This is a genomic window from Bacteroides sp. OM05-10AA (assembly GCF_003439055.1).
GTDB classification, from domain to species: Bacteria; Bacteroidota; Bacteroidia; order Bacteroidales; family Bacteroidaceae; genus Bacteroides; species Bacteroides intestinigallinarum.
The window spans coordinates 1-56397 of the sequence record NZ_QSUR01000007.1; the positions used below are offsets into that span (position 1 = coordinate 1).

Here is a 56397-nt window from a genome sequence, read left to right on the forward strand (position 1 = left end):
GCTCCTGCCGCTATTCCGTCCAGTTTTTCCCGTTCCTCGTCCGTCATAAACCTGTGTGTGGTATCTTCATTTATTTCTGACGCTGCATGCTTATGCGAAGCAGGTGCATAATTACCAACCGGTTGATATACTCCTGAATGGTTATGGTTTCCTGCCGCTTTACTATTCCAAGTTGACTTTTCCGAATCTGTGACAAAACGATGTGTAGAATCGTCCGTAATGTCAGTTGCTGCATGTTTATGAGAAGACGGTGCATAGCTACCTTTAGGTTGATATACTGAATCGTGATTATGGTTTCCCGCAGCTTTACTGTTCCAGGTCTCTTTTTCCGTGTCAGTAACAAAGCGGTGAGTACCATCAGGAGTTATATCCGTTGCTCCGTGTTTATGCGAACTCGCTGCATAACTTCCTGCTGGCTGATAGACCCCAGTATGAGTATGATTCGACGGAGACGCACCAACTTCGGAAGCTGTATAGGATGGTTTACTTGCAGCCTTCGCCCATGCAGGTACATCGCTTGCTGGCATCGAAGTTGGAAAATCACTTATTTCAGACTTCTTGTGAGTATGCGCTTTCGGTACACGTGTGTCACTTAACCGGGCATCATTTCCCTCGCATACGGTTCCTTCTGCACTACCAAAATTCTTATTAAAGGCAGAGTTTTTAGTGAATGTAGGTTCGTATGTACCTGCATGATTGTGATTAGATGGAGATGCACCTACTTCGCTTGCTGTATAGGCTGGCTTAGAAGCTGCTTTCGCCCATGCAGGTACATCGCTTGCCGGCATCGAGGTTGGGAAGTCGCTAATATCCGCTTTCTTATGCGTGTGAGCTAACGGAGTTCTTGCATTGCTTAACCGGGCGTCGTTACCCTCGCACACGGTCCCAGCACTAGTCCCAAAATTCTTATTAAAGGCTGTAAGTTTAGTGATTATCAGTTCATATCTGCTATCATGGTTGTGTGTATCCAGAGCTGCTTTCAATGCCTTTCCCTGTTCGGCAGAAAGGACTTTATTAGTCCCTCCACTTGTCAGATTATTAACAATATCAGAAATATTAAGTTTCTTTCCCAGCTCTGTTGCCATCGTCGTAGCAAAGTTAGGATCATTGTTAAGTGCGTTCGCTAACTCAATAAGTGTATCGAGAGCATCCGGAGCACCGGCAACAAGCGCATCGACTGCAGCTTTCACTTTTGCGTCAACTCCTGAAACCGCATTGTTAGCCGCCAATGCAGCAGCGTTCGCATCGTCAGTCGCTTTTTTTGCTAATCCTGTCTGTGTTACAGATGCATTTTTAGCCGCATTTGCTTCATCTGTCGCTTTCTTCGCTAAGGCGGTTTGAGCTTCTGATTCAGCTTTGGCAGCATTGGCCCCTGCAGCCGCAGTAGTTGCAGCATCTTTAGCTGCATTAACACTACCAGCCGCAGTATTAGCCGCATCTGTAGCTTTCTTTGCAAGAGCCGTCTGCTCAACAGATGCATTTTTAGCTGCATTCGCATCATCTGTTAATTGCTTGACAAGAGCAATCTGTCCGGTGGCTTCTTCTGTTGCTTGCGTCATTTCCTGCACAATACCGGCATACTCTGACTTGCGTTGAGACTCTGCTTCGACACGCTCCGTTTCAGCGTTTATACGCTTAGACTCATTTGATCCGCGAGTACCTTCCGCAGTTTTACGCTCATCTTCATTCTGCTTTCTCTTGTCTTCTTCTGACGAACGGGAAGTTTCAGCCGTAGCGCGGGAAGTTTCAGCAGCCTTTCTCTTGTTTTCTTCTGATACCCGGCCTGTCTCCGCTGACTTGCGGGCTGCTTCGGCAGATACACGTTCGGATTCGACGGTAACACGGTTAGATTCGGCAGCCACACGCGAGGTTTCATTTGTTTCTCTTGTCGCTTCATCTGTTTTCCGCTTATCCTCGGCAGAAACACGGGTAGATTCAGCGGTAGAACGACCTGTTTCAGCGGTTTTCCGTTTATCTTCTTCCTTCACACGTTCCGATTCAGCAGAAGAACGACCTGTTTCAGCGGTCTTACGTGCATCTTCATTGCTTTTACGTGTTTGTTCATCCGAGACACGTTTATTTTCTGTATCAACACGTCCGGATTCAGCAATTACCCGTTTACCTTCAGCAGTTACGCGGGCCGCTTCTTCCGACTTACGCGCATCTTCATTTTGCTTTCTTATATTCTCGGCAGAGGAACGTCCGGTTTCAGCCGTAACGCGTTCTGTTTCGGAAGTCTTTCTTTTATCTTCTTCGGACACACGGGAAGTTTCGGCAGATTTACGTGCTGATTCGGAAGCTACTCTCTCGGCTTCTGCTGTTCCTCTTCCTGTTTCGGAATCTTTTCTAACCTGCTCGTTAGCTTCTCGTGTACCTTCAGCGGTAGCACGTTTCTTTTCTGCATTATCCCGTGCAGTTTCCGCAGTAGATCGTCCTGTTTCAGCGGTCTTACGTGCATTCTCATTAGTGATACGCACTGATTCAGCAGCTTCCCGGGCTTGCTCTTCACGGGAACGATTCGTTTCGGCTGTCTGCCTGGATTGTTCGGAAGCATTACGACGGGATTCGGCTGTTTCACGGGCTGATTCATTGCTTTCAACAGTTGCTTCTAATTGCCGCATATCGGTAGTAGCTGTTTTTGCATCACTCGTAGCCTTGAGCATATTATCCAAGGCAGTCTGAATCTTCTCTAAACCAAATTTAAGGCTTGTCTTAACACCGTTAATTACTCGGTAGCCGATAGTGAAGAAGCCCTTCATGTTCTGGGATTCATCTAATTCTGATATTCTTTTCTTCTTTAATGGCATGGCAAATCAATTTAAATCTATATAAAACTCTCCGTCCTCTGTTATGATAAACTCGCCCGCTTCGGATGAAAGCAGGAACTCTGTATCTTCAATCCGGAAGCAAGTAAACACGAGCTTCAAAGTAAATTCCCACCAGACACCACCTCTTAACGTAAAATTGTTTGTCTGGCAATCTTTATAGTAGCAAGGGTAACTTTCACTCCATCCATCACAGTATAATACCCTCTCCGCATCGGAATATTCATAACCTTCATTATCGGTCTTCGTTGTCAGTTTAGTTAGATCATAGAGTAAGGCATCATGGTTACGCCAAAACGCTTCGATTGTTTCTGTCCTCATTAGGCATTTGAGAGAGACTTCCTTAGTTTGGAACTTCACTACTTCACCATCATAGATTGCTCCGTCCAGACGTTTGAAGTTCTGCAATAGGTTTTTCTTTACCGTCGGAGCTTTCAGTATTTCAGCATCACTACCTTTCAAAATGGCTACACTATATTCCGACAAATCCCGATTATCAATTTCATACCCCTTTGGCATAGGAATAGAATTCACGGGTTCCTGGTATTCATAATCAGAATTTCGTGGAAAGTCGTTAGCAAAAGTTATCTTTACGACTTGAAATCCCGGATAGATTGTATAGCTGTTCTGTGAGGAAAGACGTAAACGATAAGTTCTATCAAGAATAGGAAAATAAAATTCATGATATCCCATATCTGATAAAATAGCAATTAATCCACTAAATCCCAGATCGTCTTTACAGGCAAAATCAATACTCAATTCATAGGTGTTTAACGTCAAGCTAGAAAGGTCTATTTCAATACCATCTTCTTCCGGCCAATCATTTTTATCATCCGATTCTTTAGCAGGAGGAAATGCCACAAGATTATCATAGCTTCCTTTTATAATACATATACCGAGAGTGGTATATGTATTATCTCCATCTATAAAACAAATTCCTTTCATCTTACGAGCTTTATTCCTTTATCATTTATCTTTTCAATACCTGTTTTCATCGACTTCATATCCTTCTCTATACCTTCCAATCTAGCTGTATTAGTATCAATATTCGAAAGGTGTCCAACAATGGCATTCATATTGTCTTTGATAATTTTCACGTTTTCATTTATGGATGTAGATATGGTTTTAATATCTCCAATACCAGAGGTGATACCTTGAAAAATGAGAGTATGCAACTGTAACTCTGTTTTTATGTCCGCAATCAAGACATTAGCCATGGTGAATCTACCATTCAATTCATCTGCAGAATCTTGCGACATAGAAGCAAATCCTTTTTTTGATGCTTCGCGTTCCGAATCCTCATCAGTAGTCCACCCATACATCTCTGCCATGGCATCGCGCTTTGCTTTCATCTCATCAGCAATCTGTTGTCCTTCCGTCTTCAAATTATCATATTCATCCTCAATCGTACCATTTTTCATGGCATTGTTAAGTTTTTCTCTCCAGTCCATTAACCGATCCATGTACTCTTCTTTAAGCATGGAATTTAGAATAGCATTCTTCATGTATTCCTCGAAACTGTCGGCAAAGTCTGCACTATCGGCATCCATGTCTATAAGTAAATCCTGAAAGTCTGAACGAAGAGAAGCATAATCAATGAGTGTTGTGTCTACTATTTGTTGTTCCAACACCTCTGCAACCTTTCCTACCCCATTCGCGATTTGATCAGCGAATTTCTGTGTATCAGAATCAAGTTGAGACCAAAATATGCCAGCATCCGATTGCAACTTTAAAAGTTGTTCATCAGTCAAATCAAACAGACCGGTCATACGACCGCCCATTTTATTTTTAAATTCATTTACCGACATGCCTAATGCTTTTGCAGCCTGCTTCCATCCTTCCCCGGACATATCATCTACTTCATCATACCCCTTTGAATGTGACTTTCCAGAAGCACCAGAATTGAGATACTGCCGGCCTAATACTTTTGCATTCTCACTTTGCAATTTTATGTTAGCAATAGCAGCTTCATAAACAGCGTTTGCAGTATCTCCTGTTAAAGTTTCCGCTAGTTCTAACTGCTTTTCAATTACCCGATCGAGGATATTAATATAGGATTCATACGCTTCTTTCGCTTTCTCGTATTTCTCGGTCGTATCGTCTTTGCCGAACATATCGAAGATTTTCATAGCTATCTGAACGGCTGCACCAATGATAGCTAGAATAACAGATGCCTTTTCAACTGTACTTATTGCATTAGCAGAGGTATCGGCAGCTGCTTCAACCCCTGCCATTGCAGTCATTGTAAATGAGCCGATACTGCCAATAAGGGAAATAATCTCACCAGCCGGACCACCGATCGATTTACCCAGTTCGTCTATGGTATCCGCTAACTCCGAAATCTGTGTTCTAACTTCTTTTTCTGCCTTCTTAACCTGATTATCTTTTTTTACAACCTTATCTTTTGCTGCATTATACTTTTCGGTTTTCTTCTTTACTAGGTCAAGTGCCTGCGCTTCGGACAAATAAGCTTTTGTAGATTCAATTTTACCGGTTGCAGGATTATACTTGGATGAAGAAATCCCATTTTCAATCTTAGAACCACCTTTGACTGCTTCGGCCTTTGTCCTGGCATTTTCTAACTCAATCTGTGCATTAGCCAACTCTTCCTCCGCTTCTGCTAGTTCCTTCTTCTTGTCAGATAATGACTGAAACGGATTACGGGAATCCAATTCGTCCATGATGGATTGAATCGTACTCGTATATTCGCGAAGTTGATCGGGAGACAAAACTTGCGCTGCCGCACTTTTCGCATTTTCAAATTGAGTAAGAAGAGAATTCAATGTTTCAGTAGACGTTTCCTTTAAATTTTCAAAGGCACGTATATAGTCCGGAGATTTTTTCAACTGTTCATAATCAAACCCCATGAGGGATTCACCCTTCATTTTTGTAGCCTGTGCTATTGAACGGTCTGTCTGCTGAACTTTCTCTGTTTTGCCTTCCTTCTGAAACTTCTCCCTTTGAATACGAAGAGCTTCAATATCATCATTGAACCTCTTCTCGATTGCAAGCCTTTCATCGGTGTAATTCTGGTACTGCTCCAAAAGAGCTTTGGATAAAGTTGCTTCCGCCTTTTCCCTTGTCTCAACAGCAACCTTATCATATTCATTTAGCGTATCCTGTTTCTTCTGTGAAAGGTCCTCTTTAGTTTTTGTTTTGGGAACGAAAACAAGGCCTTCCTCTTTATACTTCGGATGTTCTTTCTCCCACTCTTTACGCTCCGTGTCCTGTTGGTCCTTTACATATTCAGCAGTACGACGATCGTTGTCTGCTTTGGCTTTCCGATAATTAAGTTGAATTTGTTCCTGCTGTTTCTTGAAACCTTCGTCCATGGCATCAATCTTAGCTTGAGAGAGTTCAAGTTCAGCCTGTACAGCTTTCTCTATATCCTGTTGATTCTGCTCGTCAATTAGGCGCTGACGCTCGGCTTTTTCAACTTTAAGTTTATTCTCTTCTTCCTTCTTCTTTTTCTTGGCCCCTATTGTTTGCTTATCATCTCCTGTTAATGTTGCCAAGGCGGATTCAGCTTCTTTCAACTCTTTAGCTTTATCTTCAATAGTTGATTTTATAGTTTTCCCTACATCAGCTTTCCCTTTACCACTCCGCAAATCTTCTATTTCCTGCTTGAGGTCCGCAACTTTCTTTATAGCTTCACCAATCTCTTTCGTGACATCTGGCTCTTTGATTTCATCTTTAGGATTCTTTTGCGCTTCTTTCAACAAACGAATATTATTCAGCATCTCTCCTTCCCCCATAAGATTACTGACGGAACCATCATGTCTGATAGCAACTTGTTTCTTTCCTGATTTGTTGAAGCGTTCAAGAGCAGCCTCATACATAGCTATATCTTTTGCAATCTGTTCGGCTGTCAGATTGATATATTCATTAGTATCATAACCTAATTTATCATGAATATCTTTATAAGTATTCTCAAGCAGTTTGTTATTCGCAATCATGCGATCAATATAAATCTGAACATCATTTCCTACTCTTGTTTCCTCTGTTGATATGCCCGGAGCAATAGTAGTAGAGGTTGTAAACTCTTTAGTTAATGTATCTACTATTTTTTGAGTTTCAGAAGATAACCCACCACCTGATTTCAAATCATTCTTTATCATCTGCATAATTGCAGCAATCTCCCTTTCAGAGCCTTTCTTGTTTCTGAACTTATCCGAATCTCGAATAGCTTTTTCCAAATCTCCAGTAAGTTCACCCTGTTTATCCGCCCAATCTTTTTGAGCTGTAGAATGAGAATCCGCAATAGCTCTATCAAGTGCCGCCTGTTTAGCGGCCGCACTAACAGCCCCATATGCTCTCGCAACATCATCTAAAGCGTTTTTTTCATCACCTAAACCCTTCAAGTATTCACCATACTTATCTAAAATAGATTTCTTTGCATCATCGTAATCTTCTGTACCTTTCTTAGCCTTATCTAGTTTGCCGAATAACCGATCTATTTCTGCTTGTTCAGCATTCGTTTCTGAATTGAATTCCTGTATACGCTTATTCAATTTCACCTGTGCCTTCTCCGCATCCGTCTGATAAGTAATAAGTTTATAGATTCCATAAGATAACCCAACTATAGCAGCCGCAGCCAATACATAAGGATTTGTAAGCATTGACAAACCTAACGCTTTTGATGCCGCAGCTAATCTCGTCTTAGCGACAGCCAAAAAATTTGTTGATCTCGTATTAACATTTTGAGACACTGTATTAAGTTGAGTAGCTGCAGTTTCTGCCACTTTGCTTGCAGTCGAAGAGTTTGTGTAGGCTGTCGTTACATTTGTTCTTGCCGCTTCAAGTTGTTTTGACGCAGAATATCTATTGCTCTCCGCTATTGCAAGTTGTGTCTCTGCATTTTCTATACTTCTAGCATTACCAGTTCTTAATGCAGAATTATATTTCATGTTAGCCGCTGCTACTTCTAGTTCAGCTGCTTCAAGATTGGCAGCAGCAAGCCCCGCTGTATTGACAGCCTCTTCGTATTGTGCTTTAGCTTGTAATGCTTTTAAACGCAAAGATTCCACATTTGCGGCAGCTTCCACACGCATAGATGCAATCAATTCTGCTTTTGCCTGTGTTAATCTTCCACTTGCTACGGCCTGTTCCAAATCTGCATTTGCGGACTTCTCTTTCGCAGGAATTAATTTTGAAAGTTCCGCTATCTCGGCAGTATACTTAATACCAGTAACCGTGTTCTGAACCGCTGCAACTCCAATAATAGCAGCTTTCTGGACCCCATACAAAGCAACAAGGGCAGCAAGAGCGGCACCAACTTCCTGGTAGTGCTCAATCAGATAAGCAGTTCCATCCAAAGCCGCATTAATAACCCCATCACTTTCCTGTCCAATCTCATTGAACATCATATCGAGATTATCACCAATATTAGAAATTTTACCGGATACGGATTTAGATTGTTCCTGCATGAGGTTGAAGAACATTCCCCCTTTATTAGTCAGGTTATCAACAACCTGCTCTAACTTGTCGAAACCAATCTTACCTTCTGCCGCCAAATCTTTGATTTCATCCTTATTCACTCCCATAACCTTTGCTAGTTCGGAGAAAATAGGCACACCACGTCCGGCAAACTGATTCAAATCCTGCGTCATTAGTTTGCCTTGGGTCATGCTTGTACCATAAAGATACACAAGGTCACCAATAGGCTGACTTAATCCGGCCGCAATATTCCCTAAACGAGTAAGTTTGTTTATAACATCTTCGGAAGCCGTCCCGTATGCAACAAGCTGTGTAGCAGATTGAGAAACACCTTTCAAATCAAAAGGAGTAGTAGCAGCAAAGTTAACGAGCTCACTCATCAACTTTTGAGCCTTTTCCCCCGACTGGAGCATCGAGGTAAATTTGATTTCAAGTTGTTGGAATGTCCCATATACTGAAACCATTTCAGAAGCGAGACGCTTCGCCATATCAATAGATAAGAAAGCCATACCGGCAGCCTTCATCTGCGAGAAAGACCTGGCAACAGACTGGCTAGCTGTATCTGTATGGTCCTGCATCATATCAATATTCTGAACGTATTTCTGAACGTTTCTCTGCATTTCAGAAATATCCAGAGTAGCCTTAATACCTATTGTTCCCTGTGTCTCCATCTTTACATAAATTGAGCAAAATATTCGTTAGCATGAAGTTCCTTTGCCTTTTCTTCTCTTTCTTCCTTTGGCTTAGTACCTGGAATAGCCGCATTGAGTAACATGATATTGGAATATGACCTTTCGTTGACAACCTCTTCATAACTCATACGGTAGTATTTCATCACTCCGCTAATTGTTGACCAAGGGCTGTCGCTTCTGGTGTATTCGTCGGTTTCGTTGTCTCGTTTAGACCTTTTAGGAAAATGATAGTGCTTAAAAAAAAAGTGGCATCCATAGTCTGTGCCATATAGTCCTGCAATTTCTTGTATTTGCGAACCGTTAATCTTTTCTTGATGAATTTACCAAATAGTTTTCTCTTCCAAGTAGTACGAAAGATCGTCATTACTGCAATATCAGACATTCTATCTGCTTCTTCATAATATACAAGAGTGGCTGACACGCTTGTCCGACCATTTAGTTTCGATTGGTCTACTTCCTTCATATCCTTCGAAATAGAACCAATATCAAACAACTGTGTAAACGTCAATGGTCTAACCATGAAAGGAATCATACCAAACCAAAGAAAAATGGGGCGTTCTGCAATAGTGTCGGCCACCCGCTTTTGTACATTGTCTTTTTCCATCTTTACCTCTAATTAAAAAGTCCCGGCCCGTAATGACCGGGACATTTACAACAACCTTTTCGATGATGCACAATGCTTGTTATCCCTACTCACATCTCAACAATCATCTTTTCACCTAAAAACTATGCAGCGGAAGCCGGATTCGAACCGGCGACATTTAGGCAGTAACCCGCAATCTAACGTTCTACCAACTGAACTATTCCGCTCCCTTTTATCCTTCCGGAACGACTGGTGCCGTATAGATTTTATTTCTTGCACCGCTTACCTCCTTGCCTTCTTTATTAAGGTTAGCAAGTTTCTTGAATTCAAGATTGAAGTTAGGGAACCCCGATTTACCGATGCTTCCTGTTTTGGTAACTTTCACCTTCATACGAGCCCATTGGAAGATACGAGAAGGGAAGTCTTGAAAATCTTTCGTTTTCAACTCCACGCCCTGATTAGCGAGAGAGAAACCAGGCGTTTCTTCATTCCACTCTTCTTTCTTTGTATATCCCATTAGATATTTGTAGGCCTCCTCACCCATGTCGTAAGTTTGGACTGTGAAGCCCTCGCTACCGGCATCCGAAGGAAGAGAGGCATAGAGAGTATTCATATCCTCGACCTCAATATCCGTATCACCGGGGGCTTGGTCGTTGAAAGACATAGAATCTTTCACAATTGCCGTAACAAGAAACTTAACAGCTACCTTCTCAAAATCCGGATAAGTTCCGGCTGTTTCTCCGGATTCAAGAGCCGGAGCTAATTTCAGGTATTCAATACCATATACCGCAGTTTTTGACATAACTAACCATTTTAATTATAATACAATACTTTAATTTTTAAATTCTGGTAACTCGTTCCGTCCTCATCCGGAAAGAACGAATCATCATAGAGAGAGAATTCAGCACCCAAACGGATAGTGAAAGCATTCTCCTCGGCATCCTTCGTTTCTTTGAACAGGGGTAAAACAAGTGCTGAAATCTGATCTATTCTTCCACTATCCGGCTCGCCTGTATCGATATTTTTCACATGGATGTTGATATTAGCATAGCCTTCCTGCAGTCCGCTTTCTTGCGGAAACGGAAGATGATTGACTACAATATATTCAGAGCCGGAAAAATTATTCTTCCTCCTATTCTTGAATATCTGAACGCCAACATTTCCAGTAGCGAGCATCTTACAAATTTCAGTTATAGCCTGTTGTCCTGTCATTGATTAAATCCTGCTTTAGAAAGAATCCTCCTAATTTTAGTCTGCACCTCCCGTTTCAGATACTTTTCAGTAGATGATAGTACATCATATCCTTGGTTCTCTACAGGTCTGGCATAATTCATACCTGCTACAATTATCAAATCAAACCCCGAATCACCGATCATCTCTTGAATCTTATAATCAGCAAGAAAAGCCTTTTTATCTGTTATCCCTGCACTCTTTTTAAAGCCGTATTCTATGATTTCACCATCATAAGCAATCACATAACCTATTGAGTTGCGCAAATTGCTTGTACGGTCTTTATAAGTACCATGTTCACGAGCATGATTTACTGAACCTTCACCAATTACATAGAGATTGAAAAGCACCGCCCGCTCAACACGCTTAACCGCTTCCTCTAATATAGACGGAACCTTATCCCAATCTCCTGTTCGTTTCCAGCTCATAAAAATATGCTCAACTTTCTTTTCGTAGTGCCACAACCGGCAACCGTCATTACCTTTTGGGAAATAGAACCGTCAGCTTTAGTTATGCGCACTTTGTCATTCAGCACCGGGATAATCGCAGGAACATACATTGTAATCTGATAGCTATAGACGAAGTCTTTTCCATCGGCAGCCGGAACAGTCTTTGCAGACGAATTCCCGTGAATCTTACAGTCTCCAAGGGGAAACCATGATTCCGGAATCCGCACCGGATTAAAGTTCTCATCATGGGAGCCTTCACCTGGAACATACAACTCTATTTTATCTTCATACCACATATCACTCACCACATACAAGAACCGTCCTCAATCTCTGTCACATCACCAGAAAGAAACTCGGAGGTATCATAACCAAATTGCTTGCATAGCATAACGATGTGCTTTGTCAGTCCTTCAACTTCATACGAATTAGAACAATCAGCCTCACTCTCAGAATACAAAGCACGCATACCAGATAAGTAGGAAAGTACGGCAGACACAACTTTCCTCTTATCTGTGCAATCGTCTTCCGGTTTCAACCCCACATCATCCAACAAATCTTTCACCGTTAACGGAGAAGGATTGTAGTGCAAACACTTAGCTATGAATACCTCCGAATTTGTCATTTCTTCAATTCTTCAAGTCTTGCCTGAATAGCATCAACGACAGTTGAGCGAGGTTTTTCAGCCGCATTCTCTGATGCAAGATACTCGTTCAGTTTCTCAACATCGGTGAATGAAACTACCAAAGAAATAACCTCTTTAGCTCCTTTAGATAGATCAATGTCAGTTACAACTTTAGAAGTCTTCACCTCTACCGCTAATTTACGCTTAATCACATCTTTTGCACGCTCTTCGTTGAAATGACTAATTACTGTGCCAGGTTGATAAAGTCCACCAGTTTCTTTATCACGAAATGTTTTAATTGCTATAAGTTTCATACAACACTTTTTTAACCAACAGGAATTTCTTCTCCGTCAGGATATGGAACACTCGTGTTTCTAACTTTAAGATTAACGATAGCGTTAATACATGAGATGATAGGAACTGCACGCCAAGAGCCTTGTGTATATTCCGCAGCCTGTTGTCCTGTAGATTCGCCCGTAGTCCATTTTGCAATACGAATACCATCTCCTGCATCTGTGTATTGAACAGATGGGTCTGGCATAATAGCATTGTCCTCGAAAGCAGGTTGTACTTCACCAAGCTTACCATCATCCGTTTTAGGAATAAATACAATTACATTATCATCCCACGGATTGATATTGGTAGAAATCCCGTCTTTCTGGTAAGCAGTCCGTTTATTGATTTCGATGATATTAGGAATCTTCATGGATTTCAGATAAGCCGAGAATTCATCCTCTGTCAGAGAACGGGTATTCTTATCTTTACCAAGATAGCCGGTACGTAAACCGATACTACGCATCATCCAATACTTGATAACAGGAGCCATCAACAATGTTTCGAAAGTAACGCCTTTATTGGCATACTCATAAACAATCTTCTGCAGAATACGTACTGCATCAATAGCCACATTATCAATATTCTCCTCGGTCCATTCCTTATCAGAATCAACCATCTGTTTGTTTTCTTCTGGCATACCATAATCAACCAGATACTTACGTCCTTCCGGATTATCGATAGCCGGGTCGAAAATAGCCATACCACCACCAGAGAGTGCTTTCAGGATAATTTCATCCGCCACATCCTTGCAACCGAGATAAGCATCTTTGTAATCACCGAACAAACACTTCTGAATTTCCTTTAACTTCTGAACGGGATTAATACGATTATTTTCGTAAACCATCAGCATGGTACGCAATGTCTTCGCATCCGTTTTGAACTTGTGTCCGACACGAGGAATCTCGCCGTTCCAAAGTTCAAATCCTCTACCGGCACGCAACGGAGTATCTGCATCGTTACCGATGATAGAGGCGCGAATACGGACACTGTATTTACCCATGATACCTTCTGCCGTCAAACCGAGTTGCGGAGGACGGAAATCAAACCAACGGTCTACGTAGGTTTGCTCCCAGAGCGTTTTATTTTCCAGAGTCGCCTTATCAAACATGATCTGCATTGTGCCGATCAAGTCAATAGGCTTCCCTGTTTTTACGTCATTGATTTTAAAAGTCGAAAAAATAGATTTCATTTATAGCCTCCTTTCTTAGTAAGAATCAGTGAATTGAATGTTGGGGTTGTCTTTCAAGCACATTCCTTGAATGAACTTCTCCGGAATAGGGGGAATACGTCTTTTGTAGTACATTTCTCCCTTAGAATTAATAGCAATATCCACAGATACCTCGTCAAGGCCGATATAAGTTCCCATCGGTTCAGCCCCCACAGTAATTCCTTGCGGATGCTCAATAGGGAAAACAGCCGGAGCTTTACCTTCACCCTCTGCAGTTCCTTCAATCACTTCAAACAAAGCATCACCAACCTTCAAGCCAGCAATAGCTTTATCAAACACGACGACAAAGCCGTTACGATCATTAATAATCTTCGTGATACTTACAGTATCCTCAAAGTTTCCGGAATCGCTCATTGCAACATGATCCCCTACCATGAAAATGGGAGAAAGGAATTCATCATTTTGCAAAGAGACTTTCTTCGCATCAGTTGCATCAATAGCTACAACACGGGATGCTTTCAACACGACAACTTGCCGGGACGATGTTTCATCATACTCGGCAAGAGAAGCAGAAGGAATAATAACGCCAACCGGATAGTTGACCTTTTCCTTGTTCAGATTAAATCCACCTACTACTCCGATAGCCGGAGAACCAGTACAGATAGGACGAAATCCACCAACTTGCTTTTTTCTAAATTTCATGTCATTTGTAAATTAAACATTAAACGTTCTATTCTGGAACACCTAAAGATTTCAACCAGTCAGCAGCCACAGCATCCTGCACCTGTGAATCAGACGCTTGCGCCCCATTGTCTTCTGCTGGTTTCAAGCCTTTTGTGATAAGATGTTGCTTATAGCCAGTCAGATATTCTTCTGGCTCCTTATCATCCGGTACTGTAACGAACTGCATTTCATCCTCAGTTAATCCCAGTTTCTTCATCGCATTAGATATGGTAGCTTGTCGATCAGTCTGGCTCTTATCTTTTTTAAGAGTTTCAATCTCATCCTTATAAGGCTTAATTGCAGCTTCCAACTTTGAAGTAAAATAGCTATCCAACTCTTCCGTTGTATAACTCGTCTTACCCCCCTTGTTACCATCTGCACCTTCACCACCTGCTGTTATAGGTTTCCCGTCCTTTAAACCGTGTTTTTCCTCATAGTTTTTAATAGAGGAAACATTTGCTTCATTAGCCCGGTAGTCCCCGTAGGATTTAACTACGTCTTGAAAGTTGATGCCGTCTACAATTCCCGTAATCTGACTTTCATCCGTCACACCTTCCGTCTTTTTAGTTGCAATTCTCTCCAGAATGGCCTCGTCAACACCCACAAATTTGGTTTTTAACGCTTCTAAAAGTTTCTTTTTCATATCCAAATTGATTAATTTGCGGTAAAGATATAAATTATTTCAAATGTGCGTTTATTAAACTCGTTTATTTTTCATAACCACAACTGTCGATATTTTAGATAATTACAAATCAATCAATGAAATAATTCAAAAAAAACGAATACAAACATTTCATATATTAAATATATGACACATATTGGCAGCCAATAAAAGAGTTTATCAAACATACATATTTATAATTTATACAGAAAAGTATTATTAACCATTACCCACGTGAGCACTCTTTCTCTTTGCCATACGCAAAAAAAGCAGTAAACGAGGCTAAAAAGAATTATGATCTTGCAGTTAAATTGTGGGGGGATGTTTAATCGGTAGTCTTCGGGCTACCTTAATAAAATTTGGAAAATTTCTATCAGAGATTTTATATTTGAACTAAATTTGCAGAAATGAAAAACATTGTAACATGAAGAAACTTACAAGCATATTAAAAAATCAAACTATCCGAATTGACAACCATGATAGTGGAACAGGTAGAGCATTTAAATGGGGGACAGGTGTACACATTCATAAAATTCTGAATGAAAAAAAATACAAAGGTGCAGAGTTTACTCTCCCACTTGATAGAGCCGGAGAAATAAACTATAGAAAAGGAAACGATAAATCTGGAGCCATAGAAAGAGAAATAAGAAAAACCTTCAACGATGAAGATATTCGAAGAAAATTCATTTTAGATTTGGAAGAAGCACTTAAAACAATTGCTGATAGCAACCATATGAATGCAAAAGCACGCGAGAATATGCTCATTCTTAGCAGCAAACAATTGATAGAACTATTTGGTGTGAATCATATATCAAATTTGAATTGGTTCAGAGATGATGATAAATTTATATCAAAATTTCTCTATCCAACAGAACCCAGCATATATATTGAGCAAAATATCAAAGAGAATTGTATTACATTTTCCAACAACATTAAGTATATCGAGTTATTTAACGAGATATTCGAGGAGTACAAAAAGAAAAGTAAAGATGAAACAGACAAGTAAAATATATCACGTAGAACTCTCTGAACCGATAGAGGTGGACGGAAAATCGGAGAAGCATTTCTATTTTGGCTCACAAGCTGCCATTTACGACACTTTCTCTGCTGAACAGCTAGGAATAGGCTACGGCTATCTAAAGTCCAGATTTCACCTAGAGGAAAAGCCGTACAGCAATGATAAGTGTACCATCCGATTAGGAACGTTAAGAAGAAAGGAAAAGTCTGAATAACCTTTTGTTTTTCAGAGATATTTCATACATTTGCATTGTGGAAAGAGTGAGGGAAGTAATGTTCCCGCTTTCTGCACCAGCCCGGGCGGAGCAATAATCCGCCCTTTTTTAATTAAAATCTAAACATGAAGAAACTACATATTATCTTAACTGCATTAAATATCGTCTCGATAATTCTATTGTTCCAAATCATTTTTGGTTTGATTCCATCTTTTGAATGCGACTACCCTGTAGACAAGATAGATAAAATAAACAGTTTAGTCATTGATTTAAGTCTTGGGGTAATTACAAGTACTTTCTTCTATTACATCTTAGTATATATACCGGAGAAAAGAAAGGAAAAAGTCATAAGAAGTATTATATCGAATGATTTGCTTTATATAGCTAATAATATGCAAATGGTACTAGCATATGTCGCTAAAACATACTCACTAGAAGTCAAGGACAAATATTACCAAAAAATACCACTAACAGAATTCTCAAAAATAAAAAAAGGAGTTCACATTAAATTCGAAACAATCTGCTCCTTTAACGTTGAAATAACTCCAAGTATATTGGCTGAAAATTCACATTACATAAGTACCGACGTTAAAAGTTTGAATTATACAGCAAAAAACATATTGGCAAGAATCAAAAACATAAATGACATCCCCAATATTATATTCGAAGATGAGGTTTTAATTTCAGTCTTAGACAAAATATCAAGATGTTCATTTTATACTAATACTTATTTTATGGATAAAGAATCAAAAAACTTGTTCGACAACAACGACGAACGTTTATTTTTAACTTTTAATTCAATGTCAATCAAAGAGCTACATTGCCTTTATGTTACTCTTACTAAATATATCACTCCGTACGTCTTTAGTATAAGCTATAATTAATAATATTACTACAAAAAGTAAAATTGCATTTTCAATGTTCTTTTTTCTTAGAGATAACTATATAGTCTCATTAATTGATGTCTTAGCTTTTGCCACCAGCTTATTTTATCCCCTCCGAGAAGTTGTCTAAATTCGACTTCCAAATCATTCAATAATCCCTGCATTTCTACTTCTACTTTATCTCTTATACTACGGCATTGTTCGTATTTCTCTTTTATTAATTGATTATCCCTCATCGCTATATCCTCTTTAATATCCTTATTAAGAAAATTATAGTCAATTGCAGAATGTCTGATTTTAGATATTAAATTATCAATCTTAGCACACAACTCATTCGACAAATAAATCTTATTTAGAGTAGTATAATTTCGCGCTTCTACATATGATTCTTCGTATAATTGAAATAACTTACTCTGATGTTCCTCATAGGTTTCATTTTCATGTATAATTTGCATAGCTCGCGTAAAATCAATTAAAGTTTGCTGCAAGATTGTCAATTTCTGAAATATCTGTTTAACAACCTCTGCACGATCTTGGTGCAGTTTACTAAAAACAACCTCGGAACGATATTTTCGATAATCTAACCTAGTTTTAAAAATCTGCTGGGCTATGAAAATGAAGAATGCAATGATAGCACTCCATGATAAAGACTCATTCATACTCTATTTTTTCACAAAGATAAATATAAAAACAATCAATTACCTTAATAATACCTATAACTTCCACAACAGTTTTAGCAGTCCCTCTTTATCCATGTAGTAAATATCCGGAAGTTCGCCTAACCTATTCATCCCTTTAAAGCGTCCGACTTCCCGGTTGATAGCAGAACGAAGTTCCTGGTACTTATCATTCGTAAAATAAAATATTGCCCGATCAGCTTTCCGAGCATCTTTGATATATGCGCGAATAGTATTCTCATTGGCGTTATCAATGTATTTCACATCCCACGTATGATCGTCGAACATTAAATCTGGTACGCCTTTTCCCTTACCATTCTCCGGCAGGAACTCCACCTGTTTTCCGTTATTTTTTGCTAATAACTTACCAACCATCTTTTCAGCATCACCACCACCCTGTGTGTTGGTAAACTGATGTTCCTGATGATAGACATTAAAGCCACCACTGAACTCATCGAAATACGCCCTATCCCACTTCTCATTATACGATTGATATTTCTCCTTTGACTTCTTCCGAATATCATTCCGCTCACCAGTATTCATTGCTTTTACTTTAACACCTGTGTATTGCGGATTATCCTTTATCCAATATGGAAGAGTACCACGGTTATTTGCCTTTTCAATTCGTTCCTCATTCTCCTGCATCCATGAATGGAACTCATCAGGTAGTTTTGTTACTTCATTCTTCGACTTGAAGTCCGCGGTGTCCTCTCCGGCAAGAATCTTGTCGGTTAACAGATCAATCTCATCATCCGAAGCAAGTACGCTGATTGCATGACACATACAGTTAGAGTGCCATCCCGTAAACTTGAAATCTTTTGGATATACTCCTGCAAGTTTATCACAAATATCCTTTTCCGGATGATTCTTTGAGAGTTTTATTTCAATCCCTACAACAAAATCAAGCCGGCTCCACCTTTCATGATCGGCTGTCCGATATGCAATATTAGATTCCGTCCGTGCCAAACGTTGAGCATTCCGGCTACTACTACGATATTGCCCCTGCCCCGGATGATAAGCTTTCGCGTTCTTTGATAAAACAAGTTCTCCCCGTTCATCACGAACTCGTCGAAATAACTTATCCGGATCATTAAGATATTGCTTCACCTTTGCCGCCATTGAATTTGCAGACATTCCCTGCCCGATACAGCAATCTATAGACATTTCCATTTCTTGCCGGAACTGCCCTTCGTACTTCCATATACGTTGAGACAGGTTCAATCCACCATCCTCGGACTTACGTGAAAAGAAAGCATCCATAGCTTTCTTATTGCGTTCAAAGAATCGAGCGAAATGTTTGTTATCAACAGCCTTTTTCCCAAATATCGACTGAACGAGTTCGTCCGATTTCAAATTTGCCTGTTCCCATTCGTTATTGACACCTGATCGTATTTGTTGATATACACGGGTATATAGTTCCCGTAGCAGAACGTTTGCCTTATCTGAAATAGTAGGATAGTCTGTGAAAGAAAAAGGCTTCTTAGGGTCGTGGATTGGTTCTACCTCCAACGCTAAAGAGATAAGCCGTTCCATCACATCCAGGTAGATTACCCGGACGCTTGCAGCATATCCTTCGGTACGTTGGAGTAATGCCCGTTTATACTTGTTCTCATCAATCTTTGCCATGCCTTTTATTCTGCACTACCGAAAATATCTTGTTTATACCGGTCCTTCTCTTCCTGCAACTCTTGCTCATGTTGGGCTCTCAAACGCTCTTTTTCCAGATTAGCATCCTTGATGATCGGATTCATTTCGATAAATGTTTCATCAGACATACCACCGGCATTTTTAGTTGAGATCAGATTTTTTAATACGGCTTCAATATCTTCTCCGAACGGTTCTTGAAATTCATGTTCCACGACTAGGTTATCACACTCACCTCGAAGAGAAATATCCAGAACGTTACCAATTATAGCAATAAGGACACTAGCTATACGATCTGCATACTCATCGTGTCTTTCTTTATGTCTGTCCGCCTTGATTACAGCCAAAAGCATAAGCTGTTTCAATGCTTTAGCCGAAATCTGGGAAAGGCTCTTCATCGTATCAAAGTCTATTTTAGGGGTGAAAGTGAAACGATGAATCTTATCGTCCAACTCCTCCGCTTCTTGCTTCTGATTTTCCGGTGCATTATCCCACGTCAGATATTTCATATCCGGTTTTTTAGAACCGTCTAACGAAGGTTTCAAAGCAAAAAATTTGCTATCCTCACCTTTTTCCGGAAGAGAATTAACAATATCCGCATCAGCAACTAAAGCAGGATCAGAAAAACGATCATTGACATCGGCTCTACGGCTTACCATCATTTCTTTACGGTGCATCATAGGTTCAACACCAGCACACTCCGGTTCCTGCTCAAAAAGAACCACGCATATCTTCTTTGCAAGATTCACCTCTTCCTCAATATCCCAACCCATAGGAGCACGTTTGCAGTGATATATCGTATTCTTTGTATGTATATCAACATGGTATTTGATTTCACCGCCTACTTCCTGTAAGTTATACCCACGTGCAAAGCACATCATTCGTCCGAATTGGTCTTTACGGAAATATATATCATCACCCAGACTTCTGGCTACGACTTTGATAAGGCAATCCGGTTTGCCTTCATCGTTCCGATAGGTATGAAAGAGCAACGCACTTTGCCCTTCCGCGCCTGCCAGACGTTTTGCTTCGCGAACCTTCGCATTGAATCGGGTACTTTTAATCAAATCGATATATCTGGAAAAAGCCCGGTCTGTCCCCTTAGATGATTGCGTCCATTTCAGAGGACGACCATACAAGAATACGAGAGCTATCTCATTGATAAAAACCGGATAGGGAATAGGTATCTTCCATTTTTCTTCCCAACGTAGAAACTTACGTTTACCCGATGCAGGGTCTTTTTTACCAAACACCGCTTTATTCGGCCTATTCATCACCTCATGCTGCTGGGTATCATATACCTTCAAAGCAGCTTCAACCTTTGCAGAGTTATCCGTCATTTGTGAAAGCGCGCGGTTCACATCCTTAGCTTTCAACAACTGTTCAAACTCCTGATTGCGACCAACAGCCGCATTCACACCATTAACAATCCAATTAAACAATCCCATAATTACAACATTAAAAATTAACCACCTAAAGCACTTAAAATATATTCTTCATCTTCATCTGATAATTCCGCATAATCATCATCCAGAAGATAATTGATTGCATAAACCAGAATATCTACATACTCATCATGTGTCTTTGCCGGAAACTGGCTCACCTCATCTATAAACTCTTCGTTCCAATCACCTTCCACCAATATCACCCGGCCGCACTCTATTTTAGGCGAGACACCGTGTAGTCGCACTTCCTTGCTGTCCGTTGGTGCTGGTGTTCTGGTTACATTCAGTTTAGTGTACTTCTTTACTGCCTGAATGACAGTTATACCATTTGCCTTCGGTTCTATTCTGATCGTGCTCCGGCTATCATATCCATGTGCCCGCACATAATCTGGAATAAACCTCATTAATTCAGGAAACTCCTTCCAGACCTTTTGCGCATGGAACAAGTACAAACAGTTCTGTATCCGACATGCAGCAAGTATTCCGGACGGGTCATTGTCCGTTTTCTGTTTTTTCTCATCATAGGCAGTATCGAGAAAGAAGTGAATCGGAACACCGCCACGAATAGCGAGGAATTGCGACAAAGGAATATGCCCGAACCAACTTGCTTTGACGATATTACCACCTTCAACCGAAGGAGCCTGTTCATACTGTCCGGCATACCCACGACTACCGAGGTCAATCTTTGCTTCATCTATCACCTCCCTGTCAATACGTACAGGGTCCAGAAGCCCGTCAATGTAACGTTCTTTCAGCTCCGGAGGATTCACCCTCTCCGACACTTCTGCTGGTAGGCATATATGCCTAATCTTATCCTTTTTCTTTTTCAGCAGATACCCCGTCACATCATCATCATGCAATCTTTGCATAATAGTTACCATCGGAGTATTCTTTTTGTCAACCTTACGGGACGAAAGCGTTTTAGTATGGTCATTCGCCTGTAATCTCATTGCAGGAGACTCCGCCTGTTTGGGATTTACAGGGTCGTCGTTGATAATCACATGCGCGTGCTTTCCAGTAATTGTACCACCTGTCGAAGTAGAATATCTGGCGCCTCCCTTTATGTTCTCATAACTACCTTTACCGGACTTATCGTGTCTTATCACCACTTCCGGAAACAAAGTACGATACAAGTCAGAAGTGATGATGTCCTTCGACTTCGAAGCATGTTCTAACGACAAGTCACCCGAATAGGAGTTTGAAATAATCCTCAACCGTGCATCCTGCGTCCAAAGCCATGCATGCCACATAATAGTCACTATTGTCGATTTCGTAGAACCAGGTGGAATGTTTATCACGATGTCATAAGGCTTCTTCTCTCTGCGTACGATATAGCCAGATAGCTCTTGAAGTTCTTCACACAGATACGGAATATGCCAATTAAAAACCGGAGTTTCCGGTATAATAACCGCCCAAAACGTTTTCACGAAGTAGAAAAAGGATTTCCTACATTCATCCGCCTGGACGGCTCTTGCCATGCTCAATATATCTACCTGTCCTAAACTCACTCTTTTGCTGCTTTATCCTGCTTTTCTGCAATACCCAACAATACTTTTCTTTCTTCCTCCGATAACTTCGACACATCAAAGTCTTTGCTTGTTACCTGTACCCCCACTCCATCAGGGGCGACAATCTCTTTACGTTCTGTATATCCTCTACTTTTGCCTTTGGTTTTCAGATAGAATATGATAGCCGTAGTATCTCCCTTCTGTATTTTTTTCAGAAGGGAGGCCTCGGCAATATCGATCTGCAATTCATTGATAGCATCGGCACGTTCTTTAAATTCCGCATCCTCACGATACCAACGATAGAACGTCTGCCGTGAGAGTCCAACCTTCTCACAGGCAAACGTGACAATACCGCTACATTCCTTCAATGAATCGAGCAACTTTTCTTTATCTTTCTGAATGTCCTCTTCGGCCTTAGGCATTTTATATTCCTCCTCCCCTCTCTCTATAGATAGCCCCTAAAATAGCACGATAGGAACGTTTCTTCGGGTCCCCCGCTATCAATAACTGATAAGACAACTGACACGTTTTTGAAGATTCCCTACCGGACATTTTAACATAAAGATGTTTAGCCAATTTATAACCAGGATATAAGTCTTGATGTAAAGCGGCCTTTTTCATTGTATCTCGGAATATGACCCGATAATCCTTTTCCTTATCTTGCTCAAACTTCCGGTCTTGCTTAGAACTCCGGAACATATCAGTATCCCAATAAAGCATAACAAGGTCTGCATTTGGTTCTCTGCGAATCACCCGCTCATACAAATCCGGGTAGAACTCCATAACCTTGGGTAATGACTTGATTGTATCAATGCTAAAAAACTGACTAATACGAAGTTTATTCAACGGTACACCTGTCTTATACAGGTAGATATAGGTCATAGGAATAGTAAGGTTATTCAATTTGATATACAGCCAAACATCATTATCACGCCAATCGTATATTGGATAAAGAAATGTAGAAATCCTGATTGATGCTATGGACTGTCGGCGTTGAATAGATTCTGCCATTCTTAGACCTATCATTTGAGGAACGCTTTTAAAAATCTTCGCCCCAAATTCCTGATATGACATCCCCATACGAAACTTCGAGTGATTGCGAATAGCAAACTTAGGCATAGGTCTCACCCACACGCTTTCTTTGCCTGGCTCCCAACAGATAAAGCTTTCATCATTCGCTAGCCTATTGCAACAATTATAATGGCGTATAGGCAAACAGAACCAATAAAACTTTGCCCCCAAGGACATGAAACGTGAGCGCCATTCAAGTGCAATCTGCTCAACATCTGGATAAATGGCTTCCTCGTCAAAGAACACTACGATAATGCGACTAAACGGAATTGTATATTTCTGCATTGTCTTTATCAGCATATCGCACATACATATAGAATCTTTGCCGCCAGAGAAACTGACGGCAACTTTTTGATTCTTATTGAATGCTTCGAGAATCCTACGCTCGGTAGCATCAACAACGTTTATATCTAAATCCTTTACGTACATCTGCGAATGATTTGGGCTTTACTAAATCTTTGCGTACCACGTTGGGTAATGAGCTTTAGAAACTCTTCCCTGTCAATCTTTGATAACCGGAAGATTTCTTCTTTACTCATCCCTATTTCCTTAGAGATTTCATCCACACTTTTTCCCTTCTCCAATAAAGCTTTCACTATATTTTCCATTGGTTCAAGCAGATGAGTACCACGGGCACGATTGAAAGTGACAGTACCATACATGTCTTGACTTTCGTCTTTATGTGCCACTACTACAATAGGAATCTTATTGCCGAGCATTGTCTTTAGCGGTTCCCTGCCGGACACAAGCCAACGGTGAAACCCGTCAATGATCGTAAAGTCCGGACGCACTACGATGGGAAAACAAAAACCATTCGTCAAGATGCTTTGCATAAGGAGATTCAGATTCTTTTCCAGAACCTTGTTGGGGTTATAGTCATTCGGCTTCACCTTATCCCGGTCTACAAACTGAATTTCCCGAAGTGGTTTGAATAAATCAACATTCTTATCCATAGCTCTATGATTAAATTGTTATCTCCTTGCCGCAATGCGGACACACCATTGTACGGGCTGTTTGCATGCCAGCTTCAATTTCATCGACTTCCTGAATGTCGGCAACCTCTTTCTCTGATGTGAACTGCTGCTCCTTCTTTACCGGTTCCGCAAAATTCACTCCCATATTGTCAGTGCTAACTTCATTGATGATCGCATCCAGATATTCTGGAGTAAAGCCGATAATATCAACATCTCCAATTTCTTTAATAATCTTCTCCACGTCCCCAAAATTCACATGAGACATTGTCTGAATCTTATTGTCTTCCAGAACGAGTTTTTTCTTTTCTTTGTCAGTCAAACCATACATGACCGTAATAGAAGCCTCTTTCTCTCCACGATATTCCAAAGCCTTTTTCTTGCCATGACCGCAAAGAACCATCATGTTTTCATCAACGATGATCGGATAATACTGCCCGTATCGTTCCATACTTTCGGCAATAGCCTTCACTTGTTCCTCCGGATGCACATTTGGATTACCCGGAAACTCCTTCAACTCTGACAGGAGTACTTTCTTTGTTTCTAACTTCCTTTTCATTCCTACACAAAATTTGATTGATTAAACTTTCTCCTGCAAGAACTGCCTCGCAGAAGGTATATAGTTAGCAGCTTCCTCTACCAAGCTACTATCTATTTCGTAAACTTCCCTAAAACCATTTTCTACGCTACCACACCATTGGCGTGAAGCCCAACAATGTGTACCAACACGAAAGCCACGCGGCCAAGAATAAATCGGAGGCATTGGAAGATGATAATAATGGATGATCGCAAGAATTTCCTCATGCCTGGTATCGGCAATAGGAGAAAAACGGGTGATACCCTTTGTATTGGTGTACATTCCACCTGGCCCTACATAGTTCCCATCTTGTATTCTTCGACCAAGACAAAGAATATCCGTTTTGTGATTCTTCACATAGGCATCTTGCGCCCGATGTTGGATGATGCTAAACCACTTTGCAGCCAAAGATGAATCATTCGGAAACAACATCTCTGGATGAGATGCCAACCATCTAAGGTCCTGCCCCGTGTTGATAATTTCCAGTCCTACCGGTCGGTGTTTGTCTATCCATTGCATAAAAGCTGGATATTCCAGATTACAACGCCCGAGCAAACAGTCATGTACTCCGGCCTGTTCCATTATAAAACCAAGAGCAATGCTATCTTTTCCACCACTCCAAGCATAAGCAACACGTTTGCCGTGGATATGTGGCTTCACCTGCTCGACTAAGCGATCTACCAGATTATCCGTTTCCTGCTTCGATACATATTGCTCGATGTTGGAGAATACACGAAGCCAGTCAGTGTGCGATGATGTTTGCTTTTTACCCAGAACCGCTTTCATAGCTCATTGAATTGTAGAGCCACACTCGTAATGAAAGCTCTTGCACCTTCATCGTATTTCAGTTGTAGCCAATTATACTTTGTCACCCTAAACCGGATGTTTGTCACGAATCCAGGCAGCGCACGCATAGAATATCCGGCATTAAAAACGAATCGTCCATAATCCAGACCTCCAAGCACCTGCAGACGGTCACCGTCCATGAACTTCCGACCATTGTACAAATTATCCCAAGTCGCATCGATCATGAACCCAGCAGGGAGTTTTATAGTACCGGACAATGTTTCGGTGAACATCTTTTCTTTCGTATTGTACGTTGAACGTGCCAAAAGATAAAACCGTTGCTGATAGTTCACATTCAGCCATGCGCCAAAGGAAACAGCTTCGGATGTCATGTTATACTGCAACACCTGAGTAACAGATAACCACTTCGCAACATCTGCCCGATAGCCGACAAAAGGAGCAACGGTAGAACCGTTACCATGCAGAGAAGTAGTAACCGGCATGAATATCCGGAACTTGGTTGGTTGAGTAATACCGTCGTAAACTTGCGCTCTGGCTACCAACGACACAACAATCAATGTAATGATGATAAATAGCTTTCTCATTTTCTACGTGATTTTTTTCTATTCAGTGACTTCTTCCCCTGTAACCGTTTGTATTGAGAAACTGATTTTCTTATATCCCTTGCTGTTCCTCTTGCAGATTCGGTCAATGCTCTAAATGTACGAATGTGAGCTTCCATCTTTTCTGCACAAGCTAAGTATTCACCATGTACCGCTTTTATCTCTGCAATACGTTTGTCCATATCGGTTCGGTCTATCTTTATAGCCACTTCCATTGAGCCACGCTGCAAAGGTTTACGACGAACTGCCATAATCCCTGATGCCAGGATGGTGAAAAGAGAACCGAATACGATCATCGGAATGTTACCTGTGAAGTTCCCATAAGCGAATATTGGTAAACCTACAATCATGCTCGTTAGGATGCCGTAAAACAGCCCTCTTTCGCTCATTCTTTTGCCGAGAATAGCGAACACCGTTGGGAGCATTACCGAGGAACGTAGGGTCCCATACAGCAAGAAAAGATATAAAATCGTTAGACCAGGAATGTTTGCTATCAGAATAGCGATGATAGTAACAACAATCATAGCGAATCGGGCTGCCCGTACTTCATTGGCAAAAAGGATAAAAAGAAAAATATTCTTCTGAATCCGACCATGCCATTTCTCATTCATGGATAACCGTTTCACTACGTCATGTCCGGCAACGGAACTCACTGCGCAAATAATACTATCAACGGTTGATATCAGTCCGGAAAGTATAAGCACAAAGAACAGGTATAAGAACCATTTAGGACAGAAAGCCATCACAGCCCCTACATTTGTCAGTTGTGTGTCGGATATAGCCAAACCTGTTCCGGCTGCAAAAAAGCCAAATACAGCCAAAGAAATAGGTACAGCGGCAAAAATAAAGGCAGCGGTTATCATTGTGCGCTTCACTTTGTCAGCTTTCACACAAAACACCCGCTGCCAGAACATCTGGTCCCCGAAGGTTCCGGACAACAGACCGATTGTTGTAGGAATACCAAAAGACAGGGCCACCATTATTCCGGTAGCAGAGAATAAACTACCAAAATCTCCAGTGATACCACCTAGACCATTAAACAGTGCATTCGGTCCGGCACTTGAAAACATTATAGGCAATCCAAGCAATAAAACAATCACGATCCAAAGCATCTTCCAGAAGTCAGTAACGATACTGCTACGAATCCCGCTTGCAAATGTGTACAAAAGCGGGCATACAGCCATGACAATAGTAGTTGCTGTAAACGATATTCCTGTAATCTTTGAAAAGATGGTTGCTCCGGCCAGCAACTGAACGGCAAAACTCATCGTCTGCAGCCCGAACGATTCAATGAGATACAGATTATGGCAACGTTTCGAATACTTCTCACGAATATAATCCGAGAATGTCCAACCATCCGGCCGGAGCTTACGCATCTTATTGGCAAAGAAAGCAAACAGAATCAATGTAAGAACATTCGGAACTACAAACCAAAACACACCGGCTAAACCTTGCGTATATGCTTTTTCCGATGCAACAAACATCGACGGAGCCCACACCCAAGTAGCAGCCATTGAAAAAGCTGTAAGCAACCACGGCATAGATCGGTTAGCAACCAAAAATTCTTCTTTCGTCTTTTTGTGTTTTCGTAGGAACACAACGAGCATCATCATAGCAACAAAGTATGTCGCAATCAGAGCCCAACCCTCTAAACTTGATAATCCTTCCATTTTCACACTAATTTTTAAGATGTAACATCTGTAACTACTTGGCAAATATAAAGAAAGTGCGTTTATTAAACGTATCTTTAAAAGAAAAATCGTCTAATAAACGCACAATATCCAATATCAACCTACTGTCTAATACCCAAACACAAGCATCGCAGCATCACGAGAATGTTCATTCGTCGGTTTATCGTATTTAGTTATATTCCTGAATGTCAGAGCATTGACTTTAGTTATTGAATCCTTAGGATGAATCATTTCAAAGGGTATACCAATATCAGTTAGAAAGTCCTCCCATATCTTAGCATCACGTTTAACTGATCCAACCCCCTGCAGCATTTCCCTTTCTTCTTCTCTTGTCTTATAACTAGATTGATACCATGTTCTTAATCGCGCATCTTCAACACGAACTAACATACTTCCTCCGTACGTTTTATACATTTCTATCACATACATCATTGCTTTATGAATTGCGGTAGTCTTTATCAACTCAAACTTTCTTGCAGTAACATTCCATGTGGCAACTCCGGTATTTACTCCGGTATCTATGCCGATAACAAAAGCGTATTTTTTAATCATCTTCAAACTATCTTTTTAAACTATACAAAATACCACCTCTCCCCCCCTATAGTCCCCCCCTCTCAAAAATTATTCTTTTTGGGTGACTTGAATCTCTATCATTTGCATACTGTGTGGAGAAGTAAACTTTTCAAGTTCTGACCTTTTTGGGAAAACAAGTGTCATGTAAGCATCGTCCGGAATAAACTTATACCGTGCAGCTTTTACTTCATAGATTGAAAGCGGTTTATCTGATTTCACAGTCAGATGCCAACGTCCTTCTAATATACTTGTCATAACCAAATTGGAACCGTGTAGGAAAGCACCTTCTTTGTACTCTCCATGTTTATCTTTACAGATGGCCGGACGTTCGTAGGTGGCATTCAGTTCCTCAATCAATTCATCGCTTAATCGTTTTCGTTTCAATGGGACCGGAACAATGATTGCCGGATTCAGTTTTACTGTAGTCGGTTTTTCTTCTGACTTCAAGTTGTTGTGAAGTACTTCTAATCCGGATTCTTTAATAATTCCCTCTTGAAGAGGTTTTAAACTTTTCTCTACGTCTTGCATAATCGTAAATTTTAATGGTTTATAATCAATATCTAAATTTGGTAAAGTGTATGATCGGCAGCGGCTTGTCGAATGTTATTCCAGTAAACCACGCTTTCCAATCTTCAACAGTCAGCCCGTCGTTCTCCGCTATTTGTTTCAGAGTAAGCATCGGCATTGGTTTCCCGTCGATACAATAAACTGCACGTTCTATCCCGTCGCCGACATCGGTATACTCCATGACACTCAAGGTTTGAAGTCCTACGCCATCATCTTTGCCGAGACGGAAAAGTTCTACCTGGACATTCCCTTTTTCGTAGGGCCTTCCTTTCCATTGCCGGACAGAGATAACAGCTTTCCCTTCCTGTACTTTTTGCATGATATCCGACCAACGTTCTAAATTGGTTCGGATAGTGTGTACTTTCATCATCCCAGATACCGGAGGACAATAGCAAGTTTTGCAGTCACCACCGCAGGTAGCACATTCTTCTGCTTGCTCTTGCGCTTTCAACGCCAGCTCTAACTTTTCTTTAAATCCGGTTTGTTCTCCGGCTTTCGGATGCTCTTTAGGAAACTCCTTCGAAAGCATCAATACATAAACTTTGGTTTGTTCTTTTCTCATGATTACTATTTGTTATTGATTTCTACCATGTAGTTCTGAATATGATTTCCACCCCTGTTCGGTAAACTGTTTAGAATAGACTTCTCCACGTGGCATTATTGGTTGCCAATTCTCATTACAAAACAAACGATAATGATACACTTCTGCCTGTTTACCCTGTTTACTATATGGAGGTTCACACCACAATAAACGACGATTATTCCCGAAGAACTTTTCCAGAATGTGTTCTAACTTCCTAATATCTCGCCCACCCGGAAAAGAGATAGACAAATGATAACAACGTTCGTAGTCTGGATTCTTCCACCATCCAGATGTATGATATCCAACATCACGAGTAAGAATGATAATACAATCATATCGCTCTACAAACCACCGGCAGCTTTCCAGATAATCAGTATGCGCGGAGCCGTCAAAAGTTCCACTCTTAGCGACTTTAGCTATACGAAGGAAGATGTCAGCATCAGTAGTGTTAAACGAAATTCGCTTCATAATCAAAAAAGCTTTGGTTGTTGTTGCTCCGCAACTATCTTATTCGCTCTCTCAATTTCATCGTCTATCTCCTTCTCCACCTGCTTACACTGCCGCAAAACAGTAGAAGAACGAGTTTGAAAGTATTCCTTTTGAAGTTTCCGCATGTAAGAAACTCTCTTGAAAAATTGTTTTGCATCCATAATGATAAGTTTTTGTAATCTTTTTATTAAATTTGCACCGATACTTAAATAGAGTATCGATTGACGTTCAGTCTCTCCTTCATAGAAAGCGGCAATTTTCAAAACAAGGAAATAGAATGGACGGTGTTCGTGTATTGCATTATCACAATATACGTGCCCGTTGTATCTATGCTTCCTTGTTGGGTTGTTTGCCGCACCTCTATGAAGGGCGTAGTTATTTTCGGGCACGTTCTTTTAAAAACATAGCAAGCATGAGCAACTTTAGAACTTTAAAAAACTTCTTCTATTTCAACAGAGAAATAGTGTATTTAATCGCTTTGGGCTACCTAGCACTTATCTTTGTGATTATAGCATTGAGCTTTATAGTCCGAGAGCAAAACAAAACAATTATTTTTCTGCAGAACGGAATAGTTAGAAAGCAAACAACGCAATACATCAATAAACCACGTGTAAAAAAGTTGCTAGAAAACGAATACAAGATGTTTACAAGTCCTAGCCACAGATAGTTAATTAGTTTTTTTCAGCCGGGATTTTAATACATTGTTATAGTACTCATCATCCACATAAGGCCGCAACTCTTCAATCTGGGATTCACTTAAAAGAACCCCGATAAAAGAAGGTCTACCACCGGACTTCACTGATTCAATCAATTGGCTTACTGATTCCATCATCTCTTTCAATAATTTAATCATTGCATCAGCAGTTGAAACAGACCATTCGGCAATATTTTCATGATTGGCAGAACTAACTACATATTCAAGCGAGTTAGCACAGTACCCTTGCATTGCAGCTTTCGCCAATTCATAACGTCGTTGTTCCCAATCTATAACCGGAATAATCCTTTCAGTCTTTATCCAGTACACATCATTCTTTGTCATTCCTTCCGGAACAATGGCGACTAACTTTCCTTCGCTTGTCATAAGAGGTTTATAACCTTTTGGAATTTCGTTTACTCCCTCGTGGGGAATAATAATCTTCGTTTTACTCATAATTATTTTTTATTTATCTGACCTTATCGTTGACGTTGCGTCAATTCTTCTCGTTTCAGACACTACTCTAGTATCTTTCGGCACAGCTTTCGCAATAGTATTATCCAATATAGCTACAGTATATTTCATAATATCCTGCGACATATCCACACCTTTAGCATTTTTCTCAATCTGAATAGCCAAATACCTTGTAGCTCTCGCTAATCGCTGAATATCATCAGGAATCTTCATATCATTATCAAGAGCAACACGCCCTAATATTTCAGCTATTTTCAATTCTATGTCCTTCATTTCTTTATTTGTTATTCATTTATCACTTCGACATTATACGCAATAATATCATCTCCATTCACACCATACGATTCAGCGAAAGCATCTTCGATTTTAGTAGATAATAAGTCTTCTAGCATTCCATCGTTTTCAACTCCGGCAGGAAGTTCGACTTCGCATTTTACAATCTTCTTCATTACTCTTTTGTTATTAGTTAAATAAAAAGTGCCTGAACTTTATCCGCCCAGGCACAAAAAAGGCGGTAGAATTGAATTTACCGCCTAAATATTATGATTATAAAAACTTCTCTTTTTCTCTTATAATATCACCTCGTGTCTTAGTTAAACTAAGTTCTATGTGAACTTTTTCATTATCGTAGGAATCAAAAGAAAAGTCCCTTTTTTGTAAAGTAGAAAGGGATACCCCCAATTCTTCTTTTGCAAACTCTTCAAATATAGCCGACAAGGATGAATAAGTATAAATCTTCATCGGCTCTTTAAATAGAAGAACAAATGTCTTAGTCATTATTCAAACTTCATATTAACCTGATCTTCGATAGCCTTTTCAAGAGTAAAGTCACATTTAGGATATTCGGCTTCACCCATACCCGTTCTTAAATCAACAAACCAACTTTCTTCATTTTCACTAATGATTGCATTTTCAAATCCTTCTACTGTTGTTTCGATGGTAGTTTTCATAATCTTTATTTTTTAATTGTTGTTACTTGTTTTATTATTGTATTGCAAATATAAGGGTTTATTTTTGCACATGCAAATATAAATGCAAAAATATGATGTTATATTTGCATATTTAACAAATATCAACTATTAAAGCGGTAAATCCAACATGTCAAAGAACAAATACCGATTTATTAGGCTCGGTTTACCTCATTTTTGTCTTTGTTTTGAGTATTAGTATTTCTTCCCGTGCATTTTTTCACGAAGTTCATTATACTTCATCTTCTGTTCAATATGCCAAAGAAGATCTACTCCCTCATCTTCACACTTCTCAAATAGCCAAGATATAACTGAGCGTATCCTATCTTCCAAATCAACCTTTTCATGGTATATTACCCGAATAACATCAAAGCAAAAAACCGTCATTGAATTGGCAAGACATGACCGCTGAACCGGAATAGCCATAGGATGCAGATATATTTTTTTTAACCCGGATAAATCCAACAAGCGAATAACAGTATCAGCAAGTTCGTCCTCAACAGTGTCTTTAATACATCGATTAAAAACATTGATAAACTTTTCTTCTGTTGTAAGCCATCCTTGGCATTCAGTTATCTCGTTATATTCATATTTCTCCTTGTCGAACCGCTTTCCTTTTCTATCAGCCTCAATAGCCTCGGACAATTCACTGATAGCAAGCATCAAGAAATGTTCATCACTCAATTCTACATCGTGAAATCCATGTTCACAAGCAATATTATATGCTCGTTCGCTAAGTGCGTCTAAATTAATCTGTTTCATAAATACTTCTTTTTTGTTCTGTTATTCGTTAATAGCGTCATACAATTCTTGTATCACATAAAAATCAGTAAGACCGTCGTCGCATATTTCCAATGCGGTATTGGCTTTGTAGCTCAAACTTCCGAGAATAGATTCTTCGGACACTTCGCTCTCACCAAGTACACATCCATTCAGTTCTTCTGAAAAATGCTCAATCATATCAATCGTAAACTGTTTGATAGCTCCAGTCTGATTGTACTTTTCATCTATTTTATTTACTATCTCTAAAGCTTCTTTTGCTCTTTTCATTATTTATTCCTTTCTTTATTATTTTGAATTATTGAAATAGTGCTTGTTGCACTTGCGACAATACTAATTTATTCGCATCAGCAAAGAACTTTTTTTTAATCTCAAATCCGTATGCTCTGCGTCCCAACTGGACGGCAGCTAATAAGGTGGAACCACTGCCGGCACATGGATCAATTACGACATCGCCTTTATCGGTAAAGATTTCTATTAACCTACGAAGAAGTGGAACAGGCTTTTGTGTATCATGAACTTTTGGCGTTTCATTATCCCGTACCCAATCAAAGCAATTGAATATCATCCGACCATCGTTGTTAAATTTGGGAAGCTTATCACGGTAAAGCAACAATCCATATTCACAGTTGCCGACTATCTTCATATTGGCTTTCAATACTTGTGCGGAAAAATCTTTTCTGAATACAAGGTTAATGTATTTATTTAGCCCATATCTCTTACCAAGTTCAATATACCGGAACTGATCCTCAAATTCACAAAAGATTATCATGCAAGGAGCTTTGCCTTTTTCTTTGGGTTCCTTTACAAGCATTTGGGAACAGAAGTGCATAAACTCGGCAGGGCGAAAGTTTTTATCGGTATCAAAGAATTGTTTGCCTGCCTTATCGCTTTCTCCATTCTTATTATCACCATCCACATACCATGAAGGGTTAGAGGCATAAGCATTATTTCCTAGATTGTAGGGGACGTCGGCAATAATTAACTGCGCTTTGGGGATTCCATAAACTTTGTAGTTTTGGAAATGATCGTTGAACAGTTCTACGTTTTTCATATCTTACTAATTTGAATAAAACTAAGCTGCCACTTTTCTTAATTCTCGTAGTTTCCTGCTGACAGCTTCGCAGAGAACCCGTGCCATATTCACTTCAACCGCATTTCCTATGTACTTTTTCTTCTCGGCTTGTGTACCAATGAGAACATAGTCCTCTGGAAATCCCATAATTCTTTTCAGTTCCGGAATCTTCAACATCCGCATCTTTATATCGACAATCTGATATAGTACCATGAAATTTATAATCTTCCATATCGGAGGGCAAAGCGAATCGACATCTTTGAAAATGAAAACCGGACGTTTCTGTATTACTTCTGAAAGCCAACCATAATAGTTATGGAAAGCATATACGCCGTGTTTCGTAGATATGAAGTAAGGCGGTGTCTTATCCATTCTAGCAATCAGTGTGAAACAAGGGTTATCTATTGAACTACCTGCACTTTGGTATTGTGGATTCATTAAATAGTGATGCTTCCGGTTGGCTGTGATAGTCTGCGCAGGCTGCTCTAAACTACTTCCTACGTTGCTGAAATTCGTGTTCATCAACCAAGGAGTGACAAGTGCATATTTTGGATTAGCTGTAACACATCCTAAAGGTTGATTTGCGGATGCAGGTTTACTCTGTCCATACTGCTGATCTATAAACACAGGTGCTATAAGTGAAAGCCTGTCTTTTGTTAAAATTGTAGGACTTGGAGCATTGATATCCTTACCTGCATCATTAAAATTGTAGGAACAAAGAAATTGAGGCTGAACGTAGTTAAACCGGTCTTTCGTTGATACCGTCGGGCATGGACTATTAACGGAACTTGTGTTATCACCATTGCTGTAATATGCGGCAAGAAAATCGGATGTTAAAAGTGCGTGGTTATCTTTGCACTTGATAGTATGAGCAGGCCCAGAAACCGGAATATTTTTGCTATCTGGGTCCCCACTATAATACTTGCTTAAAAAATGAACGTTGGCTATTCCTAACCTATTTTGGCAACTAACCACCGGACAAGGTTCATCAATACCAGGAGCATTATACCCACCGTTACGGCTCATCGAATTCCATTTTATCATAAACGAATCCTTTCCTCCTGCAACAAATTTCACGAGCCCGGCAAATATACGTTCAAGCGTTTTGTCTGCTAACGGCTTTTTACGGTTAAAGATGGATTCACCCTCATCCTGCAAGTCCAGAACATCTTTCACCGGACGCCATTTTTCCAGATTACAAAACATATCTATTTTTCCATCTTTGCAATGGGAAGGTTCCGGCCATGTAATCGGAAGACCTTTTGCTGCAAATTGCCCGAAGAACCTACGTCTGGAAGTAAATGCACCATAATCGGCAGCATTAAGTATTTTATGTTCAAACTCATATCCGTAACTCTTTACATTACGTTTCCAACGTTCGTACAAACGTCCTTTATCTTTGGATATAGGTTTACCGTTAGCATCCATATCTCCCCAAGACATGAATTCTTCCACATTTTCAATCTGTATATACGAAGGATTCAGAGCTTCAATATAGCGGAACAAGTGTTCAGCCAATGTCCGGCTGTCCGCATCTCTGGGTAGCCCTCCTTTTGCCTTGCTAAAGTTCGTACACTCTAACGACGCCCACAATACCACATGAGCTTCTGGGTATATCTGCTTCATTCGGTTCACATGTGCAACTAAAGAAGAAAGTTCAAGCGTTCGGATATCCTCGGTGAAGTGCAATGCGTCCGGGTGGTTAGCTGCGTGGCTCGCTATGGCATTTTTATCATGGTTCACACATGCAACTACCTTCGCACACTGTTCGTCACTTACACAGGCTAATTCTACTCCCGTCGAAGTTCCTCCGGCTCCACAGAACAAATCGACATACAGCAGGCTAATCATTCTTCACCTCCTTTCGGGATAAAAGCATTCCAGCGTCTGGTTATCTCGTAGCCCAATTTCGCTGTGTCTTCATACGTTTTTTCAGCATCAATCAAACGATTTGTATTGGATAGTTTGATTGTAGCAATTGGATAACTCCAGCCATCTTTCAAACAGATTTGAACCTCCTTGTATTTGTTAGAAGGAATACAGATCATCGGAAGCTCCGAGTTCAAAGTGCCAGAGCAAAAAGAAAAAACGGGAGTATAAACTTGTTTTTCCGTTTTCCCCATCATTGCAAGATGGAGATTCATTAAAGCCTCTTGAAATTGTTTCTCGTCCACTTGTGTGACGTCTCCCCCTTGCTCGCTATCGGGCAAAAAGCGGGTAATAAGCTCTTGTGAGCTTTTAGGTAAATCATTCTTTGTCATAATCAGTTGCGTTAATTGTTATCTTCTTGATTCTCCGGACAAATGAATCAAATTGTAATATTTGAACCTGTCATTTATCCGACTGTAATCGTCTTTAAAATACTCTTTCAACTGTGTAGCTGATAAGTTTGTCGTCATGTGGCAATACTTATCATAAAACTGCCATATCTCGGCCCGGGCGAAAAGAAACTCACTGCATAAATCCTTCGTACCTGTGCCATAAAAGTTTGTCAAATCCAAACCTATATCATTCAAGCAAATGTTTATCGGTGAATATTGAAAAGCCTTTGAATCATCCTCATTGTAGGTATACTTATCCAAGTTGTTATGCAACGTGTAATAGTTCACCATTTGTCCGACAGATAAATTCAGAAACTGCATTGGGCTATTAATCCTCCGCAAATACACCGAAAAAGCCTGCATCAAAACTGTTTTTCCTGCACCGACATCACCACATAGAGCAATATTTTTATGTAGTTTATAGCCTTTATCTGCCGGATAGATAGTCTCTGCAGAACGACATCGATTAAAGTAGTGAATCAGAAAACGGATAACCTGCTCGTTACTTTCATCTACAACAAACGTTTTATTCTCACGAGCCAATATCTGCGTACCGGCTTCACATAAACATGCAAGATGCCGCGCATACGAGAAATCAGACATAAAATCAAAAAACTTCGTTGTAGTCAGGCTTTGCCCCATCGCTTGCGCTTCTGCTATCACCTGTCCGATTCGTTTTTCCGGATATTCGTTCTTTTTCATCTTTCCACTCTTTTAGACCTGTATATTTCCACCAATAAATAAAGCGACGTTTAGCGTCAGGAAGTGTAAGAACTGTGCTTTCTGCACCCGTAGATCGTATCCATGAAAGGAAATTATCAATTTGTCGGGGAATCATTAAAAAGAACTCCGTACTCAATCCAGATTGTCGGCAAGCATTTTCTTTCCATAATTCATCTTTCAAAAGCAAATCTTTAATATCACTAATATTTATAATCGGCTCCCTCGCTTCTCCCCTTTTGGGGATTATAGGGGGAGTATTATTATTTCCTTTACTTTCCTTTACTTTACTTTGTGCACTTATTCCGGAGTTTTTAGGCATTTCCTCGGAAGAAACGGGTATTTCCTCGGAAGAAATAGGCTTTTCTTCGGAAGAAATAAGGATAAACTCCGATATTACACATTTCCGCTTTGATAAATTGCAGATATACTGATACCGTTCCTGTATTCCTTTTGAAGTTATGATCTTCTCTTTTTCAAAAAGCTCATTGGAAAATAACCCGATTACTAAGCAGCTCTTAATCACCTCCTGAATATACACCTCTTCATACCCCGTTTGCTCCGAAATAATGAAAGGCAACTCTTTATCCCACCTCATGTAATACCCTTGTTTATAAATAATACATAGCAGGAGAGCATATACAGTTACAGCTTTGCCACCTTGGTATTTGATTAATTTCCTAATCTTTAAATCCGAAAAGAAATCAATGTCAAAAGGGAAATATTCAAGTCCGATTTTATTCTTTCTCCCCATTTATCAATAGATTTGTAGTTACTACTCTCGCTGTTCCTCGTCCGGTATAACCCTCGTTAATACCCCTGTCTTATCAATAATAACAGGTTTCCCGGCAACCGTGATGGAAGTACGACAACCTTCGGGTAATGACTTTAAGAAGGTGCTTACTACCGGAGAATTGGCATTTGTACCAATCTGCTCTTCTATATTAGTTTCTGTATAAGGGTAAACGTCCATGATAGGTGTTTCGGATACCATGCCGATCTGATAATCTGCCATTGTTCCCTTCATACCTTCGTCCAACTTCTTCACGGCATCGCGCAAGTCGGCAGCCTGTACCAGTACTTGAGTGGAATTCTTTTTTTCTGCACCACTTTTGTCGTCCAGTGTGATGAAAATAAGTTTGCATTTGAACCAGCGGTCGGCAGCTTCTTCTTCACTTGTAAATATCTCACTATAATTAGCACGTTTTATATCAGAAACGGTAAATTCACCGGAGATAAAAGGTGTCATTTCTTCAATAATCCTCGCTTCTGCTTCCGTGAAGCTAAGCGCATCAACCAGATAAGGTTCTGTTACCTTTTTCTGCATTCCGTTTTCCATTACTTTCTCGTAACGGATTTTACACTCAAACCATGTATGCATAATTAATCTTGTATTTTAGATAGTCTCTTTATTATATTTTTCACTAATCTCACTGCATTTTGCACCCGGGTACTTTTACCATCCAGATCAACATTTTCAATAAGGACAGGAAGTAGCCGGAGCAGGTCTTTTACTATGTAATCAGGTACGCTTTTCATAATCTTTGCAGACAATTAGTAAGGAATTCGACTGACATTTATAACCAATCCTTTGTTAGCTGCAAACACCGGCTTACCCGTCAAACTGATAACCTCGTCCACGAACCTCTTCTCATTCGAATTGCCATCACTCAAATGAATGAGTACAATATTCTGTGTCTGTGATAAATCATTTTCTGATAGCAACCCTTTAATAGTCTCAATCTCCATGTGCGATTTGAGCAATCGGGGACGCATAGATATCGGTATACGTCCATCTGCTATATTACGATCAAGAATATCATCCGCATAATTCGCTTCTACAAGCCAATGATTCACATTATCAAAAGTATAATCACAATAGAAAGTATCAGTAAGAAAAACAAGCCTTCCCATATCTGGATGATCTACCTGATAACCAAAAGCCGGAACGTCATGTTGTACTTCAAAAGGAATCACTTTAAAATTCCCTACTCTATAACCACGGCCTGGCTCTGCGATCTTCGCGAATGGAGGCATAACGGAGAATCCCTTGCTTTTATAAACAGCTTCCGGTGAAATTACCGGAAATCCTATCTTTAGATACTCTGTGTAAAATCCTGCATGGTCTCCGTGCTCATGACTTACCAGGCAACCGACTATCTTCTTGATGTTGTAGTTCATCGCAGCTTTGACCTTCGGCAGTTTTATTCCTGCTTCAATTATCAATGCTTCATCCTTGTTTTCAAGGATATAGCAATTACCGAGACTATTACTTCCTAATACTTTCAGTTTCATACTCCAAATAGTTTAGAATACAACTCATAGTTCCTCTTCTCCGTTCCGGTATCTTCTTGGTAATACTTTGCGCGTTTACAGAATTCATCATAGCACTTAGGACAATACCATTGGTTTAGAACGGCTATATAATACCCCTTTTCTGCAGGGGTATTACAATAGTCACAGATACCATATCCTCCGGCTTTAGCAGACAGTTCCGCTGCCGAAACCTCTATTACCAGAAATCCTTTTTCGTTATCTACTTTCTTCGCCATAATTGAATTAATACGGAGGAGGGGCATCGTTTGTTACTTTCGGTTGCTGGGTAGTGGCAGGTTTAGGAGCAGTAGGCTTCACTTCCTCAAACTTGGCGTCCTCAATATCTCCTAAACGCTTTTTATTAGCAGCCCCTTCTATTTGGACCGCACGCTGTCCGGCAGCAATATCAGTTTCCGTTTCATCCGGTTCATCAAATAGAGCTGAATCATCAGACATACCAATAAGAATTTTGCAAGCACGTCCGATCACGGTTTTCTTTGCCATTTCATCACCAAAATTTTTATGTGCAGGAGAACCGCCTTTCGTAGCTCCCTGCATCCACGCCTGTTTTATCTGGGCGAAATTCATAATCTCAACAATACTCCGTCCGTCCTCGGTCGTGAGAATAGCATAAGCCCCTTTAACCTTGTTTGCATCCAAACCTTCCAAAGTCTGCTCATGTTTGATAATCTTTTTAAGCCCGGTCTGCGTATCAACAGAGAATATAAATTCATCCCCTTCATATACGCAATTGGCAATGGCCGTTTTAACACCGCCCACACGTTTGGCGATGGCAAGGGTTCCAAGGTAGCTACGTTGCAAAGTAAGTTTGCTACCATATACAATAAAGTAGCACTGCTTTTTCATCGGAGAAAGCCCTTGAACGACCATGTCAAGCAAAGCATTTGCAACACTTTCTTTCGTACATACCACCAATGCAGGTTTATCATTCCGATCCTTCGTTTCTTGAAGAATAAGCCATGCCGATTTCAATGCATTTGCCGCTGAATAGTTAGTCGGAAGTTTGAGCTCTCCTGCTTCTTCAAAGTCTTTAATCTTAGACAATACAGTATCAACCACATCTTTCTGGACAATCGAAAGGTTTTGTTGCGGTTGTTGTGCAGGAGCCGGTTGTGCTCCACTTTTGTTGTCAAACATACCTCCTGTTTGATTCTGATTTGTTTCTGCCATAATCTGTTACGTTAAATGATTATTGAATAGTTAATTTTGCACCTCTCTCTACAAAGAGGTTTATAATTTGCGAAGCACACGAGATAAGGTTACACACACTTTCACGATTATCTAACCATATAGGGGCTGTTACACCCTTTGCCCGGCAAATAGCATTGATGATATCAATACCGGCATTCATCTTCGCTGCAGTGTTCAAATCGGAATAAGGAGTACCGTCTACCATACACTCGCAAGTGTCAAACTCGGTTCCATCTACCTGCGTATCGAACATCCGAAATTGAACATAGGAGAAAGCTGAATTGATACGCTTCTCTACCAGAGAGACCTTCGATTTCATAAAGTCAAGTATCGAGGCTTCGATCTGTTCGTAGTCGGCAATCTGCTGCTGCATATTCGAAAGTTGAGACTGCAGCTCATCAATCCGCTTCTGGGTACGTTCAATCTGTTCCCTTTTGGATAGTCTTTCTTTGAGGGCATATATATCCGATTGAAGAACTTTTTTAGCGGCAGTATATTCCGATACATCAGCAGGAGTATAATTTGTCCTTAGAGACTCTTCCAATAGTGCAATCTCTTTTTTCAGAGAAATATACTTTTCATTCCGTTCTACAGCTTCCGTAACATCGACTATTTTCGGCTCTGAATTCTGCAACTGCTGTTTCTCGACTTCCAAAGTAGATAACAGATTCTTTTTTTCTTTGATAGCCTGTTCAATGTCTTGAACCTGTTTTTTTAAATCCTCAATCTTAGTTTTGAGTGCAGTTCCTTTCTTGATATTGTCATTCAAACGAGTAGATTTATTAGTTTGGAAAGTATCTTGCATTTCTTGCAACTTACTATCATAATCCTCACCTTCAAATGTTCTTTTACATGTAGGGCAGACAAGGCATGAACTATCAACTTCAAACTGCATCAAATTGATATTCTTATATTCCTCATACAATTTACTTCTTTGCGATTGATATTCCGTCAAAGAGTTATTTAGCGTTAATAGCTTGTTTTCCAAATAGCGAATATCCGTATTCATATTAGAAATAGAGCTTTCTTCTGCTGACAAATCAGAGTACCATTTATCATGTTCTGTATTGGCATCCTTTTTGATCTGGCGTTTAATCCCTTCCATACGCTCATACTTATCATCTATCTGCAGACGAACACTACGCCTACGAGCGGATTCCTCTTCGTCAGCTTTTGATTTGTCAGCAATCAGAGAATCATAGTTTCTAATCTCGGTTTCCTTTTCTTCAATCTCGGAAGACAAGGCTACCCAATCTTCTTCCTCTGGCATATTCCGGTGGTTCTCTTCGATACGACCAGGAATATCGGCTACCTCACCTTTAATTTTATTCTTCTGTGAAACAACCTGCTTCTTATATTCGTCAAGAGTTTTACCAGAATTGAGAGCATCAATAAGTGGAGTGTATAAATCCTTGTTTCCTATTGTTATTAACTCATCGAATACATCTGTATTAGTTATGTCACCACCTACAATCTCAAATAACATTCGCCTCTGCTCCTGCATCTTCAAAGAAGGGAAATAAGCAGGATTAGTTATCTGCCGGAACAGCTGTTCCGGACAAATATCTGAAACTTTAGTATCATATTCACGCTTACCCAAAGGTACATCATCTACGTAATAATCAACACTATGTCCATCCATCACCTCTTTAGTGGTTCCCCGCTTCTTCACCCAATTCTCTTTGTAACAACGACGGAAAACGGTTTCTATTCCATCTACCGAAAGGACCACAACAACTTCATGTTCTAATTTAGGAAGAGCTTTCCCGTCTGCATCAAGCGTTTTAATGTTGAAGTCCGCGCGGTTCTGACTATCTTTACCGAACAAAGTCCAAAGAAAAGCATCCATCAAAGTAGTTTTTCCCGTCGCATTGTCTCCGAAAACGTTAGTCACTTCCGGATCATAGTTCATTTCCAGAGAACGAATTCCTTTAAAATTAGTGAGTTTCATTCTCACAATCCTTATATCTGCCATAATCTTGTTGCGTTAATATTACAGGTTTTCGATTCGATATTTTCTAGGTGTGACACCTACATTCTTATAGAAAGCAGCATAGAACGATTGACGATTAGAAAAACCAACCATATCACTAATTTCTTCCACATTTTTGTCGGCATAACGTTTGTCAGTCAATAAATGCAAAGCATCCTTAATCCGATATTCATTAACCAGACAGCAATAGTTCATGCCAAAACGAGAGTTTATAACTGCTGAAAGATAGCGAGTATTCGTCTTCAATTCCTTCGCCAATTTTTTAGCAGAGTAATCTGGGTCCTTGTACTTTTTTTGAGCAACGACAATTTTCAGAATCTTATCGTATAACTCATCTGCTAGAGCAGGTCTGATTAATGACCTGTATTTTGCATCCTTCTCTTTCTTCTCCCTCAAATTATAGGGAGCCTTTTTCTTAATTTCTTCTGTACTCATAATGCTATATTTAAAGAGTTATTAAATAATCGGAGCCTTGTTAATTGCCCCCTTTGTTTTTTTATCTTGCACATTCAAGGTTTCGACCTTATGACATTTCATCATGCGATCTGCAACTGTACCTATATTAAGCCGTTTACCTATATAGTGATCGTGTGCCTCTTGCTCCGGGAGATTAATCCATGTTGTTATAGAATCGGTGTCTCCTCCTTCACTTTTCAAATAGAGTTTTACTTTTGTCCTTATCATAGTATTTATGTATTAAAAATGTGCATGACGTCGGTTGAAGCCGATCTATTAAGGCAGGGCAGGCACCCCCACGTTCCTCACGCACATTCAATTAGTATTTCTTCCCGTGCATCTTATCACGAAGTTTATTATACTTCATCTTCTGCTCAATATGCCAAAATAGGTCAATCTCAAGATATTTGGCAAGTCCGAAGATAGATAGTACCATATCATTAACGGTAGTATGGAAATCATATAAGCCATCATATCTCACAGGAAGTGTAGAGATGGAATAGATTGATTCGGTGAAAGTTTCGTCTTTACAGGCTTCTGCCATATCTTCAATACAGTCATCAATATCTCCGTTGGCAAGTTCAAGGCTTATTCCTCGAAGTCCTGCAAGGTCAAGCAAGCGGATTACAGCATCGGCTAACTCTTCCTCAATTGAGCCTTTTATAGTTTCATTGTATGCGACTTCGTAACCACGCTCTTTGGGAATGTCTGGGTCTAACCCTTGACAAATGCGGCTGTTAGCAATCTTCTTATTATACCGATCAACATTGGCTCGTTTACCTTTTCTATCAGTTTCCACAGCTTCCATGAGTTCGGATATTACAAGGCAAAAACAATGCTCGTTACTCAATTCCTGTTCGTGAAACCCATGTTCACAAGCTGTTTTATACGCCTTATCTCTAAGAATGTTTAAATTAGTTTTACTCATACCTGTATTTATTCGAATTATTTACTTATCATTCAACTATAGTTGTGTACCGTCAAAAATCCCATGTATTACCGCATATTCAGCATTGTAAACAGCAATCATTTCTGTTTTGGAATACATAAGTGGTGAGTTATCTGATCTTCCTTTGCGTTTGGGATGAAGTTTGCCTTCCTTCACCATCTTTTTCACCCATGCTTCACCATGAGTAAATATCTCACCGTATACTGTGTCCCGTTCCTCAAAGAACTTGTAAGCCTCACGTTGAGTTATCAAGTCTAAACGTGGATGATCATACTTCCTCTGCGTAGCCGCACCAAGTTCGGCAGCGCCAATCAGAAGATTCTTAATTAAATATTGTTGGTCTGTCATATCAACCTCCTTTCTTAGTTGGGTACTTCGCCTGGTATACCAGAACTAAAGCCCCTATCATCATCACTAACGAAATTACTATCCTACATACTTCGGTAGCATTTCCAAGCACATAGAGAGCCAAAATCAATATGATAGCGGCTACAACTATTTCACCTCCGGTAAGCTCTCTTTCTTCTACTTCTTTTTTAGCCATAATCAGTGTTGCGTTAAATGAATCAATGTTGCGTTAAACGACCGTCTTAAATAATCCTTTCTCGGCTGCGTACCTATTAAACTCTGCCATAGAGTGAACACCCAATTTCCGGAAGCTGTTACGACGATGATTGTTAATCGTGTGGGAAGAGAGGAACATTCTTTTACCGACTTCTTCATCGGATAACCCTTCATAGCATAAGCGCATTATTTCAAGTTGCCGATCTGATAAATTGCTGTTGAATTTCGGCTGACAAATAACCTTGAACCCTGCACATTCACCTCGCATCGGGCATCCTACGAATTCAAACTTAAAGTTCCAATTTTCATCAATATCAATTTCATTATCATACAGACCGAAATTACATTTAATGAATCGACGCACTGCAAGAAAATCTCTCCACAATCGGTTCCCGTCGTATTTGGCATAAGTCTCACGTAACGCCTTGTAAGCCTCCGGATAGAATTCTTCAAGAACTTCCAAGAACCGTTGAATGAATTCTGTATCAGATTCTTTCAACTGCCGTTCCGGCATACCCATCTCTCGGATAGTTACCTCACCTTCCGGTGTCGTATAGAATTCAATCGGTCGCATACTCAATCCTCCGGAAACAATTCTGATGCAGGTATCCCCAATTCCTTTTCAATCATAGCTTGTGCCAAAGCATCCGGTTTCTGCGCCCCGGACAACCAACAACGCACTGTCTTTGTGGATTTCATAGTGACCGAGGCTATTTGGTCCACAAAAGCAGACTTAGGAGCTTTTGATACTTTTCTATCAGGCAATGCGTCGTAGTATCCTCTAAAAGTCCTCTGATTCAATGTTATACTTTCCATTTCTACCATAAAATTTGCTATTAATCATTTTTTAATTACCTTTGTATCAACGTTGATGTCATAATCAACGTTGCGTTAAATGGAGTGTCCGGGATGTGAATCTCGGGCACTCTCCTTTTTGCCCTCCTACCCTCCCCATAATCAGCGTTGCGTTATCGTCATAATGATGTTGCGTTAAATGGGACGTCCTAAATTCATAATCAATGTTGCGTTAAACAAGCCGCCTAATTCTTTAGCTGTAACCTTAGGAGATTGCATAAAACCTCGATAGCACTCCAATGTCAATTTTTCCATTTTACCTCCTCATTTATTTGTTAATTACTTAGGATTAAACTATTTTTGTTCAGTTATAAAACTTATAACGGGACAAATATATAGCATTGTTCATTATAAACAAAGTAAATAATGAGATATTTTCATTATTTTAATGAAATATTTTATATATGAGTGTAAAAGAGAGATTAAAAGAGTTTATCAACTATAAAGGAATATCTGTCCGTAGCTTTGAAGCTAAGTGTGGTTTTTCGTATGGCTATATTGCCAATATGCGAGTATCCATGCAGCCAGAGAAAGTAACGAGCATTGCTGAACGCTATCCAGAACTTAACACTGGTTGGTTATTAACCGGAGAAGGAGATATGCTGAAAAACTCTGAACAAGACAGCAAAACAGTGCATTCATCTTCTGTGCCTTACGAATTCGTTCAGGCTATGATTGATGAGCGAAAGCGACACGACGAAATGAATGCAGAACTCATCAGACAAAATGGAGAACTTATAGACATACTTCAAGAAAGGAAAAAAACGGATGCCCGCATGGAAAGTGCTGCCAGATGTGCCGATGCAAGTGGATCAGGATTGGAGAAATAACATATAAAACACCCAAATACTAATAATTATGAACAACAAGATTACAATCATAATATTTTTAATAATCACTTGCTCTTTTTCATCATGTAATAATGTGAGGAATAACTATAAAGAAACTTCACAAGCTGAATTTGATTCTTTACTTTCAGCGGTACTAAAAGAGAATCAAAGAAACGATGATTTGATTTATGTTACAGAAGCTCAAATAGACAGTATCAGAGATAAATATAGAGGCAACTATGAGGAATCATTACCTATGGGAGTTCACTTTGGAAATTCGGAAAAAGAATACGATAAAAGATACAATTCACTTCTAAATCAAGGAGAAATATTTCAATATAGTAGCAGCGGTATATATGCCTATAAATATAAAATAAACGACTACCGTATATGGGCGGTTCCCTATCCCAAATATGAAAGAAAAAAGATGAAATCACTAAAACTAATATGTTGGGATACTGATGGAGAAAATTCTCATTCAAAATTAATATCAAGCCTTTCAAAAATATATGGTAAACCATATTTTATAGATAAGAAGTATGCGTGTTTCTGGTATAGAACAGGACTTGAAATATGTTTAGAAGATGAATTAATAAACAATGACCCATATCCAGCCCAATTAACTGGAGTACTATATTATAACAATATAAAATAGATATATTATATTCAAATATGGACTACAATAAATTCACCATAGACCTAATCAAAAGTTCCTTCACTCAATATGCAGCAACAGGAACAATAAATGAAGATGCTTTAGCAGATGGTATCAGCCAACTAAATAGAGCTATAGATAAGGCTCTTATATCCAACGAAGACACAACTGCCTTAGAAAGTCTGAAAAGTGATCTACAGTATATTAGATACGAGTTGTTATGACAAAGAAAGACGCTATCAAAATATTCGAAGATAAGAAGATTCGTGCTGTATGGGACGATAAGAAAGAAGAATGGTTTTTCTCTATCGTGGACGTTGTTGCAGTCCTTACCGATAGCGACAATCCTCGCAGATATTGGAGTGACCTAAAACGCAAATTATCTAAGAAAGGAAGTCAGTTGTACGATTTCTTCGGACAACTGAAATCGTACTAGATAGACAATTAATAACCAGAAGAAAAAGAAAACCCTAAGGACAATGAGTAAACCAAGAGCATATACAGAAGAAACCTTATCTATAATTGCAAGATTCTTCCAGACAATAGATTTTCTCGTATCAGCCAAACTGATGCGTGGAAAAGCTACTTACTGCAGGCTATACAACATTGATCGTCGCAACTTTGATGCACAGTCAAAGAACCACTCTCTGGGATTCTTCCAAGTTTCTTGGTTGCTAGGCCTAATAAATGATTTCAGAATATCAGCCGAATGGCTAATGACCGGGAAAGGTGATATGTTCAAAAAAGATAAATCCATAGTTAAATAATTAAATAAATAGAATATATCGAGTTTTAATCTTAACTTTGATAATAATATGAGCAAAATACCACCAAAACCATTATATATATACAGAATGGTACATTTTGACAATATTAAGTTTGTATTATCCAATGGTATATGCAGCAAGAATTATATGCAGCCATCAACAGAATATGTCAACATAGGGAATGATACGCTAATAAAGAAACGAGATACATACCCTGTGGACATAAAGCCAGGTGGAGTACTAGGTGATTATGTCCCCTTTTACTTTTGTGGACATTCACCAATGTTACTAAACATAAAAACAGGGAGGGGAGTACCCATGCAGCCACAGGAAGACATTATTTTTTTATGTTTAGAGCTATACAATGTTATAGAACAATGTAATGAATGGATATTCACAGATGGACATCCTATTGATAGTTTTACAGAATACTTTAATGAAACAAAAGATTTAGACCAAATAAATTGGGACGTAATTCCTCTTAGATATTGGAGTGTAACACCAGAAACTCCTGACCGAATGAGACAAAAACAAGCTGAATTCATGGTAAAGAATTTCGTTCCATGTAATTGTATTAATAAAATATATACATATACAGATAAAAGAAAAAAAGAGATAGAAAATATATTAGCATCTTTAGGGTTAGATATTCCTGTAGAAATTGATAAATCAAAACTATACTATTAATAATGATTAAGTATGTTATTGGCGATTTATTATCAGCCGAAGCTCAAGCATTAGTAAATACAGTAAATACTGTTGGAGTAATGGGAAAAGGTATAGCTCTTCAATTCAAAGAGAAATACCCTAGCAACTTTAACCATTATCTAACTGCGTGCAAAAATAATCAACTCGTCCCTGGAAAGTTGATTATTACTAAAGAATCAACAACAGATAGCGGAGAAAAAATCATTATAAACTTTCCTACAAAAACTGTATGGTATAAGAAATCACAATATTCCTACATTGAAAGTGGATTAGACGCTTTAGTAAAAGCTATTAAAGAATATAATATAAAAAGTATTGCGATCCCTCCTTTAGGTTGCGGCAACGGCGGCTTAAATTGGGACATTGTAAAATCCATGATGGAAGGACGACTTAGCGAATTAACAGATGTAGACATACAAATATTTGAGCCAAATGAAGCAGTAAAGGAAGTTTTAAAGAATCAAGAATTCAAAGGAGATGTTAAATTAACAGATGCTAGAGCCTTAATATTATACACTCTGTTCTATTACGAATTATGCGGAGGTGAATATAGCAGTTTATTTGTAGCAAATAAAATAGCCTTCTTTTTTAAGAGGTTAAGAGAACCTTGTTTTGCTAAATTGAAATTTACAAAAGACTTCTTTGGTCCCTACTCTGTTGGTGTAGACCATTTAATAAAAAGTTTAAATGGCAAATATCTTAGAGGAATGGAACAAATGAATGCAAAACCATTTGAAACCCTAGAATTAGATTATAGTAAAAAAGATGAAATCAGTGCCTACATAAAAAAACAATTAAAAGTAGAACAAGTAGATAGATTAAAACAATTACTTAAATTAATTGACGGTTATCAATCTGCATTATCACTTGAAGTCCTTGCTTCTGTTGATTTTATCAGGTCAGAATACCCTAATATAAATGAAGAAGAGACTATAAAACAAATGAAAGAATGGAGTGATCGTAAAAGAAAGTTATGTCTTGACAAATATATATCAAAAGCTTATAGGCATTTGGAAGAACATTCAAATAGATATTTCTTTAATAATAAGTAAAGGGAGTTTTTACTCCCTTTTATTTTTTCTCTTTTTCACACCATTATCGCCTGTCAGCACATAAGTAATAACACGACGGTTAGCATCATCATTCTGCGAATAATCCTTTTCTAAATACATATCTGTCACTTTCATTGCATCATCGACATGATTCAGAGCTTCATGTACAACATACTTATTTATACGTAGATCATTGCGGGCAATAGTCGCCCATGAGTGGCGGGCTGCATAAAATTCCAAATCTTCAATACCCAGAATTTCGCCAATCTTTTTCAAACCTTTATTTACAGCAGTATTTAAACAATCCTTTGATGCGTACATACAATAGAACTTAAAGACTCTACGCCTTGTTTTATCCATATACTTTTCAATTAACGGCATTGCCTCTGGTTCTATTTTAACACTAATCTCCGCCTTATCATCTCGACGATTTTTTGTCTTAGTTCGCTGATAAGTAATACGGCCATCAGCTATACAATCACAATTAAACAAATCAACTGTATTCATTCCGATAAGATAAAACGATAAAGCAAACACATCTCTTGCCAAATTCACACGTGTACATCCAATATTCGTAGAAGGCTGGTCCGGAAGAGTTAATATCTTCCTTATCATTTCTGCCGAAAGATTTCTTTTCTTAGCAGGAGTAGGTTTCTTCACATGGTACTTTTGGAATGGGGACCAGGGAATCCGGATGATCCCCATTTCCTCATCATTATATTCTTTTTTTGCCAAATTATGTAATGCGCGAATATAACCAGGATATAAAGATAGTGCCCGATCACCAAGTACACGATTACTCAACGGCTTTCTATCTTTCAGCCATTTCTCGTAATCTTCCATAAAAACAGAAGTTATTTCTGAAATAGCTAAAGTATCTCTTTTGATAAATCGTTTCAAACTTTCAATAGTCGTTTTATAGCTTCTGGCAGAACCACCATGCCCGTCCTCTTCCATCTCCTTTATTTTCCGGACAGCAAAAGCTATAAAATCAATGTTCTCTACTTTTGGTTTTACTCCATTTTCCAGCTCTTTAATCAAATCGTCAATAGGCATACTCTTCAACTTCAAACCAAGTTCGGTACAAATCGCTTCATACTCTTCTATCATCTTGTCCGTTTTATCCGTTATGTTCTTTTTAAGTTTAAAAGAGGAACGGGTGATATCGTCCTGCTTTACATAGATAGGAGTAGACAGATATTTTTTCTGCCGGTTATGCGTCACTCTAATTTTCACATTCCAAGTTCCGTCAGAACGTTTTTGATGTTTATACACCTCTGCCTTAAAAGTTGCCATAGTATTTTATTTAAGTTGTGGAACAATAGTAGAACATTCCACCGCAAATATATAAATTTTCATTGGTAAAGTGCGGTAATAATAAAGCCACGCTATGTTAAAAGCGTGGCTTAAAGTACACCCGGAGGGAATCGAACCCTCATCTCAAGAACCGGAATCTTGTATTCTATCCATTGAACTACAGGTGCTTATGCTAATTACACTGGCTAGAGTAGTATGTTAATATAAAATTTTCTTAAAATTTTGTTCCCATAGGTGGTGGACGAACCGGAAACCTCCATTCTATCCATTGAACTACAGGTGCTTATACTTATTTTATCAAATTAGAAAAAACGCCTTTGTTGCTTAAACAAGGAAGCCATTCTTTCTAAATGCGACGACAAAAGTATAAAAAATCTTCTCATCTTCCTAATGATTCTCCTTTTTTTATAGTTCTTAAGGTACTTCCCTATATTAGGAGACTGTTATTTTGAAATGCTTTAGAGCATTTACTTTATCAAATTGACAATCTTTTAGAGAATATCCATTACATATATCAATTTTATTCCTATCTTTGCCGACAATTAACATTTAACAAACCTATGAGTTACTTGATAAAACCTAAGAACTATAAGCCGCTACTCGACCTCAAACAGACCGAGCTGGGAATCAAGCAAATAAAAGAGTTCTTCCAATTAAACTTGTCATCCGAACTGCGCCTTAGACGTGTGACTGCCCCTCTTTTCGTATTGAAAGGAATGGGTATCAATGATGATTTGAATGGAATAGAACGACCTGTTTCTTTCCCAATCAAAGATCTGGGCGATGCGCAAGCCGAAGTGGTTCATTCATTGGCTAAATGGAAAAGGTTGACCTTAGCTGACTATCACATCGAACCGGGATATGGTATTTATACGGATATGAATGCAATTCGGTCGGACGAAGAACTGGGCAATCTGCATTCTCTCTACGTAGACCAATGGGACTGGGAACGTGTCATCACCAATGAAGACCGGACTGTGAACTTCCTAAAGGAAATCGTCAACCGTATTTATGCGGCTATGATCCGTACAGAATATATGGTATATGAAATGTATCCGCAAATCAAACCTTGCCTGCCACAAAAGCTACATTTCATTCATTCAGAGGAATTGCGCCAGCTTTATCCGAACCTGGAACCTAAATGCCGCGAGCACGCCATCTGTCAGAAATACGGAGCTGTGTTTATCATAGGAATAGGCTGTCAACTTGGTGATGGCAAGAAGCACGACGGACGTGCACCAGACTACGATGACTACACTACCAAAGGGCTGAACGACCTGCCCGGACTGAATGGCGACCTTTTGCTGTGGGACGATGTTCTGCAACGCTCCATCGAATTGTCATCCATGGGAATCCGTGTAGATAAAGAAGCTTTGCAACGTCAGTTGAAAGAAGAAAAAGAAGAAAAAAGGCTGGAACTTTATTTCCACAAGCGATTGATGAATGACACTCTCCCGCTATCTATCGGAGGAGGTATCGGACAGTCCCGCTTGTGTATGTTCTACCTTCGCAAAGCTCACATCGGAGAAATACAAGCCAGTATCTGGCCCGAAGATATGCGCAAAGAATGTGAAGAACTTGATATACACCTTATATAATAGACTATGAACGTACAGATTGAAGAAAGCTGGAAAGCTCATTTAGAACCAGAATTCGACAAAGACTACTTTCGCACGCTGACCGATTTCGTCAAAAGCGAATATAGCCAGTATCAGATTTTCCCTCCGGGAAAACTGATCTTCAATGCTTTCAACCTTTGTCCTTTTAATAAAGTGAAAGTTGTGATTATAGGGCAGGATCCCTATCATGGGCCGGGACAAGCACATGGCCTTTGTTTCTCCGTAAACGATGGTGTGCCTTTCCCTCCTTCATTAGTAAACATATTCAAAGAAATTAAAGCCGACATCGGCACAGATGCCCCTGCTACGGGAAATCTGACTCGCTGGGCAGAACAGGGAGTATTGTTGCTCAACGCTACGCTGACCGTACGCGCTCACCAAGCTGGTTCACACCAGAACCGTGGCTGGGAAACATTTACTGACGCTGCAATCCGTGCCCTGGCAGAAGAAAAAGAAAACCTGGTATTTATCCTGTGGGGATCATACGCTCAAAAGAAAGGAGCGTTTATCAACCGTAACAAACACCTGGTACTCACTTCCGCCCATCCCTCTCCTCTTTCTGCTTACAACGGCTTCTTTGGAAACAAACATTTCAGCCGTACAAACGATTATCTAAAAGCACATGGAGAAACAGAAATCGCATGGTAGATAGATAAGAGTGAATAAAAAAACAATGAGCGGTGAACAAGATATGCATTTATATTGCATTAGTTGTTCACCGCTCATTGTTTTTCTTTTATGATCTATCGCTTACTCTTTTGTTATCGCTAAACATTCATTATCGTTTCCCCTTTAATACCACTGAATGTTACTTTGCGTCTGACTTCTCTGCTCATACTTCAAGTCTTGCAGAATACTTGCATTCGCACGGATTGTAACATTGTAATATTTCCAACGTCCGAAAGGAGAAAGACTGGCGGACAAGTTGAAACAGTGCAAGTCACGGGATATTGTACAAGAAGTCTGGGTAATCTCTTTAGCTTGAAAATCATAACCCGAGTTGAACGAGAGCGACCAGTTATTAGAAATCTTTATATTTCCGTTTGCATTGATATTATGCGTATACGTATAAGGATATCGCATGGAATAACGGTTGATAGGCTTCGTTCTATCTTCACGGATATTAAACGAATAGCTAAGGCTCAATGACCAAGGCATCTTAAATACCTGATAACCATCCGGGTCAGCCTGTGCTTTCTCTACTTTCTTAGGCGTAGTACCGTCTCCTTCCGTTCCATCGGATTCCTCATCATCGCTATCCTCCGACTTATTCTTATCTTTCCCTTTTTCATCCTCTTCTTTCGGACCGAACCATTTCTTCCATGTGTCATTATTGAAGGTATAGTTGAAAGAAGAACCATATCCCTGGAAACGTCCAAAACGACCATACGACCATTCTGTACGGTTACTGGTTACTACATTACCACTTTTATCGAACGTATAAGCATACGTAGCGAACGATGCGTTCATGTTGAATGTATAATTCTTAGTCAGTTTCAGACGTAGGTTCATGCTTAAATCACTCCAAGGCCTCTCTTTGGCAGCCATATTATAAGACATACTTGCTCCCAATTCATCAATCAGACTAACCTTTTTAAGCGTATCTTTCTTTGCATCATAATACTTCATCTCTAAGTTATTAGAAATAGAGAAACTGACTGTTCCCGATCCTTCCCGCGAAGGTACGCCATAAGGTTGACCGGTGAAAGGAGAATAATACTGCGTATTGCCATTATAATCGGTATATTCTTCCCAATACTTGCTGAATCCCGGAGCACCGCTAAGACTTACCTGAGGCGTAACTACGTGACGAATCTGTATCTCTTTCTTTTTAGCAAAAAGAGGTTTGTACATACCATATACTTTCGTACTCAAGCTCAAACTTGCCGAGTAATTGGATACCCGGTAGAAACCGTTCAGTGTATCACCCGGCAATGCCTCCAACTTATGATCGACCTCATTATATTGCTGATTGATCTTACGAGTATACCAACGCTCTGTATAATTGACCGAAGGAGAAACCTGCAAATATTTGAATAACGTAAAAGTAGCACTGATAGGAATGTTATGATTCATCGCATTTTCCCATTCGCTTAGCCCGGCTTTAAACAGACGGTCGTCTTTTGTACGGATACTGTTTGTCAAACGTCCCGTATAGCTAATGGAAATCTTTTCGTACCAGCGTTCAGCTCCCGCCGCCTTCTTACGTTTGAACGGGAACAGACGGCTTAATGTGATATTCAAGTCAGGCAAAGTGACCGCAATAGAAGAGTCACGCATCGTCTGTGCGATATTGGTAGTTCCGGATAAGGTCAGACCGATATCAGGGAAACTACGAGAATAACTGATACTTGATGTTTTGGTATTTTGAGTCAACAACTGCGAATTATAAAGGTTGTTGATATTGGAACGTTCGTAACTACTGGTTGAGAAGTTTACACTAGCGGAGAATGTGCTGTTCGGACTGGCTTTAGCATCCTGGCGATGGTTCCATACTACCTTAAAGTCCTTAGCAACTGTATAGTCCGGCATACCTTTATCTCCTGTCTTGGTGACCTGATAGTCCGCTTGCAGCGTACCGGAATATTTATAGCGTTTATTATAGTTTGTCAATCCGGATAATCTCCATGAACCTTTCGTGAAGATATCACCCGTCAACTTCAAGTCCATGATGTCACTCATGGCAAAGTAATATCCTCCTTCTGCCAGACCGAAACCACGACTGGAGTCGTCCATATAAGTCGGCATAATGAAACCGGAAGAATAACTGCTGGAGAATGGGAAGAAAAAGAACGGTACGGCCAACGGCAAAGGCACATCTTCCACTACTAGATAAGCAGGTCCTGTCACCACATTCTTTTTAGGACGCACTTTAGCTCTCGTCAGCTGCATATAGAAGTGAGGATGGTCATGATGATCGCAGGTTGTATAACGCCCATGCTCCATGAAAATTTCATCATTAGCTCCTTTCTTCGCCTTGCTTCCGGTCACATATCCTTCTCCCTGCTGGGTGACGATATCGGTAATTCCCGCTTTCTTGGTTTTGAAATTATATCGGATGGTTTCCGTATCATAAGAGGTATCTCCTTCTTTAAATACCGGTTTACCTTTTTCCACCCCGGTAGTATCCTTGATACCGTAAGCATGCACAGTACTACTATCCAGATTCATCGAAATAACTTCCGCAGCGAGTTCGATGTTCTGATAATTAACTTTTCCGCTACCATAAAGTGTAGCAGCTCCTCCCAGAGTAAAGACAGTGGAGTCGTTGGATTCATAAACAACCGGTGCATCGAGTGGTTGTTTCTTCTTTACCGGTGCGATGGAATCAATGCGTACCGTTACCGTATCTGCTTTCAACGAATCATTTCCCTGAAGGGAATCCGTTTGTGCGGTATTGGAGGCAATCATTCCTCTTCTTCGACGCTGAGACGTAGCCTCATCGGGAAGCATCAGTAAGACAATCAGCAGTATGAATGATATAAGTATTTTTGCTTTCAATGGCGCCATTAACTAATAGTTTACGCTTGAAGTGGCAAAAGTACACAAACTTCACCAAATATGAGTTAGAATCTTCGTTATTTAATTATTTTTTAGTGCTATAAAAAGAGAGAACACCATCTATCAAAGCGGCTTAGGCCTTCTTCACCATATTTTGCAATACTTTTCCGTGCTTTCTCCACTGTTTTCTCTTCATCCAGATGGGTTTTAGAAAAGAATTTATCCGCAAAACAAATCAATTGCTCTTCCAAAGTGATGGGTAACATCTCACGATGAGGAACGGGAAGTTGCTGGGCGATGATATCTTCCAACGAGAGTCCGGCTCCGGTATGGCGTTCACACACCAATGCGTGTTGGGGGAAACCTTCCGCCCGCAAGATTTCTGCTCCCAAATATCCGTGAGCGATATAAGGATGGGGACCAAAACACTGAATAGTTGGAGCATCGGTCTGAAAAATACCAATATCATGCAACAGAGCAGCTTCTTTCACAAAGCTCCGGTTTAAACGTAGTTCGGGATGAGCA

The 56397-nt window shown here is 39.7% G+C and carries 68 protein-coding genes, 2 tRNA genes and 2 pseudogenes (1 of these 72 only partly in view); 13 read left to right on the plus strand and 59 right to left on the minus strand.

Annotated elements, in window-relative coordinates:
- The 15 genes from DXB58_RS06860 to DXB58_RS06925 form a co-directional block, all read right to left on the minus strand.
- On the minus strand, window positions 1–2807 hold a 2807-nt coding region (locus tag DXB58_RS06860; RefSeq protein ID WP_122136457.1), incomplete at its 3' end, for a hypothetical protein.
- A gap of 6 nt (window positions 2808–2813) precedes the next feature.
- Complete coding sequence (locus DXB58_RS06865; RefSeq protein ID WP_122136328.1) at window positions 2814–3770, minus strand: hypothetical protein; 957 nt, start codon at window positions 3768–3770, stop codon at window positions 2814–2816.
- Complete coding sequence (locus DXB58_RS06870) at window positions 3767–8932, minus strand: tape measure protein (RefSeq protein ID WP_122136329.1); 5166 nt, start codon at window positions 8930–8932, stop codon at window positions 3767–3769. Before DXB58_RS06870 ends, DXB58_RS06865 begins: the two co-directional genes overlap by 4 nt.
- Window positions 8933–8934: 2 nt before the next feature.
- Window positions 8935–9081 (minus strand): hypothetical protein, encoded by a 147-nt coding sequence (locus DXB58_RS27665; RefSeq protein ID WP_158571552.1) that lies wholly within the window; start codon window positions 9079–9081, stop codon window positions 8935–8937.
- A gap of 14 nt (window positions 9082–9095) precedes the next feature.
- Window positions 9096–9557, minus strand: a complete 462-nt coding sequence (locus tag DXB58_RS06875) for a hypothetical protein (protein WP_122136330.1) — start codon at window positions 9555–9557, stop codon at window positions 9096–9098.
- A 127-nt stretch (window positions 9558–9684) separates the two neighbouring features.
- Window positions 9685–9763: transfer RNA gene (locus DXB58_RS06880), tRNA-OTHER, on the minus strand.
- A gap of 5 nt (window positions 9764–9768) precedes the next feature.
- A complete protein-coding gene (locus DXB58_RS06885; protein ID WP_122136331.1) occupies window positions 9769–10338 on the minus strand; it encodes a hypothetical protein in 570 nt (189 codons plus the stop codon).
- A gap of 11 nt (window positions 10339–10349) precedes the next feature.
- Window positions 10350–10748 (minus strand): hypothetical protein, encoded by a 399-nt coding sequence (locus tag DXB58_RS06890; protein ID WP_122136332.1) that lies wholly within the window; start codon window positions 10746–10748, stop codon window positions 10350–10352.
- Complete coding sequence (locus tag DXB58_RS06895; RefSeq protein ID WP_122136333.1) at window positions 10745–11194, minus strand: hypothetical protein; 450 nt, start codon at window positions 11192–11194, stop codon at window positions 10745–10747. Before DXB58_RS06895 ends, DXB58_RS06890 begins: the two co-directional genes overlap by 4 nt.
- Entirely contained in the window at window positions 11191–11511 is a 321-nt protein-coding gene (locus DXB58_RS06900) for a hypothetical protein (RefSeq protein ID WP_122136334.1), read from the minus strand. Before DXB58_RS06900 ends, DXB58_RS06895 begins: the two co-directional genes overlap by 4 nt.
- Window positions 11512–11516: 5 nt before the next feature.
- Window positions 11517–11837: a DUF6706 family protein gene (locus tag DXB58_RS06905; RefSeq protein WP_122136335.1), complete on the minus strand. Its 321-nt coding sequence runs from the start codon at window positions 11835–11837 to the stop codon at window positions 11517–11519.
- Window positions 11834–12151 carry a hypothetical protein gene (locus DXB58_RS06910; RefSeq protein WP_122136336.1) on the minus strand — a complete coding sequence of 106 codons (318 nt, stop codon included), beginning with the start codon at window positions 12149–12151 and terminating at the stop codon, window positions 11834–11836. The genes DXB58_RS06905 and DXB58_RS06910 overlap by 4 nt, the downstream gene beginning before the upstream one ends.
- A gap of 11 nt (window positions 12152–12162) precedes the next feature.
- Window positions 12163–13362 carry a hypothetical protein gene (locus tag DXB58_RS06915; protein ID WP_122136337.1) on the minus strand — a complete coding sequence of 400 codons (1200 nt, stop codon included), beginning with the start codon at window positions 13360–13362 and terminating at the stop codon, window positions 12163–12165.
- Window positions 13363–13377: 15 nt separating this feature from the next.
- Window positions 13378–14043: a hypothetical protein gene (locus tag DXB58_RS06920; protein ID WP_122136338.1), complete on the minus strand. Its 666-nt coding sequence runs from the start codon at window positions 14041–14043 to the stop codon at window positions 13378–13380.
- A 28-nt stretch (window positions 14044–14071) separates the two neighbouring features.
- Window positions 14072–14668 carry a hypothetical protein gene (locus DXB58_RS06925; protein WP_147338717.1) on the minus strand — a complete coding sequence of 199 codons (597 nt, stop codon included), beginning with the start codon at window positions 14666–14668 and terminating at the stop codon, window positions 14072–14074.
- 314 nt (window positions 14669–14982) lie between these two features.
- On the opposite strand from DXB58_RS06925, the pseudogene DXB58_RS28115 reads away from it, so the two are divergent.
- From DXB58_RS28115 to DXB58_RS27670, 4 genes and pseudogenes are all read left to right on the plus strand, one after another.
- Window positions 14983–15054: pseudogene (locus DXB58_RS28115) on the plus strand (DUF3560 domain-containing protein); the annotation flags it as partial.
- A 95-nt stretch (window positions 15055–15149) separates the two neighbouring features.
- Window positions 15150–15731: a hypothetical protein gene (locus DXB58_RS06935; RefSeq protein WP_122136340.1), complete on the plus strand. Its 582-nt coding sequence runs from the start codon at window positions 15150–15152 to the stop codon at window positions 15729–15731.
- Window positions 15715–15957, plus strand: coding sequence for a hypothetical protein (locus DXB58_RS06940; protein ID WP_233527252.1), 243 nt, complete (start codon window positions 15715–15717; stop codon window positions 15955–15957). Before DXB58_RS06935 ends, DXB58_RS06940 begins: the two co-directional genes overlap by 17 nt.
- Before the next feature lie 125 nt (window positions 15958–16082).
- Window positions 16083–16841: a hypothetical protein gene (locus DXB58_RS27670; RefSeq protein WP_122136341.1), complete on the plus strand. Its 759-nt coding sequence runs from the start codon at window positions 16083–16085 to the stop codon at window positions 16839–16841.
- Window positions 16842–16888: 47 nt separating this feature from the next.
- Here the strand turns inward: DXB58_RS27670 and DXB58_RS06950 are convergent, their stop codons facing one another.
- From DXB58_RS06950 to DXB58_RS07140, 40 genes are all read right to left on the minus strand, one after another.
- Entirely contained in the window at window positions 16889–17500 is a 612-nt protein-coding gene (locus DXB58_RS06950; protein WP_122136342.1) for a hypothetical protein, read from the minus strand.
- Window positions 17501–17554: 54 nt separating this feature from the next.
- A complete protein-coding gene (locus DXB58_RS06955) occupies window positions 17555–19144 on the minus strand; it encodes a hypothetical protein (RefSeq protein WP_122136343.1) in 1590 nt (529 codons plus the stop codon).
- 5 nt (window positions 19145–19149) lie between these two features.
- Window positions 19150–20610, minus strand: a complete 1461-nt coding sequence (locus tag DXB58_RS06960) for a phage portal protein (protein WP_122136344.1) — start codon at window positions 20608–20610, stop codon at window positions 19150–19152.
- Between the two features lie 17 nt (window positions 20611–20627).
- A complete protein-coding gene (gene terL, locus DXB58_RS06965; RefSeq protein ID WP_122136345.1) occupies window positions 20628–22085 on the minus strand; it encodes a phage terminase large subunit in 1458 nt (485 codons plus the stop codon).
- 26 nt (window positions 22086–22111) lie between these two features.
- On the minus strand, window positions 22112–22537 hold the full coding sequence (locus DXB58_RS06970) for a hypothetical protein (protein WP_122136346.1): 426 nt from the start codon (window positions 22535–22537) through the stop codon (window positions 22112–22114).
- Between the two features lies 1 nt (window position 22538).
- On the minus strand, window positions 22539–23615 hold the full coding sequence (locus DXB58_RS06975) for a hypothetical protein (protein ID WP_122136347.1): 1077 nt from the start codon (window positions 23613–23615) through the stop codon (window positions 22539–22541).
- On the minus strand, window positions 23606–24139 hold the full coding sequence (locus DXB58_RS06980) for a ParB N-terminal domain-containing protein (protein WP_122136348.1): 534 nt from the start codon (window positions 24137–24139) through the stop codon (window positions 23606–23608). Before DXB58_RS06980 ends, DXB58_RS06975 begins: the two co-directional genes overlap by 10 nt.
- A gap of 10 nt (window positions 24140–24149) precedes the next feature.
- Window positions 24150–24716 (minus strand): ParB N-terminal domain-containing protein, encoded by a 567-nt coding sequence (locus DXB58_RS06985; protein WP_122136349.1) that lies wholly within the window; start codon window positions 24714–24716, stop codon window positions 24150–24152.
- A 21-nt stretch (window positions 24717–24737) separates the two neighbouring features.
- On the minus strand, window positions 24738–25520 hold the full coding sequence (locus tag DXB58_RS06990) for a hypothetical protein (RefSeq protein ID WP_122136350.1): 783 nt from the start codon (window positions 25518–25520) through the stop codon (window positions 24738–24740).
- Window positions 25517–26125 (minus strand): hypothetical protein, encoded by a 609-nt coding sequence (locus DXB58_RS06995; RefSeq protein WP_122136351.1) that lies wholly within the window; start codon window positions 26123–26125, stop codon window positions 25517–25519. The genes DXB58_RS06990 and DXB58_RS06995 overlap by 4 nt, the downstream gene beginning before the upstream one ends.
- On the minus strand, window positions 26122–27813 hold the full coding sequence (locus DXB58_RS07000; protein WP_122136352.1) for a sodium:solute symporter: 1692 nt from the start codon (window positions 27811–27813) through the stop codon (window positions 26122–26124). The genes DXB58_RS06995 and DXB58_RS07000 overlap by 4 nt, the downstream gene beginning before the upstream one ends.
- A 129-nt stretch (window positions 27814–27942) precedes the next feature.
- Window positions 27943–28386: a hypothetical protein gene (locus DXB58_RS07005; RefSeq protein ID WP_122136353.1), complete on the minus strand. Its 444-nt coding sequence runs from the start codon at window positions 28384–28386 to the stop codon at window positions 27943–27945.
- 69 nt (window positions 28387–28455) lie between these two features.
- Window positions 28456–28935 (minus strand): hypothetical protein, encoded by a 480-nt coding sequence (locus tag DXB58_RS07010; RefSeq protein WP_122136354.1) that lies wholly within the window; start codon window positions 28933–28935, stop codon window positions 28456–28458.
- 25 nt (window positions 28936–28960) lie between these two features.
- Window positions 28961–29536, minus strand: coding sequence for a hypothetical protein (locus tag DXB58_RS07015; protein ID WP_122136355.1), 576 nt, complete (start codon window positions 29534–29536; stop codon window positions 28961–28963).
- Between the two features lie 12 nt (window positions 29537–29548).
- Window positions 29549–30025, minus strand: coding sequence for a hypothetical protein (locus DXB58_RS07020; protein ID WP_122136356.1), 477 nt, complete (start codon window positions 30023–30025; stop codon window positions 29549–29551).
- A 2-nt stretch (window positions 30026–30027) separates the two neighbouring features.
- Window positions 30028–30435 carry a hypothetical protein gene (locus DXB58_RS28120; protein WP_233527253.1) on the minus strand — a complete coding sequence of 136 codons (408 nt, stop codon included), beginning with the start codon at window positions 30433–30435 and terminating at the stop codon, window positions 30028–30030.
- A 278-nt stretch (window positions 30436–30713) separates the two neighbouring features.
- Entirely contained in the window at window positions 30714–31196 is a 483-nt protein-coding gene (locus DXB58_RS07035) for a hypothetical protein (protein WP_122136358.1), read from the minus strand.
- A 9-nt stretch (window positions 31197–31205) separates the two neighbouring features.
- Entirely contained in the window at window positions 31206–31487 is a 282-nt protein-coding gene (locus DXB58_RS07040; protein ID WP_122136359.1) for a hypothetical protein, read from the minus strand.
- An 11-nt stretch (window positions 31488–31498) separates the two neighbouring features.
- A complete protein-coding gene (locus DXB58_RS27675; protein WP_158571553.1) occupies window positions 31499–31663 on the minus strand; it encodes a hypothetical protein in 165 nt (54 codons plus the stop codon).
- A 97-nt stretch (window positions 31664–31760) separates the two neighbouring features.
- On the minus strand, window positions 31761–31991 hold the full coding sequence (locus tag DXB58_RS07045) for a hypothetical protein (protein ID WP_122136360.1): 231 nt from the start codon (window positions 31989–31991) through the stop codon (window positions 31761–31763).
- On the minus strand, window positions 31991–32164 hold the full coding sequence (locus DXB58_RS27680; RefSeq protein WP_158571554.1) for a hypothetical protein: 174 nt from the start codon (window positions 32162–32164) through the stop codon (window positions 31991–31993). Before DXB58_RS27680 ends, DXB58_RS07045 begins: the two co-directional genes overlap by 1 nt.
- 213 nt (window positions 32165–32377) lie before the next feature.
- Window positions 32378–32944: a hypothetical protein gene (locus tag DXB58_RS07050; RefSeq protein WP_122136361.1), complete on the minus strand. Its 567-nt coding sequence runs from the start codon at window positions 32942–32944 to the stop codon at window positions 32378–32380.
- Between the two features lie 21 nt (window positions 32945–32965).
- Window positions 32966–33232 carry a hypothetical protein gene (locus DXB58_RS07055; protein ID WP_122136362.1) on the minus strand — a complete coding sequence of 89 codons (267 nt, stop codon included), beginning with the start codon at window positions 33230–33232 and terminating at the stop codon, window positions 32966–32968.
- Window positions 33233–33260: 28 nt separating this feature from the next.
- Complete coding sequence (locus tag DXB58_RS07060; RefSeq protein WP_122136363.1) at window positions 33261–34016, minus strand: site-specific DNA-methyltransferase; 756 nt, start codon at window positions 34014–34016, stop codon at window positions 33261–33263.
- Window positions 34017–34037: 21 nt separating this feature from the next.
- Window positions 34038–35888, minus strand: a complete 1851-nt coding sequence (locus tag DXB58_RS07065; RefSeq protein WP_122136364.1) for a DNA cytosine methyltransferase — start codon at window positions 35886–35888, stop codon at window positions 34038–34040.
- The gene (locus tag DXB58_RS07070) at window positions 35885–36298 is read right to left on the minus strand and encodes a hypothetical protein (RefSeq protein WP_122136365.1); all 414 of its coding nucleotides are present in this window, start codon (window positions 36296–36298) and stop codon (window positions 35885–35887) included. Before DXB58_RS07070 ends, DXB58_RS07065 begins: the two co-directional genes overlap by 4 nt.
- 18 nt (window positions 36299–36316) lie before the next feature.
- Window positions 36317–37060: an ATP-binding protein gene (locus tag DXB58_RS07075; protein WP_233527254.1), complete on the minus strand. Its 744-nt coding sequence runs from the start codon at window positions 37058–37060 to the stop codon at window positions 36317–36319.
- Entirely contained in the window at window positions 36966–37832 is an 867-nt protein-coding gene (locus DXB58_RS07080; protein ID WP_122136366.1) for a DUF4373 domain-containing protein, read from the minus strand. The genes DXB58_RS07075 and DXB58_RS07080 overlap by 95 nt, the downstream gene beginning before the upstream one ends.
- Before the next feature lie 21 nt (window positions 37833–37853).
- Window positions 37854–38459 carry a DUF4494 domain-containing protein gene (locus DXB58_RS07085; RefSeq protein ID WP_122136367.1) on the minus strand — a complete coding sequence of 202 codons (606 nt, stop codon included), beginning with the start codon at window positions 38457–38459 and terminating at the stop codon, window positions 37854–37856.
- A 173-nt stretch (window positions 38460–38632) separates the two neighbouring features.
- Complete coding sequence (locus DXB58_RS07090) at window positions 38633–39373, minus strand: MBL fold metallo-hydrolase (protein WP_122136368.1); 741 nt, start codon at window positions 39371–39373, stop codon at window positions 38633–38635.
- Complete coding sequence (locus tag DXB58_RS07095) at window positions 39370–39630, minus strand: demethylase (protein WP_122136369.1); 261 nt, start codon at window positions 39628–39630, stop codon at window positions 39370–39372. Before DXB58_RS07095 ends, DXB58_RS07090 begins: the two co-directional genes overlap by 4 nt.
- A 7-nt stretch (window positions 39631–39637) precedes the next feature.
- Window positions 39638–40585: a recombinase RecT gene (locus DXB58_RS07100; RefSeq protein ID WP_122136370.1), complete on the minus strand. Its 948-nt coding sequence runs from the start codon at window positions 40583–40585 to the stop codon at window positions 39638–39640.
- Window positions 40586–40604: 19 nt separating this feature from the next.
- Window positions 40605–42581, minus strand: a complete 1977-nt coding sequence (locus DXB58_RS07105) for a hypothetical protein (protein WP_122136371.1) — start codon at window positions 42579–42581, stop codon at window positions 40605–40607.
- 18 nt (window positions 42582–42599) lie between these two features.
- The gene (locus tag DXB58_RS07110) at window positions 42600–43034 is read right to left on the minus strand and encodes an AraC family transcriptional regulator (protein WP_122136372.1); all 435 of its coding nucleotides are present in this window, start codon (window positions 43032–43034) and stop codon (window positions 42600–42602) included.
- Between the two features lie 21 nt (window positions 43035–43055).
- A complete protein-coding gene (locus tag DXB58_RS07115) occupies window positions 43056–43283 on the minus strand; it encodes a hypothetical protein (RefSeq protein WP_233527255.1) in 228 nt (75 codons plus the stop codon).
- Window positions 43284–43374: 91 nt separating this feature from the next.
- Entirely contained in the window at window positions 43375–43983 is a 609-nt protein-coding gene (locus DXB58_RS07120; RefSeq protein ID WP_122136373.1) for a hypothetical protein, read from the minus strand.
- 36 nt (window positions 43984–44019) lie between these two features.
- Window positions 44020–44352, minus strand: coding sequence for a hypothetical protein (locus DXB58_RS07125; RefSeq protein ID WP_122136374.1), 333 nt, complete (start codon window positions 44350–44352; stop codon window positions 44020–44022).
- 1 nt (window position 44353) lies between these two features.
- A complete protein-coding gene (locus DXB58_RS07130; RefSeq protein ID WP_122136375.1) occupies window positions 44354–44548 on the minus strand; it encodes a hypothetical protein in 195 nt (64 codons plus the stop codon).
- A gap of 33 nt (window positions 44549–44581) precedes the next feature.
- On the minus strand, window positions 44582–45142 hold the full coding sequence (locus DXB58_RS07135; RefSeq protein WP_122136376.1) for a response regulator transcription factor: 561 nt from the start codon (window positions 45140–45142) through the stop codon (window positions 44582–44584).
- A gap of 2 nt (window positions 45143–45144) precedes the next feature.
- Window positions 45145–45393, minus strand: coding sequence for an XRE family transcriptional regulator (locus DXB58_RS07140; RefSeq protein ID WP_233527256.1), 249 nt, complete (start codon window positions 45391–45393; stop codon window positions 45145–45147).
- A 434-nt stretch (window positions 45394–45827) separates the two neighbouring features.
- Between DXB58_RS07140 and DXB58_RS07145 the strand changes: the two genes are divergently transcribed.
- From DXB58_RS07145 to DXB58_RS07175, 7 genes and pseudogenes are all read left to right on the plus strand, one after another.
- A complete protein-coding gene (locus DXB58_RS07145; RefSeq protein ID WP_122136377.1) occupies window positions 45828–46253 on the plus strand; it encodes a hypothetical protein in 426 nt (141 codons plus the stop codon).
- A gap of 28 nt (window positions 46254–46281) precedes the next feature.
- Window positions 46282–46908 (plus strand): hypothetical protein, encoded by a 627-nt coding sequence (locus DXB58_RS07150; protein WP_122136378.1) that lies wholly within the window; start codon window positions 46282–46284, stop codon window positions 46906–46908.
- A gap of 17 nt (window positions 46909–46925) precedes the next feature.
- Window positions 46926–47132, plus strand: a complete 207-nt coding sequence (locus DXB58_RS07155; protein ID WP_122136379.1) for a hypothetical protein — start codon at window positions 46926–46928, stop codon at window positions 47130–47132.
- Window positions 47129–47335 (plus strand): annotated as a pseudogene (locus DXB58_RS07160) (hypothetical protein); the annotation flags it as partial. The gene DXB58_RS07155 and the pseudogene DXB58_RS07160, both read left to right, overlap by 4 nt.
- Before the next feature lie 52 nt (window positions 47336–47387).
- Window positions 47388–47675, plus strand: a complete 288-nt coding sequence (locus DXB58_RS07165) for a hypothetical protein (protein ID WP_122136380.1) — start codon at window positions 47388–47390, stop codon at window positions 47673–47675.
- A 48-nt stretch (window positions 47676–47723) separates the two neighbouring features.
- Window positions 47724–48362 carry a DUF4433 domain-containing protein gene (locus tag DXB58_RS07170; protein WP_122136381.1) on the plus strand — a complete coding sequence of 213 codons (639 nt, stop codon included), beginning with the start codon at window positions 47724–47726 and terminating at the stop codon, window positions 48360–48362.
- Window positions 48363–48364: 2 nt separating this feature from the next.
- Window positions 48365–49435: a macro domain-containing protein gene (locus DXB58_RS07175; protein WP_199487933.1), complete on the plus strand. Its 1071-nt coding sequence runs from the start codon at window positions 48365–48367 to the stop codon at window positions 49433–49435.
- Window positions 49436–49444: 9 nt separating this feature from the next.
- Here the strand turns inward: DXB58_RS07175 and DXB58_RS07180 are convergent, their stop codons facing one another.
- Window positions 49445–50731 carry a site-specific integrase gene (locus tag DXB58_RS07180; protein WP_122136382.1) on the minus strand — a complete coding sequence of 429 codons (1287 nt, stop codon included), beginning with the start codon at window positions 50729–50731 and terminating at the stop codon, window positions 49445–49447.
- 116 nt (window positions 50732–50847) lie between these two features.
- Window positions 50848–50919 (minus strand) — tRNA-Arg (locus tag DXB58_RS07185).
- 393 nt (window positions 50920–51312) lie between these two features.
- Between DXB58_RS07185 and asnA the strand changes: the two genes are divergently transcribed.
- Both asnA and DXB58_RS07195 read left to right on the plus strand, forming a co-directional pair.
- A complete protein-coding gene (gene asnA, locus DXB58_RS07190) occupies window positions 51313–52350 on the plus strand; it encodes an aspartate--ammonia ligase (protein ID WP_074559127.1) in 1038 nt (345 codons plus the stop codon).
- Window positions 52351–52356: 6 nt separating this feature from the next.
- A complete protein-coding gene (locus tag DXB58_RS07195; RefSeq protein WP_117934231.1) occupies window positions 52357–53019 on the plus strand; it encodes a uracil-DNA glycosylase in 663 nt (220 codons plus the stop codon).
- 144 nt (window positions 53020–53163) lie between these two features.
- On the opposite strand, the gene DXB58_RS07200 is transcribed toward DXB58_RS07195, so the two are convergent.
- Window positions 53164–55881, minus strand: a complete 2718-nt coding sequence (locus tag DXB58_RS07200; protein WP_117934233.1) for a putative LPS assembly protein LptD — start codon at window positions 55879–55881, stop codon at window positions 53164–53166.
- A gap of 89 nt (window positions 55882–55970) precedes the next feature.
- Window positions 55971–56397, minus strand: partial view of an HDIG domain-containing metalloprotein gene (locus tag DXB58_RS07205; RefSeq protein ID WP_008998896.1) — the 3' portion only. Its footprint extends 110 nt past the window's final position; only the last 427 of its 537 coding nucleotides appear in the window; its start codon lies beyond the right edge, outside the window; the stop codon is at window positions 55971–55973.

Excerpts from the sequence above, each read along its gene's own strand:
- DXB58_RS06975 (WP_122136347.1), bottom strand. The coding sequence starts at position 23,615 with ATGTACGTAAAGGATTTAGATATAAACGTTGTTGATGCTACCGAGCGT.
- DXB58_RS06905 (WP_122136335.1), bottom strand. The coding sequence starts at position 11,837 with ATGACAAATTCGGAGGTATTCATAGCTAAGTGTTTGCACTACAATCCT.
- DXB58_RS07125 (WP_122136374.1), bottom strand. The coding sequence starts at position 44,352 with ATGACAGACCAACAATATTTAATTAAGAATCTTCTGATTGGCGCTGCC.
- DXB58_RS06870 (WP_122136329.1), bottom strand. The coding sequence starts at position 8,932 with ATGGAGACACAGGGAACAATAGGTATTAAGGCTACTCTGGATATTTCT.
- DXB58_RS07115 (WP_233527255.1), bottom strand. The coding sequence starts at position 43,283 with ATGATAAGGACAAAAGTAAAACTCTATTTGAAAAGTGAAGGAGGAGAC.
- DXB58_RS07140 (WP_233527256.1), bottom strand. The coding sequence starts at position 45,393 with ATGGTAGAAATGGAAAGTATAACATTGAATCAGAGGACTTTTAGAGGA.
- DXB58_RS07100 (WP_122136370.1), bottom strand. The coding sequence starts at position 40,585 with ATGGCAGAAACAAATCAGAATCAAACAGGAGGTATGTTTGACAACAAA.
- DXB58_RS07195 (WP_117934231.1), top strand. The coding sequence starts at position 52,357 with ATGAACGTACAGATTGAAGAAAGCTGGAAAGCTCATTTAGAACCAGAA.
- DXB58_RS07145 (WP_122136377.1), top strand. The coding sequence starts at position 45,828 with ATGAGTGTAAAAGAGAGATTAAAAGAGTTTATCAACTATAAAGGAATA.
- DXB58_RS06910 (WP_122136336.1), bottom strand. The coding sequence starts at position 12,151 with ATGAAACTTATAGCAATTAAAACATTTCGTGATAAAGAAACTGGTGGA.
- DXB58_RS07180 (WP_122136382.1), bottom strand. The coding sequence starts at position 50,731 with ATGGCAACTTTTAAGGCAGAGGTGTATAAACATCAAAAACGTTCTGAC.
- DXB58_RS07155 (WP_122136379.1), top strand. The coding sequence starts at position 46,926 with ATGGACTACAATAAATTCACCATAGACCTAATCAAAAGTTCCTTCACT.
- DXB58_RS07170 (WP_122136381.1), top strand. The coding sequence starts at position 47,724 with ATGAGCAAAATACCACCAAAACCATTATATATATACAGAATGGTACAT.
- DXB58_RS07065 (WP_122136364.1), bottom strand. The coding sequence starts at position 35,888 with ATGATTAGCCTGCTGTATGTCGATTTGTTCTGTGGAGCCGGAGGAACT.
- DXB58_RS06995 (WP_122136351.1), bottom strand. The coding sequence starts at position 26,125 with ATGAGAAAGCTATTTATCATCATTACATTGATTGTTGTGTCGTTGGTA.
- DXB58_RS07000 (WP_122136352.1), bottom strand. The coding sequence starts at position 27,813 with ATGGAAGGATTATCAAGTTTAGAGGGTTGGGCTCTGATTGCGACATAC.
- DXB58_RS06985 (WP_122136349.1), bottom strand. The coding sequence starts at position 24,716 with ATGAAAAGGAAGTTAGAAACAAAGAAAGTACTCCTGTCAGAGTTGAAG.
- DXB58_RS06895 (WP_122136333.1), bottom strand. The coding sequence starts at position 11,194 with ATGAGCTGGAAACGAACAGGAGATTGGGATAAGGTTCCGTCTATATTA.
- DXB58_RS07175 (WP_199487933.1), top strand. The coding sequence starts at position 48,365 with ATGATTAAGTATGTTATTGGCGATTTATTATCAGCCGAAGCTCAAGCA.
- DXB58_RS07040 (WP_122136359.1), bottom strand. The coding sequence starts at position 31,487 with ATGAAGGACATAGAATTGAAAATAGCTGAAATATTAGGGCGTGTTGCT.
- DXB58_RS06990 (WP_122136350.1), bottom strand. The coding sequence starts at position 25,520 with ATGAAAGCGGTTCTGGGTAAAAAGCAAACATCATCGCACACTGACTGG.
- DXB58_RS07050 (WP_122136361.1), bottom strand. The coding sequence starts at position 32,944 with ATGAAACAGATTAATTTAGACGCACTTAGCGAACGAGCATATAATATT.
- asnA (WP_074559127.1), top strand. The coding sequence starts at position 51,313 with ATGAGTTACTTGATAAAACCTAAGAACTATAAGCCGCTACTCGACCTC.
- DXB58_RS07075 (WP_233527254.1), bottom strand. The coding sequence starts at position 37,060 with ATGAAAAAGAACGAATATCCGGAAAAACGAATCGGACAGGTGATAGCA.
- DXB58_RS07090 (WP_122136368.1), bottom strand. The coding sequence starts at position 39,373 with ATGAAACTGAAAGTATTAGGAAGTAATAGTCTCGGTAATTGCTATATC.
- DXB58_RS07120 (WP_122136373.1), bottom strand. The coding sequence starts at position 43,983 with ATGAGTAAAACTAATTTAAACATTCTTAGAGATAAGGCGTATAAAACA.
- DXB58_RS06890 (WP_122136332.1), bottom strand. The coding sequence starts at position 10,748 with ATGACAGGACAACAGGCTATAACTGAAATTTGTAAGATGCTCGCTACT.
- DXB58_RS07005 (WP_122136353.1), bottom strand. The coding sequence starts at position 28,386 with ATGATTAAAAAATACGCTTTTGTTATCGGCATAGATACCGGAGTAAAT.
- DXB58_RS06960 (WP_122136344.1), bottom strand. The coding sequence starts at position 20,610 with ATGGGATTGTTTAATTGGATTGTTAATGGTGTGAATGCGGCTGTTGGT.
- DXB58_RS07130 (WP_122136375.1), bottom strand. The coding sequence starts at position 44,548 with ATGGCTAAAAAAGAAGTAGAAGAAAGAGAGCTTACCGGAGGTGAAATA.
- DXB58_RS07080 (WP_122136366.1), bottom strand. The coding sequence starts at position 37,832 with ATGGGGAGAAAGAATAAAATCGGACTTGAATATTTCCCTTTTGACATT.
- DXB58_RS07150 (WP_122136378.1), top strand. The coding sequence starts at position 46,282 with ATGAACAACAAGATTACAATCATAATATTTTTAATAATCACTTGCTCT.
- DXB58_RS27665 (WP_158571552.1), bottom strand. The coding sequence starts at position 9,081 with ATGAGTTATGAAGAGGTTGTCAACGAAAGGTCATATTCCAATATCATG.
- DXB58_RS07200 (WP_117934233.1), bottom strand. The coding sequence starts at position 55,881 with ATGGCGCCATTGAAAGCAAAAATACTTATATCATTCATACTGCTGATT.
- DXB58_RS06865 (WP_122136328.1), bottom strand. The coding sequence starts at position 3,770 with ATGAAAGGAATTTGTTTTATAGATGGAGATAATACATATACCACTCTC.
- DXB58_RS06935 (WP_122136340.1), top strand. The coding sequence starts at position 15,150 with ATGAAGAAACTTACAAGCATATTAAAAAATCAAACTATCCGAATTGAC.
- DXB58_RS06950 (WP_122136342.1), bottom strand. The coding sequence starts at position 17,500 with ATGAATGAGTCTTTATCATGGAGTGCTATCATTGCATTCTTCATTTTC.
- DXB58_RS07060 (WP_122136363.1), bottom strand. The coding sequence starts at position 34,016 with ATGAAAAACGTAGAACTGTTCAACGATCATTTCCAAAACTACAAAGTT.
- DXB58_RS06875 (WP_122136330.1), bottom strand. The coding sequence starts at position 9,557 with ATGGAAAAAGACAATGTACAAAAGCGGGTGGCCGACACTATTGCAGAA.
- DXB58_RS07070 (WP_122136365.1), bottom strand. The coding sequence starts at position 36,298 with ATGACAAAGAATGATTTACCTAAAAGCTCACAAGAGCTTATTACCCGC.
- DXB58_RS06955 (WP_122136343.1), bottom strand. The coding sequence starts at position 19,144 with ATGGCAAAGATTGATGAGAACAAGTATAAACGGGCATTACTCCAACGT.
- DXB58_RS06885 (WP_122136331.1), bottom strand. The coding sequence starts at position 10,338 with ATGTCAAAAACTGCGGTATATGGTATTGAATACCTGAAATTAGCTCCG.
- DXB58_RS07055 (WP_122136362.1), bottom strand. The coding sequence starts at position 33,232 with ATGAAAAGAGCAAAAGAAGCTTTAGAGATAGTAAATAAAATAGATGAA.
- DXB58_RS27670 (WP_122136341.1), top strand. The coding sequence starts at position 16,083 with ATGAAGAAACTACATATTATCTTAACTGCATTAAATATCGTCTCGATA.
- DXB58_RS27675 (WP_158571553.1), bottom strand. The coding sequence starts at position 31,663 with ATGAAGAAGATTGTAAAATGCGAAGTCGAACTTCCTGCCGGAGTTGAA.
- DXB58_RS07010 (WP_122136354.1), bottom strand. The coding sequence starts at position 28,935 with ATGCAAGACGTAGAGAAAAGTTTAAAACCTCTTCAAGAGGGAATTATT.
- DXB58_RS07045 (WP_122136360.1), bottom strand. The coding sequence starts at position 31,991 with ATGACTAAGACATTTGTTCTTCTATTTAAAGAGCCGATGAAGATTTAT.
- DXB58_RS06900 (WP_122136334.1), bottom strand. The coding sequence starts at position 11,511 with ATGTGGTATGAAGATAAAATAGAGTTGTATGTTCCAGGTGAAGGCTCC.
- DXB58_RS06970 (WP_122136346.1), bottom strand. The coding sequence starts at position 22,537 with ATGCCTAAGGCCGAAGAGGACATTCAGAAAGATAAAGAAAAGTTGCTC.
- DXB58_RS07015 (WP_122136355.1), bottom strand. The coding sequence starts at position 29,536 with ATGAGAAAAGAACAAACCAAAGTTTATGTATTGATGCTTTCGAAGGAG.
- DXB58_RS07085 (WP_122136367.1), bottom strand. The coding sequence starts at position 38,459 with ATGCATACATGGTTTGAGTGTAAAATCCGTTACGAGAAAGTAATGGAA.
- DXB58_RS06920 (WP_122136338.1), bottom strand. The coding sequence starts at position 14,043 with ATGAAATTTAGAAAAAAGCAAGTTGGTGGATTTCGTCCTATCTGTACT.
- DXB58_RS06915 (WP_122136337.1), bottom strand. The coding sequence starts at position 13,362 with ATGAAATCTATTTTTTCGACTTTTAAAATCAATGACGTAAAAACAGGG.
- DXB58_RS07020 (WP_122136356.1), bottom strand. The coding sequence starts at position 30,025 with ATGAAGCGAATTTCGTTTAACACTACTGATGCTGACATCTTCCTTCGT.
- terL (WP_122136345.1), bottom strand. The coding sequence starts at position 22,085 with ATGGCAAGAGCCGTCCAGGCGGATGAATGTAGGAAATCCTTTTTCTAC.
- DXB58_RS06980 (WP_122136348.1), bottom strand. The coding sequence starts at position 24,139 with ATGGATAAGAATGTTGATTTATTCAAACCACTTCGGGAAATTCAGTTT.
- DXB58_RS07165 (WP_122136380.1), top strand. The coding sequence starts at position 47,388 with ATGAGTAAACCAAGAGCATATACAGAAGAAACCTTATCTATAATTGCA.
- DXB58_RS07035 (WP_122136358.1), bottom strand. The coding sequence starts at position 31,196 with ATGAGTAAAACGAAGATTATTATTCCCCACGAGGGAGTAAACGAAATT.
- DXB58_RS07095 (WP_122136369.1), bottom strand. The coding sequence starts at position 39,630 with ATGGCGAAGAAAGTAGATAACGAAAAAGGATTTCTGGTAATAGAGGTT.
- DXB58_RS07135 (WP_122136376.1), bottom strand. The coding sequence starts at position 45,142 with ATGCGACCGATTGAATTCTATACGACACCGGAAGGTGAGGTAACTATC.
- DXB58_RS07105 (WP_122136371.1), bottom strand. The coding sequence starts at position 42,581 with ATGGCAGATATAAGGATTGTGAGAATGAAACTCACTAATTTTAAAGGA.
- DXB58_RS06940 (WP_233527252.1), top strand. The coding sequence starts at position 15,715 with ATGAAACAGACAAGTAAAATATATCACGTAGAACTCTCTGAACCGATA.
- DXB58_RS07110 (WP_122136372.1), bottom strand. The coding sequence starts at position 43,034 with ATGAGTACAGAAGAAATTAAGAAAAAGGCTCCCTATAATTTGAGGGAG.
- DXB58_RS27680 (WP_158571554.1), bottom strand. The coding sequence starts at position 32,164 with ATGAAAACTACCATCGAAACAACAGTAGAAGGATTTGAAAATGCAATC.